Genomic DNA, 57,671 nt, shown 5'->3' on the forward strand with positions numbered 1-57,671 from the left:
TCTTCACTAGCTCCCATTATTGAAGCTATAAGAACTTTATTTGGATAGTTTTCTTTAAGTTTCTTCATGTCTCTTAAGTTTTCTTCTAATGAATGCTCTGCAACTTGCTCCATGTTTTTGAATCCTACGAAAGGAGTTCCTTCTTTTCTAGTTGCGTCAAAACGTGGTGAAACCTCTATCATTTTTTCTGAGTTTACAGTCTTGAATACAATTCCGCCCCAGCCAGTTTCTAAAGCTTTAGCACACATTTCATAGTTGTTTCCAACTGGTGATGATGCTAAAAGGAATGGATTTTCAAATTTAACTCCACAAAATTCTATTGAAAGATCTTTCTTTTTCATTATTTTACAACCTCCTTAACTGATGCTACTTCGTCTAATCCTGATTTTCCTGTTAAATAAGCTTCGATTTTTTCTACAGCTACTTTTCCTGATGCTACTGCTTGTACAACAGTCTTGTCATCTTCTACGATATCTCCTGCTGCAAATACATCTGCTGCATCTAGGTCTGCTATAGCTTTTACATCTTCAGCTTCTTGTCCTACTGCAAATATAACCATATCTGCTGCTAATTCCATAGTTGAAGCATCGAACATTCCCTCAGCTTTTAATGCTGTAACTTTTCCATCTTGTCCAACTATTTCAGCTGGCTTAAATCCTGTGAATACTGGAATGTTTAAGTGTTGTTGGATATATTCTCTTTCTTCAGTGCTTGCTGGCATTTTTTCAATTGTTCTTCTGTAAACAATCTTAACATCTTCAGCACCAAGAAGTTTTGCTGTTGAAGCACAGTCCATAGCAACGTCTCCGCCACCTATAACGATTACATGGCTTCCAACTTTAACTTCGCCTTTTTTAGTTTTAGCTTCAGCTAAGAAGTCTACTCCATTTACAACGCCTTCTAAATCTGCGCCTTTAACATCTACATTCTTACCTTTTTGAATTCCGCAAGATACTAAGAATGCTTTGTATCCATCTGCTCTAAGAGCATCTACGCTGATTTCTTTTCCAACTTTGCAGTTTGTTTTGAATTCTACGCCTAACTCTTTTATATAATCTATTTCATTCTCAACAACGTTTTGTGGTAATCTTTGAGGAGGAATTCCATAACTTAACCATCCACCTAAAACGTCTTTTTCTTCAAATACAGTTACTTTGTATCCTTTTAATGCAAGGCCTGCTGCTGCTGTTAGACCACTTGGACCTGAACCTATAACAGCTACTTTTTCCTTGTTTAATTCTACTTTATCGTTTACTTTCATTCCTATAGCTTGCTCGTGATCTGTTAAGTATCTTTGTAACTCGCCTATTTTAATTGGGTTGTCTATTCCACATCTGCTACAAGCTCCCTCACAGTACTTGTCGTAAGGACAGACTCTTGAACATATAGCTCCAAGTGGATTGTTTGTTCTTATAGTCTCAACTGCACCCTTTAAGTTTCTGAAACGTAATGAACGTATGAATTTTGCTGGATCAGTTCCTGCTGGACATGCTTTACTACATGGTGCATCGTGACATAAAAGACATCTTGCCGCCTCTTCAATTGCTAAAAGAGGTGTTAACGCTTTCTTTGTTTCCGCTAAGTATTTTTCTTTTTCCATTTGTGTATTATTCCCCTTTCAATTTGTATATATATTTTATTTGTGTTTTGTGGAATGAAGGATATATATTCTTTTCTTGCCTTCGTGAATATTTTATCATCAAAAAGAAAATTTTTCTATATGAAAATTACAACAATTTTCTTACATTTTACGCTATTTTGCGAGTTTGTTCTATTTAGATAATAAAAAATAGATTTGTAAATCATAATTTGTCGAATAAAAATATTTTTTTCTAAGTTTTTTACACCTCTTAACCAATTGATATTCCTTGTTTTTATTTTTTAATTGAATTTTTTGTTTTAAATTGTATTTATACCCATGTAATTATAACCCAATATTTTGTTATTTTCTTTAATATAATTATACGTATCCCGTCCGATTTTTTAAAATATTTTATAATTTTTTATATATTTTATATATTCTTAAACCATATTTAAATATATTTTGAAAATATATGGTAATTTTTCTACTTTTTATTGTACATTACTCCAAAATATTCTATTTTGTTTGATTGTAAAATAACAAACATTATAAGAGAAAATGTTATTAATGTTTCTTTTTTGCAGTATTTGAACTTTAGAATTCCATTTACTGTCTTTTTCCGAATATTTACCTTCATAAACCATAATAATTGTTTTTTATCAACTTTAAACAGGTATCTATGTTGCTATCAATCAGATAATAATAGTGTAATTTTATAAACTAAATTAATTTTATTAAGCATCTTCCGCAGCTTGCATTTTACTTTATAATACTTGAAAACTTTAATATTATATATTATTATAATATATAGATGATTTAGTTATAAAATTATTATTAATTAATATTAGATATGATTTATTATTAACTAAAATCCAAAAATATAAAGAAAAGTGAGGTAATATTTATGGCAGCTGTTAATATGAGCGATATAGCATACGCAGAATTTAAAGAGCTTCTAAAAGAAAATGATATAAATTCTAACATAATTAGAATTTATTTAGCAGGTATGGGATGAAGCGGCCCAGCTTTTAATCTTGTTCTGGATGAACAAAAAGATGATGATGTAGTTGTGCAAATTAAGGATATGCAATTCTTAGTTGAAAAAGATCTAATAAACCAATTCGGAAGCTTTACTTTAAAAGGTGGCAGCGAAAATGGAAGAGGCGGTTTAAGTATTGAAACAGAAGTTCAATCAGAAAGCGGCTGCGGCGGCGGTTGCTCTGGCTGCGGAGAATAACTCTAAAAAATAAGGGTTGGTTTATACTTAAACCAACCCTTATCATTTATATGCTTTTATATTCATCCTTATCTGCTATTAGAATTTACAACTCTACATCTCTTAATTACTTAGATCTATATTCCTTTACATAACCAGAAAAACTCCAATTATTCAAAAACTTTTCAGCACTTTTGTAACCAGATTGAAAAATCTTCAATCTCATTTCTTTTGTAATATTAAAATCTGTAGTGGAAACTCCTAAAGTAGGTATAAAAATTGTTCTAACAGCATCCTTATCCTTTATATATATTTCTTCATTTTTATCAATCATTGTATTAACCACATCTAGCAAAAAGGATATAAAATCTGTTTTTCCTGTGGAGGTATAACTAACTCTCTCTTCTACTAACTTAAATCCAAAAGTAGGCCATCTTGGCATTTCCTGAACATCAAATATCCAAATAGGAAAATTGCTTAAAAGTCCTCCATCTACTATATAGCTGTATCCATCTTTATAACTAAATTTAATAGGTTTAAAATAAAAGGGAATGCTTAAACTCATTCTAACAGCCTCAGCAATTTCAAATTCCATGGGATCTATTCCATATCTAGCTATATCCTCCGGTAGTATTAACATATTCTTCTGTGTTATATCTGAAGCAATAATTTTAAGTTTTGATTTTCCATTAATACTTACATCTCTAAATTTTATTTTATTCTTTTTTATTAGCAAGTCCCTTACAAAATCCCTAATTGGCTCTCCAGAGTATATGCCCTTGTTCTTTAAAAGTGAACTGGATTTTGACACGATAGAAACTAACTTAAGTTTATTTTTTCCTAAAAATATTTTGTAGTCTAAATTCATCATGATGTCCTTTAGCTCTCTTCCAGAATAACCTGCCGCTAGCAGAGAAGCAATTATTGCCCCTGCAGAGGTTCCTGCAAATCTGTTCCATTCATATCCTTTTTCTTCTAAACAGCATACTGCTCCTATAAGCCCTATACCTTTTACTCCTCCTCCTTCAAAGACAGTATCAACCTTCATCTTCTCTCCACCTTATAAAGTAATATGTAATTTATCACATATTACTTTATATGATTAATGGAAAAAATTTAAAACCAAAAGACTATTTTTGATATATACAAATAACTCCTGCTATACTTAAAAGTATACCAACAAAATTTATTAAGGAGATATGCTCCTTATATAATAGCAGCCCAATAGGAATCAATAGTACTGTAACGCAAATATTAGTAAAAAGAGCAACTAAACTTATGTTCCATCCTGCTCTATAAGCTAATAAAAACCCTAATTCTAATCCTACAATAGTAATGCCTAGAGCATAACTTGCCCAATTTAATCTTTTAAAGGATTGTATAAATCCCACATCTGAAGGATATATACAAAAAGAAATCAGCGTTAAGATTAAAGCAATACCATAGGTTGCTATAAGTGATATTAACGGATTTGCAGCTTCTGGAACAGATTTTTGAAAAATATGATAAAAAACATTAGAAGCTATTACTAACAATACAGAAATATAATACAAATTCATCTTAAAAATCTCCCTTCTCAATTTAAATTACTTGTTTCTTAACTCTAAAATTTCATTGTTTATAAAATCTCAGTTCTTACTACCTATAATACATTATCATTTTCCTTAATGAATAGCATTAAAAAATACCGATTTTTTCAATATCTATAAATCATTTATAATTTCGTAATGACTTCATCCTTAGAATAATATTCTTTTTCCAGTGATAAAATAACCTTAAGGATATTTTACCTTCAAAGGAGGACTATTAATGAAAATAGAAGCTTTTTTCAGCGGTATAAAGAATGCAAACAAAGCTGTAGAACAATTAAAAAGTGCAGGTTTTAAAAATACTGTAGCAGATATAAACGATCATTACGTGGAGTTTAATAATGGAGTACAACCTAGATTTCCTGGCACAGAAAATGCCCCTAATCTATCAGCAATGGTACTAAGCTCAGGAGAACATATAGAAGATCCTTCTAAAAGACCTCTAGATGCTGCTAGTCCTATGGTAAGTGGTATGGGTGGTTTTGAGGAAATTATAGACGTTAACTACAAGGTAATTGTAAACCTTGAAGAAACTGAATTAGAAAAGGCAAAGGGAATAATTAAAGAAATGGGAGGAGATTTTAAGGTTCCAAATTTGGATTTGCCACACAGATTAAAGGATTTAACTCATATCGATGATATAGATTTAGATTTATAAATAAAATTCTTAATAAAAGAAGCTATAATTTAAGTCTAAATTATAGCTTCTTAAAACAGAAAGTTATTTTACTAGATTCGAATAACTAAATAGCCTTTTTGTTTATTGAGTTACATATACCCACTAAGTCTTCTATACTGTCTATTACATAGTCAGGCTTATGCTCCATTAGCTCCCTCATTGAAAGAGCTGTGTATTTTACAATTGCCGTGCTGCATCCAGCATTTCTTCCACAAAGAATATCATTATGGCTATCTCCAACCATTATTGCCTCATCAGGTCTAATCTTTAATATTTCACAGGCCTTCTCAGCAGGGTCACCTAGTGGCTTATGCTTAAGTGTATCTTCTGGTGTAACTATAACATCCATATAGTCAAACACATTTATTAATTTGAGCCCTCTCTCTGCTAAAGCTCTCCTCTTTGAGGTTACTATAGCAAGCTTAACTCCCATTTCTCTTAAGTTTACTAATCCTTCTTTTACTCCCTCAAATATGTATGCAAGTTCATCATGTTTCTTTTCGTTATATTCTCTATAAATAGCAACTAACAAATCTGCACTTTTTTCATCATAATTAGCCATTGTACCCCTTAACGGCTCGCCAAAGGTTCTTACTATTTCCTCTCTAGATACCTCTCTATTTAGATGCTTATTGAAAGTATACTGAAAACTTTCAATAATTAATTCATTAGTATTTATAAGTGTTCCGTCTAAATCGAACAATATTGCTTTGATCATTTATTGCCTCCTGCATTTATTCTTAAATATTTATAGGCTATTAATTACTTTAATAAAGCCTTTAGTTACATATGTGCATATTTGAACTAACTTTTAGTATATAATACCATAACTTATAATAAACAACAAGCTAACAAAGAAGATAGGAAGCCTACTTTAACGTAAGCTTCCTATCCTCTTTAAAACTTTTTATCAAATTTTGATTTAATGTCTCATCAGAGTATTGGAGTTCTTTTGAAAAGTCTTCCTTTTTCTTCTTTAGTTCTTCAGTTTCCTCAATTACCTTTCCAGTCTTTATGTCATAGTAGGTATTTGTCCATGATATATAGAATACATTGCCATCAGTAAAGGAACCGTTTCTAAAAAGGACTTTATCCCCATTAGAGTTTAGAATATCTTTACCAAACATATAGCTCTTAGGTAGATTATATAGATTTGCTAAAGTCGGGTATAAATCCATCTGTCCTGAATAAGTGTGATTTATTCCCTTGTTTTCATCTTCCGGAAAATGTATAATCATAGGAACCTTTTGATACTGGAACCAAGTTAAATCACTGGCGTTATCTATCTTTTCGAAATTGTATAGCTCATTTATTTGTTCTCTTGGAATAGCAAAATGATCACCATAAATAACTACAATTGAGTTTTGCAATATTCCTTCCTTTTCCAAATTATCTAGAAACATTCCCAATTGTTCATCAGTATAATGAATTGACTTTAAATAATTTCCTAAAAGAGAGTTTTCATATTCAGCTGCGTTAAAGTCCCCATACTTTTCTACATCATTATAAGGATGATGACTTGTTAAGGTAACTAAAAAAGCATAATATGGTTCCTTAAAGGATTTTAGTTTTTCTAAAGACTGATTTAAAAATGATTTATCACTAAGACCTAATCCTATTTCCTCATCAATATTAAAACTATGTTGTCCATAAAAATCATCAAAGCCTTGAGCTTGATACATAACATTTCTATTCCAAAAGCCTTCATTATTACCATGAAGAGCAGCTGTATAATAACCGTTATCCTTTAGCACCTTTGGTAGAGAGTTGTAGTAATTATTACTATAGCTACTGTAAGCCGCACCAGATTCCGCAGGATATAACGAGTTATTCGTCATGAATTCTGCATCTGAGGTATTACCTCCAGCAACCTGATAAAAATAATTATCAAAATACAAGCTTCTATTTATCCACTTATTTAAATTAGGTGTTATTTCCTCACCATTTACTTTTTTATTTATTACAAACTGTTGAAGGGCTTCCACCTGTATAACGATCAAATTTTTTCCTTCCGCTGCTCCTCTTAAAACTGTCCCAGTATTCTTGTTATTTTCCGATAAAAAATTCTTAATTTCATTTTCTCTCTCTGCAGGAAGTTTCTTAGAATTTTTAATATTAGTGTTTATATAATTAAAGGTATCTACTGCATGAAAGTTTATATTTCCTATCATCTTAGTTAAATATATTCTGTTACTCATAGAAGTTAAAAGAGTTGGTTGTTCCTTTGATAGAGCATAAACAGATTTTACATTTATTGATATACCAATTAAAAACATTATAATAAAAGCAGAAAGTTTTTTAACTAAAGAAACCTTAATGCTGATATTATTTTTCTTATAAACTTTTACATATGGTATTAATATTATGACATCTATCAAATAAAGTAAGTCTTTCAGATTCAATAAACTACTTACACTAGAGGATACTCCTCCAAGAAGCTTTATATTTCTGAGTGCTGCTAAAGTGGTTATGTCCTTAAAATATTTGTAATATAATATATCTGCTATTAGCACAAAACTTATAATAATATCAATTATATATAAGAAATTTATTCTATTATCCTTTTTAAGCAGTACTGCAAAGCTAGTTAATATTAGAATAGATGCTATCACCGGTTGAGAAACCTTAGTATATAAATAATCTGGGGATATTTGTTTTGCATATAGCATTAATTTTGTAAACATTATAAACTGAAATAATATTAAATCTAAATTATTACGTAAGAATTCCGTCACTTTGTTGTCGTTAACATTTATAAAATTCATTTCCTTCTTCCTTCCTAAAAATATCTCAAATATATCTTATAATCAATTGATGACATCTAGATGACAAATTTATTAATAAATTGTAAACAAAGTATACAAGCCCTATCTAGTTAAGAAACTTATTAATAGGAAGGTCCTCTAGCTAATCAGTTAGAGGCTTTGTAATTCTGATATAAAATTTTACACCTATCTCTGTGTTTTCTACAGCATAACTGTATCCATGCAAATCTAAAATTTTTTTAACTATAGCAAGGCCAATTCCAGTGCCTCCCAGCTTTCTGTTTCTCGACTTATCAACTTTATAAAAGTAATCCCAAATCTTATCCTTTTCATCCTCAGGAATATGGCTACCTGTGTTTTCAACATAAATATAAATTCCGGTATCTTTAGTGTTTTCTACAGCAACTATAATATTACCATTTACTTCAGTATGCCTTATAGCATTGGTAATTAAATTTTTAATAACCTGTTCCATTCTTGACCAATCTGCATATATACTTGTATTACCACTTACTTTAAGACTTACTTTCAAATTTTTTTCCTTTATTAGTGTTGTAAACTTTCTTAAGGTTGCTTTAATCAACTCTTCTACATAAAACTCTTCTCTAATTAACTTAAAATTTCCTGATTCTATTTGAGATAGATCCAACATATCAGAAACTAAATCTGCCATCTTCTTACTTTCATCTATTATAACATCTATATAGTAATCCTTATCTTCTTGAAAAACACCATCCTTTAATCCTTCAGCATAGCCTCCTATAAGGCTTATTGGGGTTTTAAGTTCATGAGAAACTGCTGCTACAAATTCCTTTCGCATTTTTTCTATTCTTCTTTCCTTTTGTATATCTTTTTCTAATTTATTATTGGCTTCTTTCAAGGATGTAAGAGCAGTATTTAAGTTATCTGATAAAAAGTCTAAGGTATGTGCCAAATTTCCTATTTCATCTTCTCTTTCAATATTGCATTTACTTGAAAAATCAAGATCAGCTATTTTAGATGCAGCTGCATTCAGTTGAAGCAAAGGTTTTGAAATCATATTTGAATATATTAGAGATAAAACTAAAATAAAAACAACTGCCGCAATATAGAAGTAGAAATAAAATTCTTTAATAACAAATGACGCCTCGTTTACAGGTTGCAATGAAGAAACGGCAAAAATAATCTCTTTTCTTTCATTGTTAGGAATAGCACTGACTATATTTCTAGTTTCATTAATCTTTCTTTCTGTTATAATAGTTATCGGCTTATTGCTATTTTTCATCTTTAAAAGAATATCTGTGTCCACTGTCCATTCCTTTATTATTTCATTTAGGAGTTTTATTATTAATGAGTCTGTTCTACCATTACTTTGTCTAGTTATGAATTTCAAATTACCTTTATTATCTAATACAACTATTTTAGCATTATGTTTTTCTTCAAAATCAAGTATTAATTCAGTTACTCTCTCAACATTATCTGTTTTATTGTATCCTGTTCTAAATTTCTCTATTCCGCTTTGAATATCATTTTTCTTTTTACTAATATAAAACTCACTAAAAAATAGAGATTGAAAAATAAGGGTACTGGTTATAAAAATAATAAACACTAAGGCAGTTATACTAAATAATTTCCAAGTTATACTAGTCCTTAGCTTCCTAATATTCATCTTTTTACCTCAAACTTATATCCTGCGCCTCTTATTGTAGCTATTAAATATGACTTAGCTCCAAGCTTTTCTCTAAGTCTCTTTATATGGGTATCAACGGTTCTTAAATCTCCCTCGTAATCCATGCCCCAAACTGTATCTAATATTTTCTCTCTGTTAAGTACAATACCTTTATTTTTAGTAAAGTAACATAATAACTCAAATTCCTTTGGAGATAAGTAAATATTTTTTCCCTCAACTGCTACTTCATGACTTTCTTCGCTTATATATAACCCGTCAAAAGAGTTTAAATTCTCTGCTTCTCCGTTAGATACTCTTTTTAGGAGAGCTTTTACCTTTGCAACCAAAATTTTAGGACTGAAGGGTTTAGTTACATAGCTATCCGTTCCTAATTGAAAACCTAAAAGCTGATCTTCATCTTCGCCTTTAGCTGTTAACATTATTATAGGAACATCAGAGAACCTTCTTATTTCCTTGCAAGTAGTCCACCCGTCCATTATAGGCATCATTATATCTAATATTACTAAGTCTACAGTATTCCTTCCAATAACAATTAGTGCCTCTCTTCCATTCTCAGCATGAAGTACATCAAAGCCATCTTTATTTAAATACGCCTCCACCAAAAGTCTAATTCTCTCTTCATCATCTACAATCAGTATAGTTTTACTCATAAATTCACTCCCTATAAACCATCTACTGAAATTCAATTTTAAATTTAGCCTTCTTCCTAATTGCCAATCTTAAAGGCAGCTATGAGATAGTATTGTAACCTATCCCATACCTGCCTACTTTACATTGTTTAAATACAATTAATCTTTTTTGTATAATTAGATAACTCTTTTACACTTTCTTCTAATTCATTATCTACTACAGCAGCCTCATCTATGTGGTGAAGTATCTGGTTATTTGTATTCTGCAGAATTTCATCTATTTTATTTATCTTTTCTAGTACCTGTCCTACATTTCCTTTTTGCGTTGAAAGTATTTCAATAACTTTCTTTACCCCGCCTTCTACTTCAGCAAAGGAAGTAAGGGTTTCATCAATTTTTTCTATTGCTCCCCTTGAAGCACCTATTCCTTCCGAAATTACTATAGTGCTTCTCTCAGCGTTGCTTAGCACATTCTTTGTCTCGGAATTAATACTTTGAATTAATTCTGTAATATTCTTGGTACTATTTCCTGTAACCTCTGCTAATTTTCTTACTTCATCTGCTACTACTGCAAAACCTTTTCCACTTTCCCCTGCTCTAGCTGCCTCGATAGCTGCATTTAATGCTAATAAATTTGTCTGATTAGCAATGCCGCTTATTAATTGAACGATTTCATTAATTTCATTAAATTTATCTGCTAGTTTCCCTATACTACTATAGGTTCCCTTTATTTCCTTTTCTAGCGATGTAATGATATTCATCATGGATTCAACTGAAGCTTTTCCTTCTACCGACTTTTCCACTGTGTTTTCAGTAATATTTAGAAGCTTATTACCTTCGTTACATAAAGTATTAGTAGATTCATCGGTACTTGTTGTTAAATCTGATATAATTTCCATTTGATTTCTTATATCTCCTGCTAAGTCTGCTAGGAGATCATGTTCACTATTTACCATACTATGTTGATTTATAATTTTTTCAATTTTTTGGTGCATAGTTCTTAAAAAATCAATGGTTTCATTATGTAAGTTATTACTTACAGTCTCCTTTTCTTTTATTTCATCAACAATTGAGGTTTCAACTGCTGTACTATTGCTTTTAGTTTTAAAAAAGTTTATCACAGTACCCCTTCCCTTTCATGTACACTATTATTTTGTATAAACACCTAAGTATACTTTATTATAAATTATACTTAAATGTCAATCCTTCCTTTTAGGTTATTCCATTATTTATCTATTGTATCAAATTTGTTTCAAATTAGCTTTCTACTTTCAAACTTTTTCCTAAGAACTCCAATTAGAAGAAGCATAAGTGGAATTCCTATACTTAAGACTAAACATATTTGGCCCCATGGAAAGGTTAGGAATTGTATATACTCATTATGGTCCCGTCCAATATAATAAGTGCCTGTTATTGTAATCACTATTAAAGGAAAAAAGATCTTCCAGTCTTTCTTTATATTCATCACCTGTTTAAAACTATACATACTGCAAAATAGCATCAATGCCGATTGAACAAACATTGCCCAAACAAAGAAAACAACCATAATTAATTCATACCTTGGAAAGTAAATGGAAAGCTGTGCACTTCTTACCTGCTGCATACAGACAACGGCAAATTGCTTCATTACGTCCGCCCCCATTACCCCTATTTCACTTATAGGCCAAATTATAATCATAATAGTAGAAACAACCATAGCCCAAAAGGATATAGATATAGACCTCTTTTTTTCATTGAGCATAGGGTAAATTACTCCTGTTACAAAAATCACCATAGCTATGTCAGTAAAGAGGTATATACTATTATATATATTGGCAATTATTCCCTTGTCTAATAAAGGCCTGAGATTTACAAGATGAAAATCCCTCACAGTTCCTGAAATCATAGTTAAATTAAGTAACGCTGCTAAAATGAAACCAAAAAAAGAAAATCTCACTATAACCTCAACACCTAATACTACTCCATAAGAACAGAGCAAAACATAAATAGCGCACAGTATTAAAAAAGGTGTTTGAGGTAAAAAATACTCACTTAGATGAAGAGTTATTACATTTGCGGACACCATAAAGGCAACTGTAAAAAATATTGCTAGTATTAATCCAATGAATTTTCCAAAGAACTTCCCTAAAATATCCTGAGAGTACTGAATTATTGTTTTGTCTGGAAATTTAGAAGAAACATATGTCATAATAATAACCATTATGGTACCAAATATAAAACCAATTAGCATAGATGACCATGTATCTGCCCCTATCCTTCTTACTATAACTCCAGCAGTAATTCCTATAGCTTTCCCAAATAAAATATTAGGAATAGTAAAAAAATATTGTAATCTATCAATTTTCGTCTTCACTCACTTAATCCTCCACTTTGCTTTTCTTGTTTAATAGGTTGTTGATAGAGTATACTGCTGCGAAGATCTATACGAACGTTAACCTTTGCTTCTGTATTGGGATATATATCCTCCCATTTGCTCTTTATGCTTCTATCCCATTCATATTTATGTTCAATATGAACTCTTCTTCCAAAGCCTAACACATCACTTTTATATTCCTTCTGAACTCTATCTATACCTTGAGTTATGTATCTTTTTACTTGTCTTTCCGTTTCCTTTTCTACCTTAGATTTCATCTCACTAATAGACATATTTGAAATAAAATCTTCCTCTGCTATATGTCCCTCAGCTTTAAAATCAATATTGATAATTGGGCTGCCATTAATGATTTCTGAATTTGTTTTTACTTTAATATTTCGGATTTCAACTGCAACCTTCTTATCGTTATCAGATATATTAGATACTGATAGAACGGTGCTCTTTGTTTCTCCTCTAACCCAGCTTATTCCTCTAATCTCTTCTGGTGTAAGCCATCCTAGCATTCTCGTTCCTTTAAAAACTGCTCCTCCAGACAACTCTACCTGACTTCTTCCTTCTCCAGGCATCTTTTCTCTTTTCCTAAAAGCAGATACTATTGGTTGTATAGAATCACTTAAAAAATCTGAATAAAGTCTAAGCATGTCAGTTTGTGTGCTAATGCTTGGAAGTTGATTATATCTGAATAATTCTGCTACCGCTATTCCTGGTATATCTTCCATGCCAGTTTTTACAGATACATATTCACTAGCTTTTCCCCTTGCAATTCCTACCCAAGTTTTCATTCTTAGCTCAGGATTGTGAGTAAAAAAATCTATTACAGGCGTTATATCCTCTCTTGCTAAATCTTCTCCAATTACAATTACATTATTGTGAGCCCACATAATTCTTCTTGATGAAAACCTTGCAATATTTCTAACTGCCTCAAATATTGTACTACCATCGGCACTGGCTACCCAGGTGGCCTCACCACCACCGGTATTACCTTGGCCACCGCCTTGCCCCTTTCCCTTTGCGATTTGAACAGTAACTAAAAATCCAGAATTGTTAGGTCCTTTATCTACACCAACCATCATAACCATACCTAACTCATTTAACTCTCTCATATCCCAACAGCCGGAAAGAAAAACGGTATTTAATATTAAAAATAAGGTTAAAAGTCTTTTCATAAATTTATCATCCTCTTAAATGCTTATCCCTACTCATCAAAGCCATCTTCATCCTTAGAAGGTGGTTTAGGCATTTGATTCTCTGATTGCCTGATGGTTTCACTTGAATGAGCTAACTTAGGTCTTCGAGTCATTTTCCACCAAGGTGCTCTTACTGCTACATCTTTATTTTCATCAATACGGAAAGGCATTACCGGTGCTAAAAAAGGTGCACCAAAGGATCGTAAAGAAAGTAAATGTAAAGCGATTGCAATTGTTCCTCCCAAAAATCCTAACATTCCAAATATTCCTGTAAATATCACTAGTGGGAATCGAAGTAATCTAAAGCTGATGGCGAGATTATATGCTGGCATAACAAAAGAACTTATACCTGTAATTGCAACAACAATTACAGCTGTAGGGGAGACCAAACCTGCATTTACTGCTGCATCTCCAATTACTAAGGCCCCAACAATACTTACCGCCTGGCCAATAGGTTTAGGTATTCTAATTCCAGCTTCCCGTAAAACTTCAAACATCAGTTCCATTATTAATACCTCTAATACTGCTGGAAAAGGAATTCCTTCTCTTCCTGCAGCCATCTTTAAGGCTAAAGGTGTAGGCAGCATTTCTTGATTAAAGGAGGATAACAATACATATACCGACGAACTTGTTATGGATAAAATCATGGCTAAAATACGAATTAGCCTAATTGATGTACCTATATAAAAACGCTCGTAATAATCTCCACTTCCTTGGAAGAGTGACCAGAATGATGTTGGAACAATCAGCACAAAAGGTGTGTTATCTACTATAATTACAATTCTTCCTGATAATATTGCTGCAGAAGCCTTATCTGGTCTCTCAGTATGTTCAACCTGCGGAAATGGGGATAAAGGAGAATCTTCTATGAACTCCTCAATATATCCACTTTCTAAAATGCTGTCTACATTAATCTTCTGCAGGCGACTCATTAACTCACCTAAAACTCTCTTATCAACTAAAGAATCTATGTAAGCAACGGCGATATCTGTTTTCGTTCTATAACCTATTCTCATCATATCAAATCGCAGCCCATAGTCCCGAATTCGCCGGCGTATGAGAGTAGTATTAGTCCGAAGGCTTTCTATAAAGCCATCCCTTGGTCCCCTGACCTCAACTTCCGTTGCCGGTTCAGTTACAGAACGACTTTCGAAACCTCTTGTAGCAAAAATAAAAGCATTTTCCATTCCATCTACAAACAAAACGCTATCTCCTGAAACCAAGCTGTCACAGGCATCATTCCACTTGTTAGTAGCCTTAACAGAGGATGCGAATACTCCCGCATCTATTAGTCCATTTAATAATCCTTCATTATTAATCAACTCTTTCTGATCCGGTAATTGTGAGAAGGATATTAAAGGGGCTAGTATTGTATCATCAATTTCATTTGTGTTAACTAATCCATCAATAAAGACTAAAAGAGCCTTAACATTGCTGAAGCTTGGTATTACAAGGGAGCGATATACAATATCTGCTCCTTCTCCTAAGGTTTTTTTTAATCGAATTTCGTTACAGCTTAAATCTTTATCTATAGGACTGTCCTCCATGAAAAAGCCTCCTAATTCTGTGTTTATATAATAGCCTATACCATATTAGGAATGTACTGTAAAAATACACCTTGAATAATTATCCCCATTATAATAAAAAAGTATACCTTAACAAAATTGATTTAATATATTGAAATACCCAATTAAAATTATAAAAAATAATGTCAATTCAACTATCAATTCATATGATATTATTAGAATTAGTTTTTGGAGGAATTTTAATGGAATATGCTGACAACAACCTAGAAAAAGAAGGTCTAGAGGAGTTTGGAGAAAAGGAGACCGCAGATAAAGATATTTTATCTGACAACTACTATGAAACACTAGAAGATGCTACAATAGATTACCCTGAGGAAGAATTTCGTTGTTATAGGATGGCTCCTTGCTGTATGAATAACATACCTGCTTATTACCCTAGATGTTATCCTACAATGTACAGACAGGAAAAAATGTCTTCCCCTACTAGTCTATATCCAGAAAGCATGTATAGACAAGATGACTTATTACCTCTAGTTTTACTGGGACTTGGAGCCTATGCACTTGGTGGTTACGATCATTATGACTATTATCCACCTCACTATTACTATAATTACTCACCTTATTATGACAACTATTATCCTTATTATGAGCCATATTATAACCATAATTATCATCACAGGGATGATGAGAACTTTTAATAAAATTTAAAATTATCAATAGATAAAGTAAAGCCTACATCCTTCAAAGAATGTAGGCTACCTGTATTAATCTGCTTCTTTTCTTGTAAAACCCTGCCAAAGTTCAAATCTTGTTACCCTTATTTTTTCAGCTGTTTTTGCCCCCTTAATTCCATCACGATTATTTAAAGAGTTTCATCACCTATATTCCAATCAATTGGACATAATCCACCAGTTTGCAGTGCACTAAGTACGCGAATTGTTTCATCTACGCTTCTGCCTATACTTAAATCATGTACAACAGAATACTTAACAACTCCATCTGGATCTATAATAAATAAACCTCTTAGAGAAATACCTTCCTCTTCCATTAGTACCCCATAATCTTTTGATACTTGCATTGTTTTATCGGAAGCTATAGGGAAGTTAATCTTACCTAAGCCACCTTCATCTACTTTTTGTTTTATCCAAGCTTGGTGTGAAAACTGACTGTCACAGCTTACCGCAAGTACTTCTGCTTTTAATTTCTTAAATTCTTCATATCTTTTACTGAAACCAGTAATTTCTGTAGGTCATATAAAGGTAAAGTCTAGAGGATAGAAAAACATCACCAACCATCTTCCTCTGTAATCATCGGACTTTACTTCAGTAAAATCACTTCCATCACCTTTTACAGCATTCATTCTAAAATAAGGTGCTGACTTTCCAACTAATCTCTCCATTAAAATTTTCCTCCTTAGGTAATCTTTATTTTTATAGAATTATGCGGATTATAGTCCATTCAAAGTGTATTATTACCTAATGATTGATTTTTATTGATTAGTCCTTATAATTTATAAACAGGATAATCTTCTTTATAATTTAAATAATAGTTACCTTTATAACCTCCTCCATTAAGGCAAGGTCTTTAATAATTTCCTCTTTTCCAACATATCTCGGTGCAACTATGGAATATAAACTTCGCCCATAGTTAGCTTTACATTCTTCTATTTCTTCTTCAATTATAAACTCTATATTTTTGATTTTAATATTTTTTCCCTGGAAATAATTATCAATTTTTTGAATCATTTCTTTTTTGTCTAGGTATACAATCTCAATCTTTATTAAACTAGACTTATCCATAAACCTTGATTCAAATTTTTTTAAACTTACTAATACTATTACAACAGCTACGGTAGATAGTATGCTTAAAGTATAATAACCTAGTCCAACTGCAAGTCCAATGCAAGCAACTACCCATAAACTGGCTGCAGTCGTAAGCCCTTTTACAGATCCCTTTTGATGTATTATTGTACCTGCTCCTAAAAATCCAATGCCGCTTATAACCTGCGCCCCTATTCTTCCAATATCTGCTTTTAAGGCACTGGCAAGCTCTGGATGCTCTAATATAATAGTAACAGTTTGGTCAATATTATATAACTGTATCATTGATATTACTGACGCTCCAACACAAACAAGTATATGGGTTCTAAACCCAGCAGGTCTATTCTTATACTCTCTTTCATATCCGATTAGTCCACCAACAATAGTTGCTAAAAGCAGCCTTATTATAACCTCATAAACATTCATACTTAACTCCTTCTTGCAAAAACTTATTTTTCAATTTATGATGTTTAGTTACTATTCTATGTAATTATACTGATAATTTTACTGATTTTTATAAAAGTTAAGTTAAAACTAATTATATTCATTTATTTACATATTCTTAATTACATTTCTCACCCATCTATTAGAAACTAATCTGGTTATACCAATTATACATTTAACTACTTCCTCAACAGCAATCAATGCAAAAACTAAGTAAACAGGCCACTTCAATACTAGTGCTCCTATGAAAGATAATGGTACTCCTATTCCCCACATAGTACAGGCCTCTGCTATAAATGAAAACTTGGTATCCCCTCCCCCTCTTAAGATTCCTACAACTAGTATTATATTAAACATCTTAATGACTAAAATTGCTGAATTTATATATAAGATCATTAAAGAATCATGGACTACATTCTCAGAAACCTTGAAGAAGGATAAAATACCTGGTGCACTAAGCGCAAGTATTCCTCCTAAAACTACTCCTATAATGGAAGCTATTATTGAAAACTTTTTTGCATATATCTTTCCCGTTTCCTCGTCTCCAGCGCCGATCTTCTTTCCAATCATTACAGTGGCAGAACTTGCAACTCCAAAGGTTAAAACCATAAATAAATTTTGTATAGTATTACTAATTTGCACAGAGGCCATTGCCTGGGTTCCAATTCTCCCATATGCAATAGAGTAAACAACAACACCTAATCCCCAACAAGCCTCATTTAACACCACTGGGATTGTAGTTTTAAGCATCCTTAAAGCAAAATCTTTGGTTACTTTCTTTAGATCACTTATTCTAGCTGCTAACTCATTATTTGTTTTATACACATATGTGACCATTATTATCATTTCAATTATCCTGGCAATTACTGTAGCTATTGCAGATCCCCTTACTCCTAGTGCTGGCGCTCCAAACTTTCCAAAAACTAACACATAGTTTAAAAAAGTATTACATAGTAGAGCAATAGCACTAACAATCATAGGTGTAAAAGCCTTTTCTATATATCTAGAACCCATACTGAAGCTAAAGGTTATTGCTGAAAATATGTAACTTAAGCAAGCTATTCTTAAAAATTGGGAACCTAGATTTAAAACCTCAGGATCTGTATTAAATACAGAAATAATACTTCTAGGAATAGAAAGGGCTATAGTAGTAAATATAATGGCAAGAATAACTCCGGAAGTAAGGGATACAGCTGCAACCTTTTTAATATTTTTAACATCCCTCTTTCCCCAAAATTGAGAAATAAATATCCCAGATCCACTAAACATCCCAAAAGCAATTATATTGAACAATACCATGAATTGATTTGCTATACCTACTGAAGCTAGCTCTGTTTCTCCTAGTTTTCCCACTATTACTGTATCTATCATATTCAGTGAACTTGCAATAAAATTTTGAATAATAATGGGCAGCGCTATCTTTAATAAGTTCCTATAAAAACTCGAATCATTAAATAATCCCCCAAACAACCTCTTCACAACAAAAAATCCTCCTCATTTAAAACAAAATAAATACCACTTTGAAGTTTTCAAAGTGGTTTGCTTCATCACTTTATAATATTTGCAAAGGTAATTTATATTTATATAAGTAAATATTTTCTCACATATTATAGCACAACACATTAACTATGTTCAATTTGTACTTTTAATAATGCCTTTTTCCTAGCTGCTGCCACTATTGCCTGAGTTATTATTTTTATTATCCTTATTATTTCCCTGACTATTATTATTGCTTTCCTGTTTAACATTTTCATTGTTTTTGTTATTGCTGCCTTCACTGTTATTTTGGCCATTAGCATTATTACTTGCTTGGTTATTATTCTCTTTATTATCGCCCTGTTTATCCTTGCTATTGGATCCCTGATTATTGTTTTGACTACCTTTATCATTATTTCCTTGGCTACTATTTTCTTTATTACTCTCTTTATTGTTGCTGCTGCTTTTTCCTTCACCTTTACTTTCCTTATTTTTATTATTAACTTCATTGCTATTACTTTTGTTGCTTTTATCGTTATTTCCTTGATTAACACCGCAGTTTAGAGTTTTAGAAAGCAGCTCTACAACAGACTGTAAATACTGTTTTCTTGTCTCCTCCTCTGTAGTGGAAACTTCCCCTAAAAATATATGTTGTTCAACCTTCATACCACAGAAGGTAAATATACCTGTATCACAGGTTTGTTTTAAAGCGTCAAGCATACCATTACTATTATAGGTATCCTCTGCAGTTCCCATTGGAGTAAAAATGAAAACCTTTTTATCCTTAAGCAGACCCTTCTTCCCATTTTTCCCTCCGGAATAAGCCATCCCATAAGAAAACACTCTATCTATATATCCTTTTAACATAGCAGGCATTCCAGTCCACCATAGTGGATATATAAAAGTAATTATATCTGCCCACTCTATATAATTTTGTTCCTTTTTAATATCTTCTGGTATATTACCGCTCTGAATATCCTGTAATTCCGGCAGCTTTAGTACCGGATCAAAGCCTATGGAGTATAAATCTCTAAGTTCTGTCTTGTACTCCTGTTCAATTGAAAATTGTTTTACAGCATTTGCTACTGCATTAGAAAAACTATTCGTATTTGGATGAGCATAAACAATTAAATGATTCATAATTATAGCCCCCGATTTTGTTTTATATTTAAATTTATTTTTTTCATATTACCTTCTTTTTATGAATTACTTTTAAAACTTTTTAAATTGAATACTTTAATAGGTTATTGAGAATATTAAAACCAGGCTTTTCGGAAAAGAAAAATAATTTAGTAAAAGGTGATTGCTATGATACTGACATCTTCACTAGAGGAAAATAAACGTATTTTAAAAGAGAACTTAAATATTGGTAAAAGTTTTGATATAGTTGGACGAGAATTTGTTATTGGCGAAGGAAGAAGGCTATCCTATTTGGTTTTTATAGATGGCTTTGCAAAGGATGATATTCTTCTTAGAATACTAGAAGAACTGCAGCCTGTTAGACAGGAAAATACTTCCTCTAATCTTATTAAAGGATTAATTCAAAGTAGAATTGGCTATATCGAAGTGGATACAGTTACTGATGTAGGTAAACTCCAGTCCTCCGTTCTAGCTGGCGCACTAGCCCTTATTATAGATGGTGAAAAGGAAGCTATAATAATAGATGCCAGAGAATATCCTGTTAGAAGTCCAGAAGAACCAGATTTAGAAAAGGTAACAAGAGGTTCTAGAGACGGTTTAGTGGAAACAGTAATTTTCAATACAGCTCTTATACGAAGAAGAGTTAGAGATCCTAAATTGATATTTGAAATTAAAAATATAGGAAAAAGATCTAAAACTGACGTAGTTATAGGATATATTGACGATCTTGCAGATAAAAATCTTTTAAAAAGTATAAATGAAAAGTTAGATCAAATTAATGTAGATGCCTTAATTATGGCAGAGAAAACACTGGAAGAATGCATGATAAAGAAAAAGTGGTATAATCCTTTGCCACAAGCAAAGTTTACGGAAAGGCCAGATGTTGCTGCTGCTCATCTACTAGAAGGACATATATTAATTTTAGTAGATACTTCTCCTAGTGTAATGATTTTACCGGTCACCCTATTTCATTTTACTCAACATGCAGAAGATTATTATCAAAATCCTTTTATAGGAACATATATACGCTGGATTAGATTTATAGGAATGTTATCAGCCTTTATCCTACTGCCTTTATGGCTTTTGCTTGTTTATAATAGAAACATGCTCCCTGACTATCTTCAATTTTTAGGTCCTAAAGAACCAGGTAAAATTCCTTTATTTCTTCAATTCTTATTGTTAGAATTTGGCTTAGATTTACTTAGAATTTCATCTATACATACTCCTAACTCTCTTTCAACTTCTCTTGGAATAATAGGTGGACTTCTTCTCAGTGAATTTGCGGTAAAAGTTGGTTGGTTTACCTCTGAAACAGTTCTATATGCAGCTCTTGCGGGAATAGGAACCTTTGCTACTCCAAGCGTAGAATTTGCTATGGCAATTAGGATATTTAGAATATTCCTTCTAATTTTAACAGGCTTATTTAGAAATATTGGTTTTATTATAGGTATTCTAATTACTTTTTGGATTATATATAGTACCAAAACCTTTAGTGGTACAAAACGATACACTTGGCCCTTAATTCCCTTTGACAGTAAAGCTCTTTCTCACCTTCTATTTAGAAAACCAATACCGGAAATTAGGAAAAAAGATTAAAGGTTGAGGCCTTAAGTAAAGCCTCAACCTTTTTAATTTACTGTTATTCTAATATATTCAGCATTATTTATCTCATCAGTAGACATGCTAATGCTGAAGGTTCCATAAGTAGCCGTTTTATTAGATATTTTCTGTAAGGTACCTCTTAAATCATATGTTGTTTCATTATAATCAAGTACTTTTAAGCTAATGGAGTTATTTCCTTTTTCTAACTCTCCTTTTATTGCGTTATAAAATTCATCATAATTATTAACTACTATTATAGTATTTCCTTTTGAATCCTTTTCCTCAATATTTAAATTGTTAAAGTTATAGATTGTACCATTAGCCTCAGGGTAATCTTCTCTATTCCATCTGTGATCTTTTGACATCTGCTCATCTGTAATATTAAAATATGAGTGTACAAGTTTATTAGAGCCATCACTGGTTACCGGGTCATCCCATGTAGAATCTACATGATAGTATTCTCCATCTAGTTTAACCATATTCCAAGCATGTCCAATCCATTTATCTCCGTCATATGCATCTCCCACAATCATTAAAGATTCTATACCGGAAGCTAACAACAATCTATTCATGGCTTCTGCATAGCCTTGACACACCCCGGTACTATTTATAAGCACACCGTATGCTGTATAGGAATCTTCAGGCATATTTCCTGAATACAGTCTTTTATCATAGGTTGCATTATTTACTAAATAATCGTGAAGTACCAACTCCTTTTCATAATCCTTCATCTCTGGCTTAATTAGATTATTAACTATTTCTGTAACCTTTTCTTCAACCACTCTTTCTTTATTAATCAAATTTTCCCTAGAATCTGCATAGCTAAATTTTATTACTAATTTAGCAGGATCTGAATATAGTATGGTTGCGGAAGCACCTTCATAGACTCCTCTCAAATTTGGATTTTTCAGCAAAATTTCATCTATTACTTCTAGGTTGTACATACTTTTATCATAATTTTCTATAAATAGTGTAATACTACTTTCATAATTAGAAAGTGTATTTTTTACAGCATCATAATACTCACTGTAGCTACTGATAGTGCCCTGTTCATTAGTGCTCTGTACTGGCTGAATTTTAAAACTAAACTTAATAGGCTGTTTTATTTTTTCTCCATCTTCTGCTTCCAAACTATCTTCTACAACTAATGTATAACTTTTTCCACTTTCATAAGGCTTACTAGGAGAAATATTTATAATTTTACCACCATCACTGCTAGTAAATTCTAAATCAACCTTTTCATTATTTTCCTCTTTATAAACAGCTATAGACTTTTTGCTAGACTGAATGGTTGTACCTTTAGTGAATTTAATGTTCCAAACCTTAGTAGGTTCGACAATCTCTTTATCACTTGTATTCCATATTTTGTAGTTTACAGCTGCTTTAACATGAGTGCTGATAGAAATTAGTGAAAATAACACCACAGTAGTAATTACTAAAAAGCATTTTTTAACTCTCATATTTTCATCTCCCATTACTTTGATTAACTATTATATATGATGCTTTATAATATATTATCGTAGAAAATCTACTAAATGTGAAGACTAAATCTTACTTTAGACCATAAAATAGATATAAACTAATTGATATTCATATTTTAATATTATTATTTTAGGGAAAGCTATGTTATATGATAAGAAAGGAGTGCTAAAATGAATGAATTTTACAAAAAAAACGTAGCAGAGGTACTTACAAAGCTAAATACTTCTGAAGACGGATTAAATGATACAGAAGTTGAGAAAAAAAGAGCTGAATATGGCTTTAATGAACTTAAAGAGGGAAAAAGAAAAAGCGCTATTCAAGTATTTTTTGAGCAGTTTAAAGATTTTTTAGTATTAATCTTAATTGGAGCTGCAATAATTTCAATGCTGTTCAACAATGTTGAAAGTGCAGTTGTTATTATTGTAGTTATTATAATAAATGCATTACTTGGTACTATACAACATATCAAAGCTGAACAATCACTAAGCAGCTTAAAAGCTCTCTCTGCTCCCTCTTCCAAAGTACTAAGGAATGAAAAAAAGATAGAACTTCCTTCTCGGGAAGTAGTGGTAGGTGACATATTATTTTTAGAAGCAGGGGATTATGTAAGCGCCGATGGTAGGATTATTGAAAATTTTAGCCTTCAAGTTAACGAAAGTTCTTTAACCGGAGAATCTGAAAGTGTGTTAAAAATATCCGATACCATTAATAAAGATGATGTAGCTCTTGGTGACAGAATTAATATGGTCTTTTCCGGAAGCTTCGTAACTTATGGCAGAGCAGTTATAGTAGTCACTGCTATTGGTATGAGTACAGAAATAGGAAAAATTGCAGCTCTCTTAGAAAGTGCAAAGGAAAAGAAAACTCCTCTTCAAGTAAGTTTAGATGCCTTTGGTAAAAAACTTGCAGTTGTAATATTAGTAATTTGTGCCCTTATATTTGGATTAAATATATTTAGGGGTAATCCTTTAATTGAATCCTTTATGTTTGCAGTATCTTTAGCAGTAGCTGCAATTCCAGAAGCTTTAAGTTCTATCGTTACTATTGTGCTTGCCCTTGGCACTCAAAAAATGGCACAGGAAAATGCAATTGTAAGAAGGCTCCATGCTGTTGAGAGTTTAGGAAGTGTTTCTGTAATTTGCTCCGATAAAACTGGAACCTTAACACAAAACAAAATGACTGTAAAAAAAGTACATGTAGATAGTAAAGTGGTAGATTTTGACCAATTGACCAAGGATGACCCATTAGAAAAAAGGCTTATACTAATGTCATTACTTTGCAATGATGCTATTACTACAAATGAAAAAGAGTTAGGCGATCCAACAGAAGTAGCATTAGTTAACCTAGGAGCTTTTTATGATCTAGATGAACTAGAAGTCAGAAAATCTTATCCTCGACTTAGTGAACTACCCTTCGACTCTGACAGAAAGATGATGAGTACAGTTCATAAAATAGGTGATCAATCAATAATGATTACTAAAGGTGCTCTAGATGTGCTTCTTAAGAGATGTGTTAAAATTCTAAAAACTACTGAACCAGAAGAACTTAAAGAAAAGCATAAAAAGGACATTGAAAATATTAACAGGGATTTCTCTACAAGTGGTCTTAGGGTGCTTGCCTTTGCCTGCAAGGATGTAGAAGATGGAAAAGAGTTAAATTTAGAAGACGAAAAGGATTTAACCTTTGCAGGTTTAATTGCTATGATGGATCCTCCAAGAGAAGAATCAGCAAAGGCTGTGGCAGATTGTATAAGTGCTGGAATTAAGCCTGTAATGATTACAGGAGACCATAAAATAACTGCTTCTGCCATTGCAAAGCAAATTGGAATACTTAAGAGTGAATCAGAGGCTATGGAAGGCTATGAGCTGGATAAAATCAGCGACGAGCAATTAAAAGAAAAAGTGGAACAGGTTTCAGTATATGCTAGAGTCTCACCGGAACACAAGATTAGGATAGTAAGAGCTTGGCAAGAAAAAGGAAATGTAGTTGCTATGACTGGAGATGGCGTTAACGATGCTCCTGCACTTAAGCAGTCAGATATAGGCGTAGCTATGGGAATTACAGGAACGGAAGTAGCTAAGGATGCAGCAGCCATGGTGTTAACAGATGATAATTTCTCTACTATAGTAAAATCTATTGCAAATGGAAGAAGTATATATGCCAATATTAAAAATTCTATTAAATTTTTGTTATCTGGAAATACCGCTGGAATAATTTCTGTACTATATGCTTCCTTAGTAGCTCTTCCAAATCCCTTTGCTCCAGTTCATTTACTTTTTATAAATCTTCTTACAGATAGTCTTCCAGCTATTGCCATAGGCTTAGAACCTCATAATGAACATGTAATGAAGGAAAGGCCTAGAAATATAAGCGAACCAATTTTAAACAAAGCCTTTGGAATAGAAGTTTTAGTAGAAGGTTTCTTGATTGCAGTCTGCACCTTAACTGCATTCTACCTTGGTTTAAGAACTGGAAATATAGCCCTTGCTAGTACAATGGCCTTTTCTACTCTATGCCTCGCAAGACTTTTTCACGGATTCAACTGCAGAGCTAAGGAATCAATTTTTCGCATTGGAGTTTTTTCCAATAAATACTCATGGTTTGCTTTTGGTATAGGAGTAATTTTTCTAGTTCTAGTATTAGAAATACCCTTTCTAATGAATATCTTTGAGGTAGAACCTCTTACATCTAATGAGTATTATACTATTTTTGGGCTATCAGTACTTCCTCTTTTACTAGTTCAAGCCTACAAACTGCTATTTGTTAAATAGAAAAAACTAAAAAATAATATACTCAAATGATGGAAGAATCCACTAATCAACTCAAGTTGATTAGTGGATTTTAAACCTTTTACTAAAATTATTTTATACATATTCAAGTATAATTTTATGATTTTCTTTCTCTTTTTCCACCTTGAAGAACAGTTAAATTACAATTACTTAAAGGTGAATCATTATTTAAAATATTATCTTTTTTTCTCCTTCTTTTTTTAGCTGAACTCTTTTTTGTTACTCCCTTATAATATCTACTTTGCACCGAAGCCATATAATACTGAAGCATTATCCTATCATCAAAGTGGTATTTACTAGGCACATCCTTTGTCAATCCATTCATCCCACTATAGTAGCTTAGATTATTTATAATTTTTTTAACAAAGATTATAAATAGTATTATTATAAGAATTGAACCTATCATATTAGCTCCCCCGTTTAAAATAAGTTTTGCCTTATGATAATAACTCATTTTATTCTTATAGCAGCAAAATATTAAACATATCTTATTTTTATAAATTGTACTCCTAAAAACCTTCTATCCTTTTTTAATTTATTCATTTTAATAAGAGTATAACTTATAGTTATACTAAGTTATAAGAACAATAGAATCTACTTAAATAATAAGTATTACTTTTTAAGTTTAAGTTTGATATTATACAATAGGGTTTTAATTCTTGACCAAAGTATATAAAAAAGTGATGCAAAGTTGCCTTCATTTTCATAAGAATAGTATTTATTATTCTTTTTATTTTTGTTATTTTTCATCTGACTATTTTTTTTAGCAGTTCTAGAGTTTTTTTTGTTTACATTCTGCTTGTTTCCTACAATGACCTTAAAATTCCTTACCGTTCTTGTACTATTAAAATCTTCCTGATAATTAGATTTACTATTGTCCATAAAATTACCTTTATCCTTTTTTCCTCTTTGATTTACACTTATAGATTCTTCAAATTCATATTGTTTATCATCGATCATTCAATATCGCCACCTTATAACTTAATGAAATAAAATCAATATTTTTTAAGTTTTAAGCTTAATCTTTTTATTATTACTTATATTATACTATCTATCCTCTTTAAATTCCATGAATTTTTAAAGTTTTCTTAAAAATCAATATATTCCAAAATATGACGTTTTTATCTAATAAATCTCCACTTACTTATAATTTGAAAATAATTTTAAAACTAATATTGGTATTTTAATGATGTCTCTTGTATAATATTATTATTTTTTGTAGAATATCAGTATGACTAGTGTAGAAAACTTTATTATCAAAAATAACATTGAAAGTTTATGAGGAAATATGATGAGAGATTTTACAATTATTACTGATAGTTGTTGTGATTTGCCTATTACATCCATTAATGAACTAAACATTCCCTACGTAAGTTTAAGCTATCATTATAATGAAATTGAAAGATTAGATGACTTTGGTACAAGCTATTCACTTAAAAATTTTTATGATGACATGAGGTCTGGTGCTGTTCCTAAAACTTCACAGCCAAGCAGTCATTTATTCTGTCAAGCTTTTAAAAAAATTCTAGATGAAGGGAAGGATATTCTATATATAGGTGCATCTAGTGGATTAAGTGGTACTATAAACGGAGCGAATATAGCTAAAGATATGCTTGAACAAGACTATCCAGATTATAATATATATATCTTAGATATTTTAACTGCATCTTTAGGACAAGGTTTAATGGTTCTAAAAGCAAAAGAAATGCAAAATGAAGGAAAATCAATAGAAGAGATTTTTAATTATTTGCTAGCCATTAGACAAAACTTAAATACTTATATGATAGTGGATGATATTAATCATGTAAAAAGAGGAGGAAGGATCTCTTCCGCCGCAGCCTTTGTCGGTATGCTTTTAAACATTAAGCCATTCTTGTCCATAAGTGATTCAGGAAAGGTTGTTGCCTTGGACAAAATTAGAGGGAGAAAAAGAGCCATAAATGCGCTTTTTGAAAAAATATTAGAAAAGATAGAAAATGCTGAGGATCAAATTATTGCTATTTCCCATGGTGACTGCATTGAAGATGCCTTAGCCTTGAAAAAGCTAATATTAAGTAAGATACCTGTAAAAGATGTGCTTATAAGTTTTATCGGTCCTGTGGTTGGAACTCATGGGGGACCTGGGGCTATAGCAGTATTTTTTTTAGGAAAAGAAAGAGAGCTTCACAGAGAATCTTAAATCTGTAAAATGAAAATATATTTTAAAAAAGGGCTGAGATTTTTTCTCAGTTCTTTTATTTTGTATATTATTGTATAATTAGTATATAAATCATGACTTTTTTTTAACAATTTATAATTAAGAAAGGATGTTTAAATATGATAGTTTCTATTGATGAAAAAACTGTTCCTTTACTAAAAGAAATGCTTAAGGTACAAAATAAGGAAGCGGTAAGGATATCAAAATCCGGTGTAGGATGAGGAGGCCTTCAACTGGAAATTGTTCTGGATGAACAAAAGCCTAATGATGATATAGTCATAGATCATGATATTAAAATCATAGCAGATAAAAGCTTTTCCTTCTTTTTTACCAGTGCACTAATTACTCACAAGGAAGGTATTTTCGGACCTAGATTTAAACTGGTGTCAAGGTAATTAAATATCTATCTTTCCTATAAAGGCAGCAAGACATTTCATTCTCCCTAGTAAAAACACCTCTTATAATATATCAGAAAATGAATACTTTATTGCAGTTTAGAAAAGATGAACAATGTAGAATTTTTAACATATGTTTAAAATTCTACATTATAACTTAAAGATTTTAATATTTTCCCATGAAAATATTTTTCTCATGAAATAATATTAATTTTTTCTATAAAGTGGTAAAAAAGTAATTGACAGAGTATGGATAATATTGCATAATATTATTCATAGCCGTAAGATTCAGAAATTTTTAGTTTGTCTGAATTTTTACTAAATTGCACTGGATAATCCAGGTGCTAATCATAAAATTATTAAATTAATTTTAAAAGTAATTAGAAAGAGGTGTGTTATACATGAGAGTAACTAATGTTGAGGAATTAATGAAAAAATTACAGGAGGTAAAATCTGCACAAAGAATATTTTCCACTTTCACTCAAGAACAGGTTGATGAAATTTTTAGACAAGCTGCTATGGCTGCAAATGCAGCAAGAATTCCACTTGCAAAGATGGCTGTCGAAGAAACTGGTATGGGAATAGTTGAAGATAAGGTTATAAAGAATCACTTTGCTTCTGAATATTTATACAATAAATATAAAGACGACAAAACCTGCGGGGTTCTAGATTGTGATGCTGGTTTTGGTATTACTAAAGTTGCAGAACCTATCGGAGTAGTTGCTGCTGTTGTACCAACAACTAACCCAACTTCAACTGCAATATTTAAGTCCTTGTTAGCGCTAAAAACTAGAAACGGAATAATATTCTCCCCTCACCCTAGAGCTAAAAAATCAACTATAGCTGCAGCTAAATTAATTCTTGATGCAGCAGTTAAAGCTGGAGCTCCAGAAGGTATAATTGGTTGGATAGATGAACCTACAGTTGAACTATCTCAGGTTATAATGAGAGAGGCAGATATAATACTTGCAACTGGTGGTCCTGCTATGGTTAAAGCTGCTTATTCATCCGGTAAGCCAGCAATTGGTGTTGGTCCTGGTAATACTCCTGCCATTATAGACGAAAGTGCTGATATAAAAATGGCTGTAAACTCAATACTTCTTTCTAAAACTTTTGATAATGGAGTTATATGTGCTTCTGAACAATCCGTTGTAGTTGCAGATTCCGTTTATAATGAAGTTAGAAAAGAGTTTGAAGAAAGAGGTGCCTATCTCCTAAAGGAAGATGAAGTAGAAAAGGTTGGTAAAGTAATATTAGTTAATGGCAACATTAATGCAAATATAGTTGGACAACCTGCTTACAAAATAGCTGCAATGGCAGGAGTTACTGTTCCTCAAAGTGCAAAGGTTCTTATAGGAGAAGTAGAGTCCGTTGAGCTAGAAGAGCCATTCTCCCACGAAAAACTTTCTCCTGTTCTTGCTATGTATAGAGCTAAGAATTTTGACGATGCTGTAAAAAAAGCTGCGAGACTTGTTGAATTAGGAGGACTGGGTCATACGTCAGTATTGTATGTTAATGCGATGGCTTGTAAGGATAAAGTAGAAAAGTTTACTGCTGCTATGAGAACAGGCAGAACTTTAATTAACATGCCTTCATCACAGGGTGCTATAGGAGATATCTATAACTTTAAACTAGCTCCTTCATTAACATTAGGCTGTGGATCCTGGGGTAATAACTCTGTTTCAGAAAACGTTGGACCTAGACACTTAATAAATATAAAAACTATAGCTGAAAGAAGGGAAAATATGCTTTGGTTTCGAGTTCCAGAAAAGGTTTACATTAAATACGGAAGTCTTGGAGTAGCATTACAAGAACTTAAACCCCTTGGAAAGAAAAAAGCATTTATAGTAACTGATAAGGTTCTTTTTGAACTTGGATATGTAGATAAAGTTACAAAAATTCTTAGTAAAATAGGTGTTGACTATAAAGTGTTTACTGATGTAGAACCAGATCCAACTTTAGAAACAGCTAGAAGAGGTACCGAGCAGTTAGCAAGTTATAAACCAGATACAATTATAGCAGTTGGCGGTGGTTCCGCTATGGATGCTGCCAAGATTATGTGGGTAATGTACGAGCATCCAGAAGTAAGATTTGAAGACTTAGCAATGAGATTTATGGATATAAGAAAGAGAGTTTACACCTTCCCTAAGATGGGCGAAAAGGCTATGATGATATCAGTAGCAACATCCGCTGGTACTGGTTCAGAGGTTACTCCTTTCGCAGTTATAACTGATGAAAAAACAGGAGTTAAATATCCATTAGCAGATTATGAGTTAACTCCAGATATGGCTATCGTTGATGCTGAATTAATGATGGGTATGCCAAGAGGTTTAACTGCTGCTTCTGGTATAGATGCTTTAACTCATGCTGTTGAAGCTTATGTATCTGCTTTAGCAACAGATTTCACTAATGGACTAGCATTAGAAGCTGTAAAAATAATATTTGAATACCTTCCACAGGCTTATAATGAAGGTCAGACTAATATAGTAGCAAGAGAAAAAATGGCTCATGCATCCTGTATAGCTGGTATGGCATTTGCTAATGCTTTCTTAGGTGTATGTCACTCAATGGCTCATAAGCTCGGCTCAACTCACCACGTACCTCATGGAGTAGCTAATGCACTATTGATCAACGAAACTATAAGATTTAATTCAGTAGATGCTCCAACAAAGCAATGTACTTTCCCTCAGTATAAATATCCAAACGCTAAAGCTAGATACGCTAAGATAGCGGATACCCTTTGCTTAGGCGGAAGCTCTGATGAGGAAAAAGTAGAATTATTAATCGAAGCTATTGATGAGCTAAAAGCTAAGGTAAACATGCCAAAATCAATACATGAGGCAGGAGTTAAGACAGAAGCTTTTTATGCTAATCTTGATAAGATGGCAGAGCAGGCTTTCGATGACCAATGTACAGGAGCTAATCCAAGATACCCATTAATCAGCGAAATTAAGCAAATGTATATTAATGCCTTTGATAAAGCAGAAGTAATTTTAGAAGCTGCGGCAACAGATGAGGAAGAAGAATAAGACTAATAGTTATTATAGAAGCTGAGGTAATTCCTCAGCTTCTAATTTATTTCTAAAGTTCTATGTATTTGACATCGTTTTTACACCACTTAAGAAACTTTTCTAAATCAGAAAAAGATAATACCACTGTGGCTGTATTTACATTAGGATGAGCGCCTATGTATTCTAACTTTGATAAGTCTTTGTCTATGATAACTTTTACCTTCTTATCTTCATTGTTAATCACTCCAAAGGGACTAACAGAACCAGGCTTAAGCCCTAAGTTTTTAAGTAGTCTTTCTTCAGAAGCAAAGCTTAAAGTGGTGCTTCCTATTTTCTCAGCAAGTTTTTTTAAATCTACTTTTTTTGATTCTTCTACTACAATTAAATAGTGAATATCTCCTTTTTTGTTACGAACAAAAAGATTTTTACAGTGGGCTCCCTGAAAATCTATATCTACTTCATCAAGTTCCTCTATAGTATAGACAGGCTTGTGTTCATACCTTGTATAAGAAATACCTAGTTCTTTTAGGACATCGTATACCTTTTGTTCATTTTCTAAAATCATTTTTATCTCTCCTTCGTTTGCTTTTTATAAAGTCAATTTTACTATATAAATCTGTTTTTGTAAAACTTTTCACAATATTAAAAAATGGTGGAGTATTCCCCACCATTTACTTATTTTAAGTTTTCAGGATTTAATCCTTTTAATTCCTCCACCACAAAAATTCCATCTTTTCTTATTAAAACGTCATCAAAATAAATTTCTCCACCACCGTACTCTGGTCTTTGAATATACACTAAATCCCAATGCACCGAGGATTTGTTTCCATTAAAACAATCATCATAGGACGCTCCTGGAGTAAAGTGAATTGAGCCTGCAATTTTCTCATCAAATAAAGTATCTTTCATAGGCTTTAATATATAAGGGTTAACTCCTATTGCAAATTCACCCACATATCTAGCCCCTTCATCTGTGTCAAATACCTTGTTTATCCTTTCAGTATCATTTGCAGTGGCCTTAATTATCTTTCCATCCTTAAATTCCAACCTTATGTTTTCATAGGTAAATCCATTGTAAACTGCTGGTGTGTTATATGTAATATATCCATTCACAGAATCCTTAACTGGAGCACTATAAACCTCTCCATCTGGAATATTTAGCTTTCCATCACATTTTATAGCATTAAGTCCCTTAATAGAAAAGCGTAAGTCTGTTCCCTCTCCTTTTATGTGAACTTTATCTGTTCTGTTCATTAGTTCTACTAATGGATTCATAGCTTCTGACATTTTTCTATAGTCTAAATTACAAACATTAAAATAAAAATCTTCGAAGTCCTCTGTACTAGTACCTGCTGCCTGGGCCATTGCTGCTGTTGGATATCTTAACACTACCCATTTTGTCTTTGGAACTCTTATGTCCCCATGTACTGGCTGCCAAAACTTTTTCATCATTAGAGACATATTTTCACCTGGTACATCAGAAGTTTCTGTTAAATTACTTGGCACTCTTAATCCTATATAGGCATCCATGTCAGCCATTCTCGCTGCTTCATATTTAGCCATCATCTCTAACTGCTCTTCAGTGCAGTTCATGTATAATTCTCTATCCACCTCCGGAAGTTTGTTTGTTACAAAAGGAATTCCACCGGCAAGATAGGTTTGTTTTATAAGCTCAAGGGTTAAAGGATTTGGAGTACCTATAGTTTCAATTAAAACCTTTTCACCCTTTTGAATATTGCAAGAATAGTTAATTAAATTTTTTGCTAAAGTTATTATTCTAGGATCTTTCATATAAATTCCTCCTTTGATTTATGAAGTGGAAACTTGAATCAGATGGAGTTTCAACTCCATCTGATTCTTAGTTGAACGAATCCAGGGACGTAGCCGCTCAGAACGTAATCTTAGATAAGAGGGAGTATTAGAGCGGATAGTCATCGGATAAAAATCTATGGTTTTATTATAGATAATTTTAGAAATAATTAACTGCAATAGCTATTATAGTACATATTATTTATTTTATCAAATTCTATGATATTTATCCCAAAATAAAAAGGGGGAACCTCCCCCTTTTCAGCTAAGCAACTTGCTCATTATCCAAATTTATTTTTTCTTTTATCGGTGTTAATTTTGGTAACCCAGTTAAAATAGCAATAATTGCACATATTCCCATAAGATATGGATAATATAAATATTTCATTACCAAAATTGGTGATATTTTTGCTACACCTGCAGCAACTAATATTTGAGCTCCATAGGGTATAATTCCTTGTACAAAGCATGAAAAAGTATCTAATAAACTAGCAGTTTTTCTAGGGTCCACGCCAAACCTATCGGCAATATCCTTTGCTAAAGGTCCCACCATAACAATTGCTACAGTATTATTTGCTGTGCATGCATCTACTATACTTATAAGAGCAGATATGCCAATTTCAGCACCTTTTTTACTCTTAATTCTTTTTACAATAAAATTAATGATAAAATCAATACCACCATTGTGTTTAACCAATTCTACTATTCCACTTATTAAAAGGGACATAATAACAAGGTCAGACATACCTGTAATGCCTTTGCCCACTGACTGAGCGAAACCTACTATATTAAAAGCACCTGTTGCAATTCCAACAACACCAGAAAATACTGTACCAAATATCAATACTAGGATTACATTTCCGCCTAATAGAGCACCTACTAAAACGAAAATATATGGCAGCACTTTAACTAATGAGTAACTATAGGCCCCAGTTAAGGAAATTTCATTTCCACTTGTTATAACAGCAAGTATTACTGTAGTTAAAATAGCTGCTGGAAGAACTATCTTAAAGTTAACTCGAAACTTATCCTTAAGTTCACAGCCTTGAGTCTTAGTAGCAGCTATAGTGGTATCTGAAATCATTGAAAGGTTATCCCCAAACATAGATCCCCCTACCACTGCTGCTAAAGCAAGCTCTACTGGAACACCGGTCTTGGCAGCTATTCCTACTGCCATTGGAGCTATTGCGGCAATTGTTCCCATTGAAGTTCCTATAGAAGTAGAAATAAAACATGCAATGACAAATACTCCTGCAATCAATATGTTGCCTGGCAATAGACTAAGTCCAAGGTTAACTGTTGAATCAACTGCTCCCATATCTTTTGCTACCTGAGCAAAGGCACCAGCTAATATAAATATTATACACATTAATATAATATTAGTATCTGCTGCCCCTAGGCAAAATCTCTCAAGTTTAGCATTAAAACTTTCCCTTTTATTCATAGCTAGGGCTACCAGTGCCGCTAACAAAAATGGCACAGTAACTGGAAGGGCATAAAAATCATTAGTTACAATTCCTGAAATTATGTACACTGCTACGAAAACAAAGAAAGGCAATAACGCCCACGGATTTCCTTTTTTACCTTCAATCATTATGAGTTCATCCTCTTTTGTATTAATTCAAAACATTCACAACTATCAATTATCAGCAAGTTATTATAAGCTTTCACTTAATTTTGGACAATAAAAAAAACTTCTTGGAGATAAATCAAGAAGTCTATACCTCTCTCCTCATCTTCCAGGTAAAACCTGCTGGATTTAGCACCATTAAAAGCACAATATGCTTTTGGGTTGCCGGGTATCATAGGGCCAGTCCCTCCACCGCTCTTGATAAGAAGCAAATATTTAATTTTACTTTTGTATTATATCAATTTAATTAAATAAAGTCAATCATTATTTGAATTAAATCTACTAGAATATTTCATATTTCTCACAATAAACAAGAATTATAAAGACAGACTATATTCATATTATCCTAAAAGGAAATCTCCCGAATAAAAAAGAATATAGTCTTATTTTAACTATATTCTTTAGTTCAAACAATCTTATTACTTTGTAGATTCTTCTACTATTTTTATTCCGGCACTGGCACCTATTCTATTAGCACCAGCTTCTACCATAGCCATCGCTGTCTTGAAATCCCTTATTCCACCAGAGGCCTTAACCCCTACTCCACTTCCTACAGTTTTTCTCATTAGAGCTACATTCTCTACTTTTGCACCATCGCTGCTAAAGCCTGTTGAAGTTTTTACAAAGTCAGCCCCAGCCTTTACTGATAACTCACAAGCCTTTATAATCTCTTCTCTATTTAAAAGGCAGGTCTCAATTATAACCTTAACTAAGGCCTTTCCCTTTGCTTTATCTACAACTGCTTTAATATCCTCTTCAACAACAGAGTATTTCTTATCCTTTAAGGCACCTATATTTATTACCATGTCAACTTCTTCAGCACCATTGCCAATAGCATTTTCAGTTTCAAAAGCCTTAACTTCTTTAGTATTGGCTCCTAAAGGAAAGCCAATAACAACACAAGTTTTTACACCTGTTCCTTTTAGATTTTCCTTAACTAAAGCTGTATAGTATGGGTTTACACAAACAGATGCAAATTTATACTCTTTTGCCTCTTTGCACAGCTTTATTACTTCCTCCTCAGTAGCCTCTGGTTTTAATATTGTATGGTCTATGTATTTTTGTATTTCCATCTATATTTATCTCCTTTCAAAATTATATCTAATTTTTAAAGTTATAATCAAATCTAAACCTATACTTCTATCTTACGCAACCTTCCTATTCATAATACCATAGTTTTGACTATTTTCACCTTTTAACACTAAATACTCTTAAATTCAAGTATATTATTTTCAAATCTTCAAACTCTATTTAAGTAAATTTAAAATAATATTAATGGAGTTGGAACTTATGTTTGAAGAATTTAAGAAATTTGCAGTAAAAGGAAATGTAATTGACCTAGCAGTTGGAGTTGTTATCGGTGGTGCCTTTGGCAAAATTGTCACCTCCCTAGTAAATGATATACTTATGCCTATTATAGGACTTTTATTAGGTGGAATAAACTTTACTAACTTAAAATTTGTAATTCGCCCTGCCAAAGGTGGAGCAGCTGAAGCAGCAATTAAATATGGTCAGTTTATTCAATCTGTTGTAGACTTTTTAATAATTTCTTTTTCTATTTTTATTTTTGTAAAAGCTATATACAGATTCAAGAAAAAAGAGGAAAAGAAGGAGGAAAAACTTCAAAGTTCTGAGGAAGAAAGACTCCTTGCAGAAATAAGAGATTTACTTAGAGATAACCTAAAGTAATGAATTTATGACCTTATTGTTCACTTTTTTATTGTTTATCTAAAGTTTTTAGCTCAAGTTAAGGATATCTTTATAGTATTACCGCTTCAATGGTAGATTTTTAATGAAAAAGCAAGCTATTTTATATTATTTCTTTAAATTGAAGGAAATAATATTTTTTTGCACAATATTAAGAGTTTAACATACACCTATTATATAGTATAATTTAACTCATATCAAAGATATTTAGTTTAAATTTATATCTAACTTTTAAATATAGAGTATGAATTTAATAGCTTCTTATCACATAAAATTATTATAGAAATTTGGAGGTAAAATTAATGTTCACTTTAATAATCCTAATATCCCTTGCCATATTTTTTATAGTTGGCTTCTTTGTGAGTGTACTAGCTCTTCCGCTGCTGGCAGCTATACTGCCTATTGTTATAGCCGTTGCTATTCTTTCCTTTGCACTTAAATTGGTCTTTGGAGCTCCTTTATTTATTTTAGCTATAATTATCGCCGCTATTTACTTCTCAAAAAATAAGAAAAGCAAGTAGAAAAAATACACCCTGTATAGAAGACAAAAACCGTCTTTTATATAGGGTATATTTTTTCTTCCTGCTGAATGCCTCCTTTTATGAATTATTAAAGATAAAAATAAATTAATGGGATTAAACACATAATATTATTAACTTTTAATAGATGAGGTGAAATAATGAAGTACGGAATCCCAAAAATGTCTCTAAATCGTGATATTTTAATTTTGCTGTTATCTATACTTATATTACATATAGGAATTTATATAATCACTCCAATATTTCCTGTTTTACTTAGCTCAGAAAAAAGACTTACTGCAGCACAAATTGGATTAGTAATTGGAGTGGGTTCATTAGCATCACAGTTAGGTAGTGTACTTGGTGGTTTTTTATCCGATAGAGTTGGTAATAGGACAACAATGGTTATAGGAGCGTTATTTCAGTCCTCTGCACTTTTTGGTTACGGCATAAGTAACACATTTTTTCTTATACTTATTTTTTCTATTGTTAATGGAATTGGAGGAGGCACCTATGCGCCAACAGTAAGAGCAGCTATAGCTTCTATTGCTTCTGATTCCTCTAAAGGCCGTACTACTGCTTTTTCACTTAGAGGAATAGCAGCAAATATAGGAGTATGCATTGCTGGACTTCTCATTTTATTTCTTTCAAATAAACAATCGATGTTTATTTTTTTTACTAGTGCAGCTATATTTTTACTTTTAGCATTGGTAACCTGGATATTTCTTTCTAAGGACTGTGGAGGGAGGGAATGTCCTAAGTTGCCATTAAACAGTTATTCCCTCATTTTTAAAAATAGATCTTTTATAATTTTTACAATAATATCCCTTCTTATATCCGCTGTATATGCACAGCTAACCCTTTTGCTACCATTAAGAGCAGAAGCAGTTTTAAATAATGGAAAGATCGTAGGAAGCATTTGGACTATCACCAGTATTATTGTTATAATTTTTCAAGGATTTATTTCAAAATATATTCTTCAAAGATTTAGTCCTTTTACATCATTATCTTGGTCAGTATTATTCTTTGGAGCCGGTATATTTTTAATTGGGTTATCTAGTAACTTTCTCTTTCTTACTTTTAGTGCTATAATTTTCCTCATTGGTGAGATGATGATGCTTCCCACTACAGATAGTCTAACCAGTGAATTTGCTCATGCTGATTTAATCGGCGCCTATTTTAGTGTTGCCAGCCTGATTTCTGGCTTTGGAACAGCTCTTGGAAATTTCATTGGTGGAAAAATTATTAGTATTTATGGTATAAATTCCTCTATATATCCCTGGATAGTTTTTGCTATTGCCGCTATTATTGTTTCTGGAATGACTTTTATGACAGGAACATTACACTTGATGAAAAAAGAAATAAGAGAATTATAAAAAACAAATCCGCCTATAGAAAAGAGCGGATTTGTTTTTTTATAAATATTCTATTACAGCATTAGGACTAAGAATTGGAATTGTATTTATAACAGGAACTTCGTAAGGGTGAACTTTTTTTATAGTTTCAATGACTTTCTTCAAAACTTCTTTTTTGCAGCAAAATTCTACTTTACATTCCTCTGCTTCACAAATTTCTCCTACCTCACCTTCAAAAGGATTCGCACCATTCAAAGGTCTCCAGGATCCTGTAACTTTAGACACTGACATGCAGTTATCGTAGTTACCACCTATGGTCAATGCCCCTATGTCATTAAGATTTCGTCTTAAATCTTTCAGGTACCCCTCTGGAATAAAGGTTTCTACTTTAAAATTATTAAACTCCATTTCATCTATTCTCCTTTCACTACTTTACAAGACTATTATGTTCATGAACTTTATATTATATTTTATATTATTTCCTTAATTGTTCAACACTTATAGCAATAAGTGCTTTTAAATTATAATAACAAGGAGGATACATAAATTTTGTATCCTCCCTTTACTTCACTATTTTTGTATGTTTCCTAGAGCAGTGTACACAGCTTTTACTATTTCAGACATTGTTACAGTATCCTTTGGCCTGAATTTCCCATCGCCGCTTCCTTCCAAAAGCTTAAGACCGCCAGCTAAAGTAACATATCCAACTTTATCTTCAGCAATTGTGGTTTTATCGGTATAATTCACATTAAATAGCCCTTTAATCTCAGCTATTTTATCGTAGCCTAACAGCTTTATTAAACTTGCAGCTACTTCCTCTCTTGTAACTAGTTCATCTCCTTTAAATTCTTCCCTTTTATCTTGGATTATGCCATATCTTACTCCAAATTGTAGATATTTATAGTCAATAGACTCCTTATCTCCTGTACCACTACTAAAACTAAGCTCATTCATTCCCTTTAAATAAGGGTCATATCCTTTAGCATTAACTAATATTTTAACTAACTGAAGCCTTGTAATTTTAGAATCCAATTTAAAATCCTTAGTATCTATTATACCTTGAGATGCTAGGATTAGAGCCTCCTTCTCCACAGCAGTACCTTTAACTGCTGCTTTAAAGGTCTCTAAATTGTTATCAATATTTTCCCCATAAAGATTTAGTAATTTACCATTAGCTGCATCAACAGCATTTATTGGTGAATACCTATTGCCAATAGAGTATACAAGCTTCATGTTAGAATCAACCTTACCCCCATTAAAAAGAAGGTATGTAAGGGTTGGCTTGTTGTCTTCTAGAAATATTTTTTTCGCCTCATCTTTACTTATAACTTTTTCCGCTGTTGGTAATTCTAATTTATCCTGCCACATATATGAGAAAGAATTTATCTCTCCAGTTTTAGTATCTAAAGTAATATTTATACCATCATTGTTATAAGGTACACCGTTATTATTGAAGGCTACCCCGTTTACTGTTCTTCCAAAATTAAAAGTTATATATTTTCTAGCATAATCTTCTGGATAGCTATAGCTTTGGTTATTATAATCCTTTTGTTCTGTATTTATTTCCTTGATTCTTTGAGGACAGTTTTTAGCTATAAATTCTATTGCTTTATCGTAAGCCTTTTCCCAAGTAAGCTGAGGCGTAAAGTTTTCATCTACTTTTTCATTATAATTAAACTTATCTATTCTGACTAATTCTTCTGTTAAAGCATTTATTGATATTTGCCCTTCTGCTGGTAAGTAATTAGAACTTGCTCCTTTTTTTACATAACTTGCAGACCAGATTTTCATTCCTCTTCCCATATAACCATATTCTTGATCACTATAGTTTATAGATTGAATCTCATATCCATCACCGCATAATTCTTTAAGCTTATTGTTTATTACCTCAGTAGCACGTTCACTGCTTATCTCTTTATCTAGTGTCACCACTGGTTTTCCACCTTTAAATATTTGTTCTTTTTGCGCTTCCGTTATATTTCTGGATTTTATAGTTTGAATTGACTGTCCATTCCAGTTTAGTTCTTTCCCACTTACTGCATCTATTAAAAATGGAGAGGTTGGATTCTGGATGTAAACAAGCTTTGTTTTATTTTCCTCTGCACCATTAGGTCTTCCAGGATAGTTATTATAACTTAAATCCATTTCCGTATTTTTATTAAATATTTCTTCTGCAGCCTTTTGTTCTATAGTCTTTTCTTCACCAGGAATCTTTAGGTCACTATCCCAGTTAATTTCATAGGATGTAACTTTTCCACTGACTCCATCTACTCCTAAATTAATGTAGTTACCCTCAAAAGGAATTTCCTTTATAGTTCTGTTATAGTGAAAAGAATAGTTGGTCATTCCATAGTATTGAATAGAATTTTTATCCTTGAAAAGTTTGATTTCCTTAAATTCTTCTGGATTTATTCTTTTAAGAAAATTCTCTCCTATCTCTTTTGCCTGTTCTTCCGTAATTGTTGCCAGTAGTTGAGACCCTTGCTTTTGACTAAATTCATATTTGTTAACATTAAGTATCTTTCCAGTAGTTCCATCTACAGAAACATTGACGTTAACTTGTTTATCTTCATCATTATTATACCAATGTATGTTCCAAACACTTTTTTTCTGTCCTTGAAAATCATTTAAGCTAAAATTCACCTCTGTCCGAAATCTTGTTTCATCAATATTTAACTCAAAGTAATCCGCTAGTATTTTTTTTGCTTTATCCTTTGCCTGTTCTTGAGATATCTTTGCTTTATCCTTTTCAGATACAATAACAAGCTTGTCCATAACTACTGCTGATGTAGAGGTGGATAAATTGCTGCTGCTATTTAGCTCTTGGGCAAAAACTGGTTTTGACGATAACAACAAAGCTGCGGTAAGAACAAGTAAAATAGTTCTTTTACTTTTCATTTAAGAATCCTCCTAGAAATTTAATATGGTTATTTATATTATATATTGACAACTAGAAAATAAATGACTAATTGTCAGAAAATTTCAAAGTTTTCCTTAGACAAATAATATTATTTTTCTCGTTTATTACCACTATTAGAAAAAATCCAGTAGAGCTCTTATATTGAGTTTCTACTGGATTTTAAATAAGAACTATTAAATTATTTTACACATTAGATTTCCATAATAATAGGAAGAATAATCGGTCTTCTTTTTGTCTTTTCATATAAGAATTTTTCTATTTCCCTCTTCATACCGGATTTTAGCAAATACCAATCTGTTATCCTATTATCTAAATTTCTTTCCAATTCTCTTCTAACAATTGATTTTGCTTGATAAATTAATTCTTCTGATTCTTTTACATAAATAAAACCTCTGGTTATAATATCAGGACCAGCAATTAAACTATAAGTTTCTTTTTCTATAGTAACCACTACTGTTAAAATACCATCCTGTGCTAGGTGTTTTCTATCTCTAAGAACTATGTTTCCTACATCTCCAACACCAAGTCCGTCTACAAGTATGGCACCAGTTGGAACATTTCCTGTTATCTTAGCCTCTTCTTCAGATACTTCTAATACCTGGCCAGATTCTAAAGTATATATGTCCTTCTCTTCCATACCTAGTTTTTGTGCTAAAGCAGAATGGTGAATTAAATGCTTATATTCACCGTGAACTGGCATGAAATACTTAGGACGAACTAAGGTGTGAATTAACTTTAATTCCTCCTGATAAGCATGCCCAGATACATGCACTTCCTCTAGAGCCTCATAGATAACATCAGCACCTTTTTTAAATAATTGGTTAATTACTCTGGAGATAAATTTTCTATTTCCAGGAATTGGAGAAGCAGAAATAATAATTAAATCCTTAGGTTCAACTCTAATCATTCTATGTGTTGAAAAAGCTATTCTAGCAAGGGCAGACATAGACTCTCCCTGGCTGCCTGTAGTGATTATTGTTATTTGCTCATTAGGATAATTGTGTATTTTATCTACCGTTGTAAGATATCCCTCCGGTATGTGTAGGTATCCAAGTTCCATAGCTACCTGTGATATATTTTCCATTCCCCTTCCACTAAAAGCTATTTTTCTTCCATATTTTATAGAAGCATTAACGATTTGCTGCATTCTATGTATATTGGAAGCAAAGGTTGCCACTATAACTCTTCCTTCTGCTTTAGAGAAAATTCTAGTTAGGGTGTCTCCTATTACCTTTTCAGAAATAGTATGGCCTTTTCGTTCTACATTTGTACTATCTGCCATAAGTAGCAGTACACCTTCTTTTCCTAAATCTGAAATACGCTTTAAGTCCATAACAAGACCATCTATAGGTGTATAGTCTATTTTAAAATCACCGGTATGTAATATGATACCAGCTGGTGTGTGGATAGCAATCGCACAGGAATCTGCTATGCTGTGAGTATTTCTTATAAATTCAACCTTTATATTTTCTAGCTCTACTGTGTCCCCTGGGTTTACCACATTTAATTCAGAAACTGAAAGTAGATTATGTTCTTTTAATTTTATCCCTACTATTCCTAATGTTAACTTCGTACCATAAACAGGAATATTTAATTGCTTTAAAAAGTAAGGTAACGAGCCTATATGATCCTCATGTCCATGGGTTAAAAAAATCCCCTTCACCTTATCTGCATTATTTACCAAATAGGTTATATCTGGTATTACTAAATCAACACCGTACATATCTTCCTCTGGGAAAGATATTCCACAATCTATAACCATGATTTCATCCTTATATTCAATAGCCGTTATATTTTTACCTATTTCTCCAAGACCTCCTAAAGGTATAACCTTTATACTATCGCCCTTGTTCACCAAATCCCCTCCTCTTTTTTACATGTCCTATAAACCCTTTTCTAATGAGAGACTTTATTTTAAAACCTTAAGTTTATAAATTCTCTTATAGATAATAAATTTTACTTATATTCTATTTTTCCTTGTAGTTATTAAAATAATTCTATTTATTTCGAAATTTTCTTTGCTCTTAACTGTATATTGTAGTCAAGTTGTATTTCTTTTCATTTTACCCTCTATAGTTTTATGTTATAATTTAATTCAAAACTAAATTTTATAATATACATTTAAAGAATAAACCTTATATTTTGAAGGAGTTATTATGGGAAAAGTAATTGAATTTAAGAAATTCAGTAGAAAAATTAATAAAGATAACTTTAAAGAAACTAATGATGATTTAGACATATTTACCGAAAATGATTTAGCCTATAAAAGAAGAGAACTAGAGATTACTGCCAATGAGATAGACCATCTTATCAGCTGTGTTTATAAGCAAATACTTATGAATGAACAAATTATTTCAAAGGTGGAAAAGGATTATGATTTTGAAAAATCCACCTATTTAAAAGACTTTAATGATAAGCTTCATGATATTATGTATTTTTTAACAAACAGTGTCTATGGAGATTGTATTATTATCAATATTAATTTCTTGGAACTTAAGTACTTAACCGGTACCCTTCAGTTAGAATTAGAAATGATAAAGGAATCCACTGACAACACCTCAGAATATATGGAAGCTATAGAAGAATTATTTTCTAGAATTTATCCCTTATATAGATCTTGGGAAAAAGAGCTGCTATAAAGTTAGATAAGATTAAGAGGTAAAGCTTTTTTACCTCTTAATTATTTTATATAGAAAAGTATACCTTAGAACTAATCTCTTGTTTGATATTCCACTATATATTTTCCATCCTCTTCAAAGTTTCTTAAAACTTTAAATCCCTTCTTTGCTAATTTTTTATAAGCTTTATTAAATTGTTTCTCGCTTCTATAGGTTCTCTCAGTAATTTTTTTCATAGTTATCTCCCCTTTTTTCCTAAGCATAATTATATTATTGGATGGATGCTGTATTTACATACATCGAATAATATGGAAAGATAGAAGAGTATAATGTATAATAAATTTAGAAGAAATTTTTTTAAGGAATAACCATTACTTGGAAACATTTGTATGCACTCAAATTTTAAAAAGAGGTGATAAATCATGGAAACAAATATATTATTAGAAAGCGGAACTGGAGAAGTAGAAATACTAGAGTTTGTAATTAATAACAAGCATTATGGAATAAATGTAATAAAAGTTAAGGAAGTTTTGGAAATAGACAACCTAACAAGATTTCCTCAAGCTCCCCCTTCCATAGCTGGTGTTACCTTAATTAGGGATCAAATAATACCTCTTGTTAACTTAAAGTATGTACTAGAAGGAAACTCTGAACTTCATGAAAAAAACAATATAATATTATGTGAATTCAATAAATCTAGAGTAGCTTTTAGTATAGATAAGGTAATCGGTACTCATAGAATCGGATGGAACCGAATAACTAAGCCTGATAATATTTTCGCAGATACTTTAGTTATAGGAAATATAATGATGGAAAATAAGATACTTTTCCTATTAGATTTCGAAAAGATAGTTACGGATATAAATCCAAAGGTAGGTATAAGTGAAGATAGAATTGAGGATATTGAATATAAGGATAGATCTCACATTAAACTTATGTTGGCAGATGATTCTTTTCTAATAAGAGCTTTGTTGAAGGATACCTTAACCAAAGCAGGCTTTACTGACCTAAAACTTTTCAATGACGGTGAGGAAACCATAAATTATCTATATAAGCTGGTTGAAGAGAAAAATGATAGATTTATAGAGGATGTACAGATTCTCATAACAGACATAGAAATGCCTAGAATGGATGGTCATACACTGACAAGGAAGATTAAAGAGCATAATATTTTAAAAAAGCTGCCAGTAATAATCTTTTCTTCCCTAATTACTGACGATTTAGTTCATAAAGGGGTATCTGTAGGGGCTGATGCTCAAATGAGCAAACCTGAAATAGAAAATTTAGTTCAAATAATAGATAGCTTTGTAGAGAAAAATAGGGCTTAAAATAAGAAGGACAGTTCAACATTTTCACTAGTATTAGTATAATGCTGAACTGTTCCTTTTCTTTTATTAAGTGTAAAGATGCTATTACCAAAATATTAAAGCATCCCTAGTATTACTTTAAAAGTTTATATTTTGTTTATAATTAGTTTATAGAAAATAGAGATATAGATTTTAAAATAGTATTATGAAAGGCCTTCATATACAAACAAATTAAAAGGAGATGTTATAAAATGAAATTAAAGAAAAAGACAGCAATGTTCTTAAGCTTTGCTGTAGGAACTGTAATGTTTGCTTCTACAGCTATGGCTGAAGTAGTATCTAAGAGTGGATATGATCAATTAAAGGATTCTGTTAAATATACAGCGGATAGTCTTACTGGTAAAGTTTCAAACTATACTATGGATATGTCTTTTGTTGTAAAGAGTAATGGTACTGTAGTTTCTTCAGAAACTAGTTTGGGCAAGTATGATGTTTCGAAACAAGCCTATGAAACTACATCTACTTCTACTGATGGACCTAATAAAAGAGAAAATTATTCCTACGTTGATAAGAATAACTATATAGGTAAAAACAGTGACCAAAATGTTTATTATGTTACTGAGTATACAAGCCCCCAAGAAAATCACTCTTTCAAAAATCCTTTTAAAGAAAAACAAGCTGGAGATGTGGAAAGAATAGCTGATGCCCTTGTAGGTAATTTAAAGGATTCTGTCATTGTAACTCAAAATCCTGATGGCAGTAAGGAGTTATCTGGAACCTTAAATGAATCACAAATACCAGCATTAATTAATGCAATAGTATCACTCCAATCTAAGAATGAATTTGGCAACGGCCGTGGTAGTGAAAGCTATTTGCCTAAAATAACAAAGGACATATTTGTAAAAGAAATCAAAGGAAAAATGGTGACAAGCAAAGATGGATTAATACAAAGTGTTCTTGGAACTGGTGTAATTTCCGGTAAAGATGATGCTGGAAAGGAGCATACTATAACTTTTGAACTATTAGGTAAAGTATCTAATGTTAACTCTACCTCTGTTAAGAAACCTGACCTTTCAGGAAAAACTGTAGAAAAAACTGTAGAAAAAGATTATAGCAAGCTATCCAACCCACAAAAATTTATAGGAAAATATAAGACTGACATCTTAATTGAAAAGGATGGAAAGTTCCAAAAGATAGGTGAAAAATTTGTGGATATTCAAGAGATAAATGAAACCTCTGTTAGTGGAAGATACTATGAAGAGTATGCAAAAGGCTTTGAATCCTATGGAAGTAACAAAAAAGACTTCAAATTTAGCGGAAAATTTGGAGAAGACCACTTTAACGCACCATTTACTGCTTCTACCTCTTCTGGCAATAATATAAAGGGAGACATTTATATTGACCAACATTCAGCAAAAGTAAACTTTAGTATAAATCAAAACATGAATAGTAATATGTTATCTGACAGTCAGTTCAGCAGAATCTTTGATTAAAACATATTTCAAATTCTAAGTTTAGTTAAGAACTGGTTTTTGTTTACTAATATCTTCTGTATAGTTAACTGTTTTAGCAACTATTAACTATAAGATAGCCTTTGGTAAATAAAAACCTATCTTAATTAACTTTTAATCTAAAAACTTACGCTAGACAGTTGTTCCAAAGAATAGCTTATTAAGCTTGGAGGTATTAAAATGGAAAAAGTAATAGAGATTAAAAATCTATCTAAGTTATACAAAAACGGAAGAGGTATAAGTGATATTAACTTAGATATACATAAAGGAGATATCTTTGGATTTTTAGGACCTAATGGTTCAGGAAAAACTACAACAATGAAAATCATGACCGGTCTTATAAAACCAGATAGTGGTGATGTTAAAATTTTAGGCCACAGCATTTCAGAAGAATTTGAATTAGCTATGGAAAAAGTAAGCTGCATCATAGAAACTGCTGAATCTTACTCTTACTTAACAGCCTTTGAAAACTTAAAACAATTTTCAAGATACTATAAAGATATCGACAATAATAGAATTGAAGAAGTCTTGGAACTTACCGGGCTATTAAAATATAAGGATGAAAAGCCAAAGAAGTTTTCCTTAGGAATGAAACAAAGGCTTGGAATTGCCGCTGCAATATTGTCTAAACCGGAAGTGATTATTCTAGACGAGCCTTTAAATGGTCTAGATGTTGAAGGTATGATTCAAATGAGGAATATTATAAAGGATCTTGCAGAGAAAGAAAACACAACCTTTTTTATCTCCAGCCATCTTATTCACGATGTTGAGTTAACCTGTACAAGTATTGGTGTTTTATATAATGGAAGAATGCTAAATGTAGACAGTACTAAAAATATACTGAATAACTATGCTTCCCTTGAAAATTACTTTATAAGCGAGGTAGAAAGAAATGGTAGGATTTAAAGCAGCTTTAATTAATGAAATTGAAAAACTATATAAGAAAAAGAAAGTTTTGGTGGCAGCCATAGTATCACTTCTTTTTATAGTGTTAGGTCAACTATCTATTGTTGGCTTAAGAAGTGGCTTTGGTGTTCGCGGAGTTTCTAGTACAGATTTTCCGCTACTAGTACTTTCTGTGGTAGTAAATACAATTCTTCCTCTATTTACAGCCCTTGTAACTATAGATGCTTTTTCTGGAGAATACTCACAAAACACCATGAAGATTGCACTAACACGACCAATCACCAGATTAAAATTTTTCACTGCAAAGATTACTGCTGTAATGCTCTTTGTAGCAGTTAACCTAATATTTGTGATGTTTTTTTCAACTATAGCTAGCTTTATTTTTAATTCAAGTTCCTTCAAAGCTTTAGATATTATAAAAATAATAATTTCTTACTTAGTAACCTTGCTTCCTATGATGGTTTTAGTACTATTCATTGTACTTTTTACAAACATATTAAAAAGTGGAATAAGTGTATTTTTTGTAACTATTCTTCTATTTATGGTTTTCAAAACTTTAGGAATTGTTTTTTCCAGTTATTCTGGCATATTGTTTACAAGCATGATGAACTGGTATAACCTATGGATTATTAGTGATGTTTCCTTTATAAAAATTCTACGTCAGTTTATGATGTTGCTTAGTTATGTTATACTATTATTTACAGGAAGCTATTACTTGTTTGACAAGAAAGAGTTTTAGAATAGTAGGTCAATTGAACTGCAGCCCTTTATACCAAACTTTAAAATTTCTATAAGTGATATAAGGTGAAAAAATGGAAGTAAAAAAACGTATGATTATCTTTAATACCATAACTGTTATAACACCCTTTATAGTTGCCGCTTTAACGGCTTTCATATTTGTACTTGTATCATCAAAGGTTTTTAATACAAATATTAATTATGATAACTTTAGAAAACTGGCTGCTACAAGGTACGAATTATTAAATACGATAAAAGATTTATCTAGGTCAAATCCTGAACATTTAGAGGATGTTGAGTTTCAAAAGTACTTATATGGAAAACTTTCTAATATTGATGGTGAGATTTTAATAGTAAAAAATAATGCAGTTATATTTGGAACAAAGGATATAAATAAAATCGACATAGAAAAATCCTTGGACACTGTAAAAGATGAGACCTTAAAAAATGTAGTAAAAATAAATAATGACTCTTATATGGTTGAAGCTGCTTCACTTACCTTTAAAGATGAGTCTACAGGTAATGTAATATTATTAGCTCCCGTTGGAAAGGAACCGAATATCTTTGGGAGGTTTATACTAGTAGTTTTAGGTATTTTTTTTATTTCCTTTATAGGCACCAACTTGTTTATGTCCTATCTCTTTTCAAAAAGAATAGTAAGCCCTATAGGTCAATTAAAAAAAGCTACCGCTGAAATCAGTAAAGGTGATTTAAATTCTCAAATTATGGAGATCGGTGACAATGAGATTAAAGAATTGTGTGCAGATTTTGAAAAAATGAGAGTACAGCTTAAAGATTCTATCCGTATGAAAATGAAATATGATGACAATAGAAAAATGTTAATTTCTAGTATATCTCACGATTTAAAAACTCCTATAACTTCTATAAAAGGGTATGTAGAAGGTATTTTAGACGGCGTAGCAAATACTCCTGAAAAAAAGGACCGCTATTTAAAAACTATCTATTCAAAAGCAGAACAAATTGATATTATGATTGATGATTTGCTTTTATATTCCAAACTGGATTTAAATCAAATTCCATTTAACTATGAAAAGACAGATATTGTTGAATACTTTAGCTATTGCATCCATGAAAGCGGTCCAGAGCTGGAAAAATCCAACATTCACATACAGTTACATAATGCTCTTCAAAACTCAAAGTATGTTATGATAGATAGAGAAAGAATGAGAAGAGTTATTGTTAATATTATTGATAACTCTCGTAAATACATGGATAAAGCTGAAGGGCAAATAGATATTTTGCTGAGAGAAACCAATCTAAGTATTATAGTTGAAATAAAGGATAACGGAGTTGGAATCCATAAGGATGACGCAAACAAAATATTTAATAGATTTTATAGAGCTGATTTAGCACGAAGCGGCACAACAGGAAGCGGATTGGGCCTTGCCATTGCAAAGCAAATCGTAGAAGGACATAAAGGGAAAATATGGGCTGTAGGTCATGGTAGTGAAGGGACTAGTATAATACTATCATTAGCAAAGGTAAAAGACCTCTAATCATATTTGTTCTATACCAGTATATAGGTGTTACTGGTAAAAATAACTTTGAACTGGGGATGATTGTGTGAAAAGAATTTTAGTAGTTGAAGATGACCTAAGTATAGCTGAACTTCAAAAGGACTACTTAGAACTGGAGGGTTTTGAAGTTACTATATGCACAGACGGAGTACAAGGTCTAAATGCTATAAAAGAAAATGAATTTGACTTATTAATTCTTGATATTATGCTGCCTAAAGTTGACGGCTTTAGTATTTTACGAAGCATTCAGGATATTAAAGACATTCCTGTTCTGCTAGTTTCAGCTAAAAAAGAAGAAATTGATAAAATTAAAGGTCTTACCCTAGGTGCTGACGACTATATTACCAAACCCTTCAGCCCTGGCGAACTGGTAGCTAGAGTTAAATCTCATATTCAAAACTATGAGAGAATAAAGAGTAAATTTGCCTCAAAGGTTAAAACTAAAAGAATAATCATAAGAGGCTTAGAATTAGTTAAGGACTCAAGGCAGGCCTTTGTAAATGGTAAGGAAATTAGCCTAGCTCAAAAGGAATTTGATTTACTGCTTTATTTAGCTGAAAATCCTAACAGAGTGTTCAGCAGAGATGAGTTATTTGAAAAAATCTGGGGTTTAGATGCCCTTGGAGATACTTCCACTGTTACAGTACACATTGGAAGAATAAGGGAGAAAATAGAGTCATCTCCTTCCAATCCTCAATACATAGAAACTGTTTGGGGAGCTGGATATAAGCTTAGAATATAAATGTCCTCTGGGTACATATTCCCAGAGGACATTTTTATATTTAAATATCTTTTACTTTACACTAAAGTCTTTTTGCACAGAGGTTGTAAGGTTCTTACCATCGGCAGATTTAACGTTATCTCCAATTAGAATAGAATAACTCTCCCCTTTTTTAAACCCATCCTTAACTTCAATAATAACTTCATTAGTATTTGAGCTATAGGATACTTCTGCATCTATTACATTGTTTTTAGAATCTATAACAGATATATTTTCTGAATTTATAGTATCTGGATTTATCTGCTTAGTAAATCTTATTTTCCAGCTCTTTTTAGCTGCATCAATTTTTTCTTCTTCCATTACTTTTTTATTTGTTTTGCTCTTTAAGGCATCAACCTTTTTTTGTTGTATAGTTCCTAGCTTGCTAATTGACTCTTGAACTTCCTTCACTAAGGCTTCTGTTCTAGTGTTTAACTCAGCTATTTGAGGATCATCTACAGTAGATATTCTGCCAAGCTGTCTCTTCACAGTATTAAGTCTATTCATAACAGCACTTAGCTTACCGTAAAAGCTATTATTAGTTTCTTCGTCTTCATTTTCATACTCTTCTTCAAAATCATTACTTAAATCCTGCTCATCAGCACCTACTTCTGTATTATCATCAGCACCTACTTCTGTATTATCATCAGCATCTACTTCTGAAGAATTTTCTGTATCCTCATCACTATTTGACACACTTGCTTCATTTGTACTTTCTGTATCATTTGAATCAACAACTGCATCCTCCTTGGATGTATCTTCTAATTTCTCTGTGCTGTCTGCTTCTGCAGCCTCATCATTTTGTCCTAAAGTTCCATCTATTGAGCTTCCAGTAGTTGTTTCTGCAGGCTCCTCTATGTTATTAAAATAACTATCCATCTTTTCATTGATTTTATCTAGTGTCTTTTCAATATGGTCTAACCTTTGATCAATTATACGTGCTTCCTTTGAAACTTTTTTATTAGCTTTGTCTTGTTTTTTATTGTCTTTCTCCTCTTTTTCTTTCTTGTCACTCTTTTCTTCTTTTTGTTGGACCTTAGCCCCTTTTTTATCACTGAAATCCGGTTTAGCCGCTAATACAGTACCTGTTGAAAAGGTGGTTGCTACTAAAACTGCTAAAATCATTAACTTAATATTCTTCCTATTCATTTAAACACCCTCCTTAGGAACATATAACTATGTATCCAATAAATTCATAGTTTATTATCGTCTAACCCTTTTAGAACTTTATCTAGTTGAATCGTTAAATTTTAATGTTTTTTTAAATTTTGTTAATAAAAAAATTAACATTCCTAAAAGTTCTAATGATTGTAGCTGAAAATTATCTATATTTTCATAGGAGGTTTAAATAAATTAATGTACTTATAAATAGTCTTCTTCCTTTGGCATTATAGAATAATTATTTTTAATAGTTGATAAAGTAACGGTAGTCTTTGTTTTTGCAATTCCGCTCATACCTTTAATTTTGTTTAGAATTGCTTCAAGAGTTTCTGTATTTTCTGTAATGATTTTTAATACATAATCATAATCTCCAGCAACATAATGACACTCTATTATTTCATCCTCTTTCTGAATTGCTTCTAAGAACTTAGTAGTATATTTTGGAGATTCTAAAGTAATAAACATGATAACTGCTAAATTTCTATTTAGTTTTTTTCCATTGATGATTATTGTATATTTTTCTATTACTCCAGAGGCATCCAGTTTTCTTAACCTATCACTTACTGCTGGAACAGACAGGTTAACTCTACTACTTATTTCAGACGCTGTAATTCTGGCATTATTTTGTAATAATTTTAGTATTTTAATATCTAAACTATCCATATTGACACCTCTCTAACTAATTAATTAATAGGATAATACTCTTAACTTTGTTTAATAAATAACAATCAAACCTTTAAAGTTTAATCTATCATAAAAGATTATAACAGATTAATAGGCAATAATCTATTTTTCACCTAAAAAATTTAGTCAATAACATTTTTCAACCTTAAATTTATAATTCGCATAAGGCTGTAAACATTATCACGCACAATAAATTTAGGCAAAATTAACCTAAAACATTAATTATTATCGAAATTAAATGTATACGTTTAAATTAATTTTAAATTGTAGTATTATAAAGGCGAGCAATAAATTACAGATATTTTTTCAATAAATTATAGATTAATTATTTGGGGGTTGAAAACAATGACTAATGAAAAAGTAACTAGTTACATTAATGGAGTAATTGAAAACGTTAAGAAAAGAAACGGTAATGAACCTGAATTCCTTCAAACTGTTGAAGAAGTTTTAGCTTCATTAGGACCAGTACTTGAAAAACATCCAGAATACATCGAAGAAAATCTTTTAGAGAGATTCTGCGAGCCAGAAAGACAAATCATGTTCAGAGTTCCATGGGTTGATGATGCTGGAAAGTTACAAGTTAACAGAGGTTTCAGAGTTCAATTTAACGGAGCTATAGGACCTTACAAGGGAGGATTAAGATTCCATCCTACAGTTTATATAGGAATAATCAAATTCCTAGGTTTCGAGCAAATATTAAAGAACTCCTTAACTGGTCTTCCAATAGGAGGAGGTAAAGGTGGTTCAGACTTCGATCCAAGAGGAAAATCAGATGCTGAAATCATGAGATTCTGCCAAAGCTTCATGACTGAGCTTTACAGACACATCGGACCAGACGTTGACGTTCCTGCTGGAGACATCGGAGTTGGCGGAAGAGAAATTGGTTACCTTTATGGACAATATAGAAGAATCAGAGGAGCTTTCGAGAACGGAGTTCTTACTGGAAAAGGCTTAACTTATGGCGGAAGCTTAATAAGACCAGAAGCTACAGGTTTCGGAGTAACTTACTACTGTAACGAAATGTTAAAGCACGAAGGAGAAACTTTCGAAGGAAAAACTGTTGTAGTTTCAGGTTTCGGTAACGTTGCTTGGGGAGTTTGCCAAAAGGTTAGCGATTTAGGCGGAAAAGTTGTAACACTTTCCGGTCCAGACGGATACATCTATGATCCAGCTGGAGTAACTGGTGAGAAGATAGACTACATGGTTGAAATGTTAAGAGTAAACAAAGGTGCAAGAATTAAAGACTATGCTGACAAATATGGCGTAGAATTCTTCCCAGGACAAAAACCATTCGGCGTTAAAGCTGACATAATAATACCATGCGCAATCCAAAATGATATTAAAATAGATGAAGCTAAGCAAATAGTTGCAAACAATGTTAAATTTGTTTGTGAAGCTGCTAACATGCCATGTACAAATGAAGCAGTTGAATACTTCCAACACAACGGCGTAATAGTAGGACCTTCAAAGGCTGCTAACGCTGGTGGAGTTGCTACATCTGCATTAGAAATGGCTCAAAACAGTGGAAGAATAGCTTGGACTGCAGAAGAAGTAGATGCTAAGTTACACCAAATAATGGTTAATATCTACAACAACTGTAAGTCAGCTTCAGAAGACTATGGCTTTGGATACAACTTAGTTGCTGGTGCTAACATCGCTGGTTTCGTAAAAGTTGCTGAAGCTATGCACCAACAAGGAAACTACTAAAATATACTTTACTCATATTAAAAACCTCTGTGATTTTCACAGAGGTTTTTCCAATTGTTCATATCTTTTGTTACTTTATCAAAAATAAAATAAAACTTTCTAATCAAAAAGTACTTATTAGTATTGAATGCTTTTTAGACAGAGCCCTTTTGCTTGAGCTATTGGCCCAGCCTCTGATCTTTTCTTCTCCTTTAATATTCTCTCAACATCTGCAGGCTTAAGATTGCCTTTTCCCACTTCTAAAAGAGTTCCTGTAATTATTCTTACCATATTTAATAAGAAACTATTTCCATTTACCTCTAATTCTATCATTCCATCCTTTTCTGTTATATCTATATAATTGATAGTTCTAATAGTAGATTTAGTATTAGGCTTTAAGCTAGTAAAGCTCTGAAAATCATGAGTTCCAACTAAAAGTTCTGCTGCATTTCGCATTTGTTCTAAGTCAAGCTCTTCATCAGTATGGTATACATATTTTCTATTGAACACATTTCTAAATTTATTATTATTTATTCTATATATGTAAGTCTTAGATTTAACATTGTATCTTGCATGAAACCTTTCTGTTGTATCTTTCATAGACTTTACTACTATATCTTCAGGCAAAAATTCATACAAATAATCTAGCATAAATTCTGTAGTAAATGTACCTTCAGTATGAAAGTTAGCTATATAATTTTCTGCATGTACTCCGGAATCTGTTCTCCCGCAGCCTATTACCTGAATATCTTCCCCTGTCATTTTAGACAACACACTTTCTATTTTTTCCTGTATTGTTGGAATGCCATCCTTTTGTTTTTGCCATCCCTTATATCTAGTTCCATCATATTCTATTGATATTTTTAAGTTTCTCATTCAGTAGCACCTTCCTTATCATATCTATTACACATCTTTATAACTCTTAACATTATAGCACATATTGTAGAAAAAGGTGTCTTAAATAATGGATATATATTGGCTATTACAAATATTATACAATTTCAGCACTACTTTAATCTTTTTTAGCTATACCCCCTAAAATCGCAGCTTCTTTTCGTATAAATATATATAGCATATTATAATCATAATACTATTTGTCGAATTATACTGGACAACTTAGCTATAAAAATCTTTTTTAGATCTGAAGGGAGAAACCTTAATGAATTTTTTTTTAAACTCTAAAGACATAGGAATCGATTTAGGAACATCAAATACTTTATTATATATAAAAGGAAAAGGCATTTCATTATTAGAACCTTCTGTAGTAGCAGTAAATGCAAAAAACAATCAAATTTTAGCTGTTGGATCTGATGCTAAGAAAATGATAGGTAGAACACCTGGTAATATTGTTACTATAAGTCCATTAAAGGATGGTGTTATTGCCAATTTAGATATAACCCAACAAATGTTAAAAAAGTTTATTGGTAAAGTTTTTAGTAAAGGCAGCTTTAAAAGTTCTAATATTATAATCTGTCATCCTACAGGCATTACCGAAGTGGAAAAAAGAGTGCTTAACGATGCAACAAGTTACGCTGGAAAAGGTAAGGTCATACTAATCGAGCAGCCTGTAGCAGCTGCAATAGGTGCTGGTCTTCCTGTAAGCGAACCTATTGGTAGTATGATAGTGGATATAGGAGGCGGTACTACGGAAGTTTCCGTTATTTCTCTTGGCGGCATTGTAACCAGTCAAAGTTTAAGAGTTGCCGGAGATGAATTAGATGATGCAATTATAAATTATGTAAAAAAGCAATTTAACTTGTTTATAGGACAAATAACTGCAGAAAAGATAAAGATTGAGCTTGGATCTGTATTTGCTGAGGAAAAGGATGAATTGAAAGAAATGCAAATAAGTGGACGAGACTTAATATCTGGACTTCCAAGAGCTGTTACTATTACTAATAAAGAAATACGAGAAATTTTGCAGGAGCCAGTGTCTTTTGTCATTGATGCAATTAAATCTACTATTGAGCAAACAGCACCAGAACTAGCAGCAGACATAATGGATAACGGCATAATGCTTTCTGGCGGAGGAGCACTGCTAAAGGGTTTAGATAAGCTTATACATAGTGAATTACATATACCTGTTCACATTGCAGAACATCCTATTGAGTCTGTAGTTATTGGTGCCGGAAAATGCCTAGACACAATGAATAAAATTAAAGAGACAAAGACACCATTAAACTTATTATAGTCGTTGAAAACTCATTTTAAATAAGATGTAGAGGAAGAATAAATGCTTTTTATATTTATTCTTCCTCTACAATAAGTATATCGTTAAATCTCACCATTTATATTATTAGTAAATATCTTTCAAATAATATATACTCTCCTGTTCCCTTTTATTTCATTATCTTTCTAAGTAAAGCTACCTTTCCTCTATTATAAGGCGGAAAGATAAACTTAAAATTAATTTTTGTGCTTTTCTTTAAAACGCTCTTCATGTGGGAAAAGGTTTCAAAACTCTTTCTACCATGATAAGATCCTAAGCCTGCTGTACCAACTCCTCCAAAGGGTAGAAATGGACTAGCTAAGTGGGTCATTGTATCGTTAACGCAGCCTCCACCATAAGATATTCCTTGAATAGTCTTTTCCTCAATCTTCTTATCCTCTGTAAATACATAAAGTGCTAAAGGCTTTGGTCTACTGTTTATTTTTATAATGACATCATCTAGATTCTCATAGGTTAAAACAGGAAGTATTGGTCCAAATATCTCTTCTTCCATAACCTTATCTTCCCATGTAACATTATCCATAATTGTAGGATGGATATATAAATCTTCTATATCGTAATCTCCTCCAAAAACAGTTTTATTTTTATCAATTAATCCAATTAGTCTGTTCATCTGCTTCTCATTCACGATTCTTCCATAATCCCTGCTAGTTTTAGGGTTGTTGCCATAAAAGACTTTTATCTTTTTAATCATTTTAGCTATCAGCTCTTCCCTAACCTCTCTGTGAACAAGTATATAATCTGGTGCCACACAGGTTTGACCAACATTCATAAATTTTCCCCAAACTATTCTTTGCGCTGCAATTTCTATATTAGCATCCTTATGTACAATAGTTGGACTTTTCCCTCCTAACTCAAGGGTCACCGGAACAAGATTTTTAGCAGCTGCTTCCATAACTATCTTTCCTACATTAATACTGCCAGTAAAAAATATATAGTCAAAGGGAGAATTAATCAAAGCTGCAGTAGTTTCCTTACCTCCTTCTATTACTTTTATATATCTTTCATCAAAATTTTCTCT

Annotated in this window: 50 protein-coding genes and 1 riboswitch (2 of these 51 only partly in view); of the genes, 19 read left to right on the plus strand and 31 right to left on the minus strand. The window is 31.9% G+C overall.

All coding sequences use genetic code 11. The annotated features are described in order from the left end of the window. Together preA and N4T77_RS03040 are read right to left on the minus strand one after the other, a co-directional pair. On the minus strand, positions 1-341 hold the beginning of the coding sequence (gene preA, locus N4T77_RS03035) for an NAD-dependent dihydropyrimidine dehydrogenase subunit PreA (RefSeq protein WP_261670261.1). It extends 898 nt beyond the left edge of the window; the window shows 341 of its 1,239 coding nt (coding positions 1-341); its start codon is at positions 339-341; the stop codon falls past the left edge of the window. Beyond that, positions 341-1,600 (minus strand): FAD-dependent oxidoreductase, encoded by a 1,260-nt coding sequence (locus N4T77_RS03040; protein WP_261670262.1) that lies wholly within the window; start codon positions 1,598-1,600, stop codon positions 341-343. The genes preA and N4T77_RS03040 overlap by 1 nt, the downstream gene beginning before the upstream one ends. A 1,051-nt stretch (positions 1,601-2,651) precedes the next feature. Between N4T77_RS03040 and N4T77_RS20265 the strand changes: the two genes are divergently transcribed. Beyond that, positions 2,652-2,819 carry a hypothetical protein gene (locus tag N4T77_RS20265; RefSeq protein WP_261670263.1) on the plus strand — a complete coding sequence of 56 codons (168 nt, stop codon included), beginning with the start codon at positions 2,652-2,654 and terminating at the stop codon, positions 2,817-2,819. A gap of 106 nt (positions 2,820-2,925) precedes the next feature. Here the strand turns inward: N4T77_RS20265 and N4T77_RS03050 are convergent, their stop codons facing one another. Together N4T77_RS03050 and N4T77_RS03055 are read right to left on the minus strand one after the other, a co-directional pair. Beyond that, entirely contained in the window at positions 2,926-3,846 is a 921-nt protein-coding gene (locus N4T77_RS03050; protein ID WP_261670264.1) for a patatin-like phospholipase family protein, read from the minus strand. Positions 3,847-3,928: 82 nt separating this feature from the next. Next, complete coding sequence (locus tag N4T77_RS03055; RefSeq protein WP_261670265.1) at positions 3,929-4,357, minus strand: hypothetical protein; 429 nt, start codon at positions 4,355-4,357, stop codon at positions 3,929-3,931. Positions 4,358-4,607: 250 nt separating this feature from the next. On the opposite strand from N4T77_RS03055, the gene N4T77_RS03060 reads away from it, so the two are divergent. Next, positions 4,608-5,045, plus strand: coding sequence for a hypothetical protein (locus tag N4T77_RS03060; protein ID WP_261670266.1), 438 nt, complete (start codon positions 4,608-4,610; stop codon positions 5,043-5,045). A gap of 85 nt (positions 5,046-5,130) precedes the next feature. Here the strand turns inward: N4T77_RS03060 and ppaX are convergent, their stop codons facing one another. The 8 genes from ppaX to N4T77_RS03100 form a co-directional block, all read right to left on the minus strand. Further along, positions 5,131-5,784 (minus strand): pyrophosphatase PpaX, encoded by a 654-nt coding sequence (gene ppaX / locus N4T77_RS03065; RefSeq protein WP_261670267.1) that lies wholly within the window; start codon positions 5,782-5,784, stop codon positions 5,131-5,133. Between the two features lie 151 nt (positions 5,785-5,935). Continuing rightward, complete coding sequence (locus N4T77_RS03070; RefSeq protein ID WP_261670268.1) at positions 5,936-7,831, minus strand: LTA synthase family protein; 1,896 nt, start codon at positions 7,829-7,831, stop codon at positions 5,936-5,938. A 142-nt stretch (positions 7,832-7,973) separates the two neighbouring features. Next, positions 7,974-9,479 carry a cell wall metabolism sensor histidine kinase WalK gene (locus N4T77_RS03075; protein ID WP_261670269.1) on the minus strand — a complete coding sequence of 502 codons (1,506 nt, stop codon included), beginning with the start codon at positions 9,477-9,479 and terminating at the stop codon, positions 7,974-7,976. Further along, a complete protein-coding gene (locus N4T77_RS03080) occupies positions 9,476-10,150 on the minus strand; it encodes a response regulator transcription factor (protein WP_261670270.1) in 675 nt (224 codons plus the stop codon). The genes N4T77_RS03075 and N4T77_RS03080 overlap by 4 nt, the downstream gene beginning before the upstream one ends. A gap of 128 nt (positions 10,151-10,278) precedes the next feature. Next, positions 10,279-11,250, minus strand: coding sequence for a methyl-accepting chemotaxis protein (locus N4T77_RS20210; RefSeq protein ID WP_315903155.1), 972 nt, complete (start codon positions 11,248-11,250; stop codon positions 10,279-10,281). Between the two features lie 131 nt (positions 11,251-11,381). Continuing rightward, the gene (locus N4T77_RS03090) at positions 11,382-12,482 is read right to left on the minus strand and encodes a spore germination protein (RefSeq protein ID WP_261670271.1); all 1,101 of its coding nucleotides are present in this window, start codon (positions 12,480-12,482) and stop codon (positions 11,382-11,384) included. Beyond that, a complete protein-coding gene (locus N4T77_RS03095) occupies positions 12,479-13,669 on the minus strand; it encodes a Ger(x)C family spore germination protein (RefSeq protein WP_261670272.1) in 1,191 nt (396 codons plus the stop codon). The genes N4T77_RS03090 and N4T77_RS03095 overlap by 4 nt, the downstream gene beginning before the upstream one ends. Before the next feature lie 29 nt (positions 13,670-13,698). Further along, positions 13,699-15,237, minus strand: a complete 1,539-nt coding sequence (locus N4T77_RS03100) for a spore germination protein (RefSeq protein ID WP_261670273.1) — start codon at positions 15,235-15,237, stop codon at positions 13,699-13,701. A gap of 221 nt (positions 15,238-15,458) precedes the next feature. Between N4T77_RS03100 and N4T77_RS03105 the strand changes: the two genes are divergently transcribed. Further along, positions 15,459-15,914 carry a hypothetical protein gene (locus tag N4T77_RS03105; RefSeq protein ID WP_261670274.1) on the plus strand — a complete coding sequence of 152 codons (456 nt, stop codon included), beginning with the start codon at positions 15,459-15,461 and terminating at the stop codon, positions 15,912-15,914. 164 nt (positions 15,915-16,078) lie between these two features. Here N4T77_RS03105 and N4T77_RS03110 read toward each other — a convergent pair whose 3' ends face one another. The 4 genes from N4T77_RS03110 to N4T77_RS03125 form a co-directional block, all read right to left on the minus strand. After that, positions 16,079-16,615, minus strand: coding sequence for a peroxiredoxin (locus tag N4T77_RS03110; RefSeq protein WP_261670275.1), 537 nt, complete (start codon positions 16,613-16,615; stop codon positions 16,079-16,081). 139 nt (positions 16,616-16,754) lie between these two features. Further along, positions 16,755-17,462: an MgtC/SapB family protein gene (locus tag N4T77_RS03115; RefSeq protein WP_261670276.1), complete on the minus strand. Its 708-nt coding sequence runs from the start codon at positions 17,460-17,462 to the stop codon at positions 16,755-16,757. Between the two features lie 126 nt (positions 17,463-17,588). Beyond that, positions 17,589-18,959, minus strand: coding sequence for an MATE family efflux transporter (locus tag N4T77_RS03120; RefSeq protein ID WP_261670277.1), 1,371 nt, complete (start codon positions 18,957-18,959; stop codon positions 17,589-17,591). Positions 18,960-19,142: 183 nt separating this feature from the next. Next, positions 19,143-20,096, minus strand: a complete 954-nt coding sequence (locus N4T77_RS03125; RefSeq protein ID WP_261670278.1) for an NAD(P)H-dependent oxidoreductase — start codon at positions 20,094-20,096, stop codon at positions 19,143-19,145. Between the two features lie 168 nt (positions 20,097-20,264). On the opposite strand from N4T77_RS03125, the gene N4T77_RS03130 reads away from it, so the two are divergent. Continuing rightward, positions 20,265-21,692: a spore germination protein gene (locus N4T77_RS03130; RefSeq protein WP_261670279.1), complete on the plus strand. Its 1,428-nt coding sequence runs from the start codon at positions 20,265-20,267 to the stop codon at positions 21,690-21,692. Positions 21,693-21,724: 32 nt separating this feature from the next. Here the strand turns inward: N4T77_RS03130 and N4T77_RS03135 are convergent, their stop codons facing one another. Next, positions 21,725-23,158 (minus strand): transglutaminase domain-containing protein, encoded by a 1,434-nt coding sequence (locus N4T77_RS03135; protein ID WP_261670280.1) that lies wholly within the window; start codon positions 23,156-23,158, stop codon positions 21,725-21,727. Between the two features lie 192 nt (positions 23,159-23,350). Here N4T77_RS03135 and N4T77_RS03140 point away from each other — a divergent pair, with 192 nt between their 5' ends. After that, positions 23,351-25,951 (plus strand): cation-translocating P-type ATPase, encoded by a 2,601-nt coding sequence (locus tag N4T77_RS03140; RefSeq protein WP_261670281.1) that lies wholly within the window; start codon positions 23,351-23,353, stop codon positions 25,949-25,951. Between the two features lie 115 nt (positions 25,952-26,066). On the opposite strand, the gene N4T77_RS03145 is transcribed toward N4T77_RS03140, so the two are convergent. Continuing rightward, entirely contained in the window at positions 26,067-26,375 is a 309-nt protein-coding gene (locus N4T77_RS03145; protein ID WP_261670282.1) for a hypothetical protein, read from the minus strand. Positions 26,376-26,581: 206 nt separating this feature from the next. Continuing rightward, the gene (locus N4T77_RS03150; RefSeq protein ID WP_261670283.1) at positions 26,582-26,929 is read right to left on the minus strand and encodes a hypothetical protein; all 348 of its coding nucleotides are present in this window, start codon (positions 26,927-26,929) and stop codon (positions 26,582-26,584) included. 331 nt (positions 26,930-27,260) lie between these two features. Here N4T77_RS03150 and N4T77_RS03155 point away from each other — a divergent pair, with 331 nt between their 5' ends. Together N4T77_RS03155 and adhE are read left to right on the plus strand one after the other, a co-directional pair. Then, entirely contained in the window at positions 27,261-28,148 is an 888-nt protein-coding gene (locus N4T77_RS03155) for a DegV family protein (protein WP_261670284.1), read from the plus strand. Between the two features lie 814 nt (positions 28,149-28,962). After that, a complete protein-coding gene (gene adhE / locus N4T77_RS03160; RefSeq protein WP_261670285.1) occupies positions 28,963-31,590 on the plus strand; it encodes a bifunctional acetaldehyde-CoA/alcohol dehydrogenase in 2,628 nt (875 codons plus the stop codon). Between the two features lie 52 nt (positions 31,591-31,642). On the opposite strand, the gene N4T77_RS03165 is transcribed toward adhE, so the two are convergent. The 4 genes from N4T77_RS03165 to deoC all read right to left on the minus strand — a co-directional run bounded on the left by N4T77_RS03165 (position 31,643) and on the right by deoC (position 36,084). Further along, on the minus strand, positions 31,643-32,134 hold the full coding sequence (locus tag N4T77_RS03165; RefSeq protein ID WP_396125084.1) for a prolyl-tRNA synthetase associated domain-containing protein: 492 nt from the start codon (positions 32,132-32,134) through the stop codon (positions 31,643-31,645). A gap of 113 nt (positions 32,135-32,247) precedes the next feature. Next, entirely contained in the window at positions 32,248-33,363 is a 1,116-nt protein-coding gene (locus N4T77_RS03170) for an aminopeptidase (protein WP_261670287.1), read from the minus strand. A 283-nt stretch (positions 33,364-33,646) separates the two neighbouring features. Next, positions 33,647-34,975, minus strand: a complete 1,329-nt coding sequence (locus N4T77_RS03175; protein WP_261670288.1) for a Na+/H+ antiporter NhaC family protein — start codon at positions 34,973-34,975, stop codon at positions 33,647-33,649. Positions 34,976-35,110: 135 nt separating this feature from the next. Then, positions 35,111-35,219, minus strand: a riboswitch (SAM riboswitch). Between the two features lie 211 nt (positions 35,220-35,430). After that, a complete protein-coding gene (deoC, locus tag N4T77_RS03180; protein WP_261670289.1) occupies positions 35,431-36,084 on the minus strand; it encodes a deoxyribose-phosphate aldolase in 654 nt (217 codons plus the stop codon). A gap of 208 nt (positions 36,085-36,292) precedes the next feature. On the opposite strand from deoC, the gene mscL reads away from it, so the two are divergent. The 3 genes from mscL to N4T77_RS03195 all read left to right on the plus strand — a co-directional run bounded on the left by mscL (position 36,293) and on the right by N4T77_RS03195 (position 38,612). Then, positions 36,293-36,700: a large-conductance mechanosensitive channel protein MscL gene (gene mscL, locus N4T77_RS03185; protein WP_396125085.1), complete on the plus strand. Its 408-nt coding sequence runs from the start codon at positions 36,293-36,295 to the stop codon at positions 36,698-36,700. Positions 36,701-37,020: 320 nt separating this feature from the next. Continuing rightward, entirely contained in the window at positions 37,021-37,239 is a 219-nt protein-coding gene (locus N4T77_RS03190; RefSeq protein ID WP_261670291.1) for a hypothetical protein, read from the plus strand. Between the two features lie 158 nt (positions 37,240-37,397). Then, positions 37,398-38,612 (plus strand): MFS transporter, encoded by a 1,215-nt coding sequence (locus N4T77_RS03195; protein WP_261670292.1) that lies wholly within the window; start codon positions 37,398-37,400, stop codon positions 38,610-38,612. Between the two features lie 39 nt (positions 38,613-38,651). Here the strand turns inward: N4T77_RS03195 and cutA are convergent, their stop codons facing one another. The 3 genes from cutA to N4T77_RS03210 form a co-directional block, all read right to left on the minus strand. Next, positions 38,652-38,999, minus strand: a complete 348-nt coding sequence (cutA, locus tag N4T77_RS03200; protein ID WP_261670293.1) for a divalent cation tolerance protein CutA — start codon at positions 38,997-38,999, stop codon at positions 38,652-38,654. 162 nt (positions 39,000-39,161) lie between these two features. Then, positions 39,162-41,489, minus strand: a complete 2,328-nt coding sequence (locus tag N4T77_RS03205) for a DUF4901 domain-containing protein (RefSeq protein WP_261670294.1) — start codon at positions 41,487-41,489, stop codon at positions 39,162-39,164. Positions 41,490-41,701: 212 nt separating this feature from the next. Then, positions 41,702-43,369, minus strand: coding sequence for a ribonuclease J (locus N4T77_RS03210; RefSeq protein WP_396125082.1), 1,668 nt, complete (start codon positions 43,367-43,369; stop codon positions 41,702-41,704). Positions 43,370-43,667: 298 nt separating this feature from the next. Here N4T77_RS03210 and N4T77_RS03215 point away from each other — a divergent pair, with 298 nt between their 5' ends. Next, on the plus strand, positions 43,668-44,150 hold the full coding sequence (locus N4T77_RS03215) for a hypothetical protein (RefSeq protein ID WP_261670296.1): 483 nt from the start codon (positions 43,668-43,670) through the stop codon (positions 44,148-44,150). A 71-nt stretch (positions 44,151-44,221) separates the two neighbouring features. Here N4T77_RS03215 and N4T77_RS03220 read toward each other — a convergent pair whose 3' ends face one another. After that, positions 44,222-44,365 carry a hypothetical protein gene (locus N4T77_RS03220; protein WP_261670297.1) on the minus strand — a complete coding sequence of 48 codons (144 nt, stop codon included), beginning with the start codon at positions 44,363-44,365 and terminating at the stop codon, positions 44,222-44,224. 186 nt (positions 44,366-44,551) lie between these two features. Here N4T77_RS03220 and N4T77_RS03225 point away from each other — a divergent pair, with 186 nt between their 5' ends. The 6 genes from N4T77_RS03225 to N4T77_RS03250 all read left to right on the plus strand — a co-directional run bounded on the left by N4T77_RS03225 (position 44,552) and on the right by N4T77_RS03250 (position 50,871). Then, on the plus strand, positions 44,552-45,457 hold the full coding sequence (locus tag N4T77_RS03225; RefSeq protein ID WP_261670298.1) for a chemotaxis protein: 906 nt from the start codon (positions 44,552-44,554) through the stop codon (positions 45,455-45,457). A gap of 230 nt (positions 45,458-45,687) precedes the next feature. Next, a complete protein-coding gene (locus N4T77_RS03230; RefSeq protein WP_261670299.1) occupies positions 45,688-46,929 on the plus strand; it encodes a hypothetical protein in 1,242 nt (413 codons plus the stop codon). A 198-nt stretch (positions 46,930-47,127) separates the two neighbouring features. Further along, entirely contained in the window at positions 47,128-47,853 is a 726-nt protein-coding gene (locus N4T77_RS03235) for an ABC transporter ATP-binding protein (RefSeq protein ID WP_261670300.1), read from the plus strand. Beyond that, entirely contained in the window at positions 47,840-48,592 is a 753-nt protein-coding gene (locus N4T77_RS03240; protein ID WP_261670301.1) for an ABC transporter permease, read from the plus strand. The genes N4T77_RS03235 and N4T77_RS03240 overlap by 14 nt, the downstream gene beginning before the upstream one ends. Before the next feature lie 73 nt (positions 48,593-48,665). Then, the gene (locus tag N4T77_RS03245) at positions 48,666-50,108 is read left to right on the plus strand and encodes a cell wall metabolism sensor histidine kinase WalK (protein WP_261670302.1); all 1,443 of its coding nucleotides are present in this window, start codon (positions 48,666-48,668) and stop codon (positions 50,106-50,108) included. A gap of 67 nt (positions 50,109-50,175) precedes the next feature. Further along, positions 50,176-50,871 (plus strand): response regulator transcription factor, encoded by a 696-nt coding sequence (locus N4T77_RS03250; RefSeq protein WP_261670303.1) that lies wholly within the window; start codon positions 50,176-50,178, stop codon positions 50,869-50,871. Between the two features lie 51 nt (positions 50,872-50,922). On the opposite strand, the gene N4T77_RS03255 is transcribed toward N4T77_RS03250, so the two are convergent. Together N4T77_RS03255 and N4T77_RS03260 are read right to left on the minus strand one after the other, a co-directional pair. After that, positions 50,923-52,038 carry an Ig-like domain-containing protein gene (locus N4T77_RS03255; protein ID WP_261670304.1) on the minus strand — a complete coding sequence of 372 codons (1,116 nt, stop codon included), beginning with the start codon at positions 52,036-52,038 and terminating at the stop codon, positions 50,923-50,925. Between the two features lie 213 nt (positions 52,039-52,251). Next, positions 52,252-52,713, minus strand: a complete 462-nt coding sequence (locus N4T77_RS03260) for an Lrp/AsnC family transcriptional regulator (RefSeq protein WP_261670305.1) — start codon at positions 52,711-52,713, stop codon at positions 52,252-52,254. 366 nt (positions 52,714-53,079) lie between these two features. Here N4T77_RS03260 and gdhA point away from each other — a divergent pair, with 366 nt between their 5' ends. After that, entirely contained in the window at positions 53,080-54,441 is a 1,362-nt protein-coding gene (gene gdhA / locus N4T77_RS03265) for an NADP-specific glutamate dehydrogenase (protein WP_261670306.1), read from the plus strand. A gap of 117 nt (positions 54,442-54,558) precedes the next feature. On the opposite strand, the gene truA is transcribed toward gdhA, so the two are convergent. Next, positions 54,559-55,296 carry a tRNA pseudouridine(38-40) synthase TruA gene (gene truA / locus N4T77_RS03270; protein ID WP_261670307.1) on the minus strand — a complete coding sequence of 246 codons (738 nt, stop codon included), beginning with the start codon at positions 55,294-55,296 and terminating at the stop codon, positions 54,559-54,561. Positions 55,297-55,579: 283 nt separating this feature from the next. Between truA and N4T77_RS03275 the strand changes: the two genes are divergently transcribed. After that, positions 55,580-56,611 carry a rod shape-determining protein gene (locus tag N4T77_RS03275; protein ID WP_261670308.1) on the plus strand — a complete coding sequence of 344 codons (1,032 nt, stop codon included), beginning with the start codon at positions 55,580-55,582 and terminating at the stop codon, positions 56,609-56,611. Positions 56,612-56,759: 148 nt separating this feature from the next. Here N4T77_RS03275 and N4T77_RS03280 read toward each other — a convergent pair whose 3' ends face one another. Next, positions 56,760-57,671, minus strand: the 3' portion of a protein-coding gene (locus N4T77_RS03280; protein ID WP_261670385.1) for an aldehyde dehydrogenase. Its footprint extends 462 nt past the window's final position; 912 of the gene's 1,374 nt are visible here — the last part of the coding sequence; its start codon lies beyond the right edge, outside the window — the gene reads right to left on this strand; it ends in the stop codon at positions 56,760-56,762.

The sequence above is a fragment of the Clostridium sp. CX1 genome, assembly GCF_025398335.1.
Taxonomy (GTDB): domain Bacteria; phylum Bacillota; class Clostridia; order Clostridiales; family Clostridiaceae; genus Clostridium_AM; species Clostridium_AM tanneri.

Bases quoted from the DNA above. Each gene is read 5' to 3' on its own strand.
- N4T77_RS03040 (WP_261670262.1), bottom strand. From the start codon at position 1,600: ATGGAAAAAGAAAAATACTTAGCGGAAACAAAGAAAGCGTTAACACCT.
- N4T77_RS03050 (WP_261670264.1), bottom strand. From the start codon at position 3,846: ATGAAGGTTGATACTGTCTTTGAAGGAGGAGGAGTAAAAGGTATAGGG.
- N4T77_RS03055 (WP_261670265.1), bottom strand. From the start codon at position 4,357: ATGAATTTGTATTATATTTCTGTATTGTTAGTAATAGCTTCTAATGTT.
- N4T77_RS03060 (WP_261670266.1), top strand. From the start codon at position 4,608: ATGAAAATAGAAGCTTTTTTCAGCGGTATAAAGAATGCAAACAAAGCT.
- ppaX (WP_261670267.1), bottom strand. From the start codon at position 5,784: ATGATCAAAGCAATATTGTTCGATTTAGACGGAACACTTATAAATACT.
- N4T77_RS03070 (WP_261670268.1), bottom strand. From the start codon at position 7,831: ATGAATTTTATAAATGTTAACGACAACAAAGTGACGGAATTCTTACGT.
- N4T77_RS03075 (WP_261670269.1), bottom strand. From the start codon at position 9,479: ATGAATATTAGGAAGCTAAGGACTAGTATAACTTGGAAATTATTTAGT.
- N4T77_RS03080 (WP_261670270.1), bottom strand. From the start codon at position 10,150: ATGAGTAAAACTATACTGATTGTAGATGATGAAGAGAGAATTAGACTT.
- N4T77_RS03095 (WP_261670272.1), bottom strand. From the start codon at position 13,669: ATGAAAAGACTTTTAACCTTATTTTTAATATTAAATACCGTTTTTCTT.
- N4T77_RS03100 (WP_261670273.1), bottom strand. From the start codon at position 15,237: ATGGAGGACAGTCCTATAGATAAAGATTTAAGCTGTAACGAAATTCGA.
- N4T77_RS03105 (WP_261670274.1), top strand. From the start codon at position 15,459: ATGGAATATGCTGACAACAACCTAGAAAAAGAAGGTCTAGAGGAGTTT.
- N4T77_RS03115 (WP_261670276.1), bottom strand. From the start codon at position 17,462: ATGAATGTTTATGAGGTTATAATAAGGCTGCTTTTAGCAACTATTGTT.
- N4T77_RS03125 (WP_261670278.1), bottom strand. From the start codon at position 20,096: ATGAATCATTTAATTGTTTATGCTCATCCAAATACGAATAGTTTTTCT.
- N4T77_RS03130 (WP_261670279.1), top strand. From the start codon at position 20,265: ATGATACTGACATCTTCACTAGAGGAAAATAAACGTATTTTAAAAGAG.
- N4T77_RS03135 (WP_261670280.1), bottom strand. From the start codon at position 23,158: ATGAGAGTTAAAAAATGCTTTTTAGTAATTACTACTGTGGTGTTATTT.
- N4T77_RS03140 (WP_261670281.1), top strand. From the start codon at position 23,351: ATGAATGAATTTTACAAAAAAAACGTAGCAGAGGTACTTACAAAGCTA.
- N4T77_RS03145 (WP_261670282.1), bottom strand. From the start codon at position 26,375: ATGATAGGTTCAATTCTTATAATAATACTATTTATAATCTTTGTTAAA.
- N4T77_RS03150 (WP_261670283.1), bottom strand. From the start codon at position 26,929: ATGATCGATGATAAACAATATGAATTTGAAGAATCTATAAGTGTAAAT.
- N4T77_RS03155 (WP_261670284.1), top strand. From the start codon at position 27,261: ATGAGAGATTTTACAATTATTACTGATAGTTGTTGTGATTTGCCTATT.
- adhE (WP_261670285.1), top strand. From the start codon at position 28,963: ATGAGAGTAACTAATGTTGAGGAATTAATGAAAAAATTACAGGAGGTA.
- N4T77_RS03170 (WP_261670287.1), bottom strand. From the start codon at position 33,363: ATGAAAGATCCTAGAATAATAACTTTAGCAAAAAATTTAATTAACTAT.
- N4T77_RS03175 (WP_261670288.1), bottom strand. From the start codon at position 34,975: ATGATTGAAGGTAAAAAAGGAAATCCGTGGGCGTTATTGCCTTTCTTT.
- deoC (WP_261670289.1), bottom strand. From the start codon at position 36,084: ATGGAAATACAAAAATACATAGACCATACAATATTAAAACCAGAGGCT.
- N4T77_RS03190 (WP_261670291.1), top strand. From the start codon at position 37,021: ATGTTCACTTTAATAATCCTAATATCCCTTGCCATATTTTTTATAGTT.
- N4T77_RS03195 (WP_261670292.1), top strand. From the start codon at position 37,398: ATGAAGTACGGAATCCCAAAAATGTCTCTAAATCGTGATATTTTAATT.
- cutA (WP_261670293.1), bottom strand. From the start codon at position 38,999: ATGGAGTTTAATAATTTTAAAGTAGAAACCTTTATTCCAGAGGGGTAC.
- N4T77_RS03205 (WP_261670294.1), bottom strand. From the start codon at position 41,489: ATGAAAAGTAAAAGAACTATTTTACTTGTTCTTACCGCAGCTTTGTTG.
- N4T77_RS03215 (WP_261670296.1), top strand. From the start codon at position 43,668: ATGGGAAAAGTAATTGAATTTAAGAAATTCAGTAGAAAAATTAATAAA.
- N4T77_RS03220 (WP_261670297.1), bottom strand. From the start codon at position 44,365: ATGAAAAAAATTACTGAGAGAACCTATAGAAGCGAGAAACAATTTAAT.
- N4T77_RS03225 (WP_261670298.1), top strand. From the start codon at position 44,552: ATGGAAACAAATATATTATTAGAAAGCGGAACTGGAGAAGTAGAAATA.
- N4T77_RS03230 (WP_261670299.1), top strand. From the start codon at position 45,688: ATGAAATTAAAGAAAAAGACAGCAATGTTCTTAAGCTTTGCTGTAGGA.
- N4T77_RS03235 (WP_261670300.1), top strand. From the start codon at position 47,128: ATGGAAAAAGTAATAGAGATTAAAAATCTATCTAAGTTATACAAAAAC.
- N4T77_RS03240 (WP_261670301.1), top strand. From the start codon at position 47,840: ATGGTAGGATTTAAAGCAGCTTTAATTAATGAAATTGAAAAACTATAT.
- N4T77_RS03245 (WP_261670302.1), top strand. From the start codon at position 48,666: ATGGAAGTAAAAAAACGTATGATTATCTTTAATACCATAACTGTTATA.
- N4T77_RS03255 (WP_261670304.1), bottom strand. From the start codon at position 52,038: ATGAATAGGAAGAATATTAAGTTAATGATTTTAGCAGTTTTAGTAGCA.
- N4T77_RS03260 (WP_261670305.1), bottom strand. From the start codon at position 52,713: ATGGATAGTTTAGATATTAAAATACTAAAATTATTACAAAATAATGCC.
- gdhA (WP_261670306.1), top strand. From the start codon at position 53,080: ATGACTAATGAAAAAGTAACTAGTTACATTAATGGAGTAATTGAAAAC.
- truA (WP_261670307.1), bottom strand. From the start codon at position 55,296: ATGAGAAACTTAAAAATATCAATAGAATATGATGGAACTAGATATAAG.
- N4T77_RS03275 (WP_261670308.1), top strand. From the start codon at position 55,580: ATGAATTTTTTTTTAAACTCTAAAGACATAGGAATCGATTTAGGAACA.